The sequence below is a fragment of the Xanthomonas sp. NCPPB 1062 genome (genome assembly GCF_041481705.2).
Classification (GTDB): Bacteria; Pseudomonadota; Gammaproteobacteria; order Xanthomonadales; family Xanthomonadaceae; genus Xanthomonas; species Xanthomonas euvesicatoria.
In genome coordinates, this window is sequence record NZ_CM192987.1 from 4387672 (window position 1) to 4443282 (window position 55611).

The following is a 55611-nucleotide window of genomic DNA, read 5'->3' on the forward strand; positions in this document are numbered from 1 at the left end:
ACGAATTGCCCGAGTGGCAACGGCAAACCCTGGAAGTGTTGCGCGAGCCCTTGGAGTCGGGCGTGGTCACGATCGCGCGCGCGGCACGCAGCGTGGATTTTCCGGCGCGCTTTCAATTGGTCGCCGCCATGAATCCCTGCCCGTGCGGCTGGGCAGGCGATGGCAGCGGGCGCTGCCGCTGCAGCAGCGACAGCATCCGTCGCTACCGCAGCCGCATCTCCGGCCCGTTGCTGGACCGTATCGATCTGCATGTCGAAGTGCCGCGCCTCCCTCCGCAGGCGCTGCGCAGCGGCAACCTCGGTGAAGACAGCGCCAGCGTGCGTGCCCGCGTGGTCGCCGCGCGACAGCGACAGCTTGCACGCGGTGCGCTGCCCAATGCGCAACTGGACCAGGCCGACACCGACCGCCATTGCCGCCTGCAACACGACGATCAGGTGCTGCTGGAGCGCGCCATCGAACACCTGCAGCTGTCCGCACGCTCGATGCATCGCATCCTGCGCGTTGCGCGCACCATCGCCGATCTCGACGACAGCCCAGACATCGCCACACCCCATCTCACCGAAGCGATCGGCTACCGCAAACTGGATCGTGCGCTTGGCACCGCCAGCGCGGCGTAGCGTGCTCGGCAGGTCGACAGGCGCGCGCGATTCGCACGCCATCCGCTGGCGTGACACCTTGGTACCGCAAAGCGCCCGCATTGTCAGGGCATCGTTTCGGTTTCGGTGTCGATGTCGGTGCGCAACCTCATTCGCCGCCACGGAGTTCATCGGATGCAGCCAATTGATCGCTCGCGCGGCATCGGCCCACGAGCGACATCGTGCCAACCGGCCGTGCGCACCGAGCCGGTGCCCTCGCGGACGCCCGCCCTCGCTGCACGACCGCTGGCGCCACATCCCAACATGCATTTCATGGCGCTACACGTACAACAGGCGCCACTCCATTGTGCAGAGGCCTGTATGAGCCACCATCCCGAACTCGCCACGGTCCCTTCGCTGGATCTGAATCGCTACCTGGGCACGTGGTACGAAATCGCCCGCCTGCCGACCCGCTTCGAGGATGCCGACTGCACCGATGTGTCGGCGCACTACACCCTGGAAGAGGACGGCAGCGTGCGCGTCCAAAATCGCTGCTTCACCGCGGAAGGCGAGCTGGAAGAAGCGATCGGCCAGGCGCGCGCCATCGACGACACGCACAGCCGCCTGGAAGTGACCTTCTTGCCCGAAGGTCTGCGCTGGATCCCTTTCACCAAGGGTGACTATTGGGTGATGCGCATCGATGCCGATTACACCGCTGCACTGGTCGGCAGCCCGGATCGCAAGTACCTCTGGCTACTGGCACGCTTGCCGCAGCTGGACGAAAACATCGCCCAGGCCTATCTGGCGCATGCGCGCGAACAGGGCTTCGACCTGGCGCCACTGATCCACACCCCGCATACCGGGCGGCTGACCGAGCAACCGCTTCCGTAGGCGACCCCGGCTGGTTGGGGAACTGGTCAAACCGGCAACGGCAGCACCGTCGCGCCTGCAACCCCGGTCGCATCGAGGCACCGACCAAGGGACGACAGGCACGCGATGCTCTCAACGACCAGCCAGACGACACTCGCCCACCGACGCAATCGCCATGTCCACGGACATGGCGACCCAGCGTACTGGCCTAGCCGTTCCATCGCGCAGGCCAGCGCTCGTCCTCTCAATCGTCGAGCGTGCCGAGATCCCTGGCAGCGGCCTGTGCACCTTCCAGGCTGTCGAAGGCCACGCCGGTATCGCCGACCACGTACTTGGTCAGCTCGCCGTCGCGTGTTGTTTCCTGCATCTTGAAGATCGGCACCGCATCGGTGCCGCCGACGCGTTCTTTCTGCGTTGTCATGCGTGATTCCTCCAGTAAAAGCGCCTTGCGCGGAACCGTTGTCCCGCCGCTCCCGGGCGGGAGCGCAGACGATCCGACCGTAGCGCGGTAGTGCGTGCAGGGGCGTGAATCCGCAGGCGGCCCCGACTGCCAGGATGCGACGCAGGACGATCGGAAAAAAATCACAGCCGCTTCGCTCCGCAAACGCGCGCAATGCACGCGTGTGTCGTACATTCGCGACGTGCAGCCTCATCAATCAATGCCGTGCGTCACCAATCGCTACGTGCGCCGTTCGCGCGTACCCGGTTGGCGTGCACCTTCCATCTGCCCAAGCCTGCGCTGGCGGCACTTCTCCCGGGGCCATGCGTGAACCGGCAGCACAGCCGTCGCAGGTGGTGAGGTGAAGCGCCAACGCATCATCAGTGTCACCGTGCTGCTGGTGTTGCTGAGCGCAACGCTGCCGATCGGCCTGTCCTACTACCTGGCCTGGCGGCTGGCCTTGGCGCGCGAAGAGGGCAGGCTGAGCCAGCTGGCTGCGCTGTCGATCCGGCGCACTGAAACCGCCTTCGACGAGGCGCATGGCGCATTGTTGAGCATGGCTGCCTCGCGGTTGCCACCGTGCTCGCCTGCGCATCTGGCACAGATGCGCGCCCTGGTGCTGACCAGCCACTACATCGTCGAGCTGGGACGGTTTCAACAAGGTCGTCTCAGCTGCACCTCATGGGGCCAACTGCGCAATACCATTCCGCAGCGCACCGCCGATTTCGTGGTCAAGCGCGGCATCGCGGTGACCACGCGGCTGCTGCCGTTGGCCAATCCGCAGCGTCCGCTGATGGCACTGCAACTGGGCGACTATAACGCCCTGATCAACCCCGACACGCTGGCCGACATCAATATTCCGCCTGGCCTGCAACTGGCGATCGGCACGCCGGACGGGCAAATCCTCAGCAGCACCGGTACCGCCGCCGAACGCTTGCTGACCGACCCCACCGCCACGCGTGAGCCGGGCGCCCCCTTGCTGTCGCAGGTGTTGTTCGGGCGCGACCGTCGTGGCGACTGGGCCGCGGTGGTCACCGAACCGGTGGCCTATCTGCGCGGGCCGCTGGCGGCGGCACGGTTGCAGCTGGTACCGGTCGGCATTGCAGTGGCGCTGCTGCTGGTCGGTACAGTGCTGTGGGTCTCGCGGCGGCGGCTGTCGCCACTGGCGCGGCTGGAAATCGCCGTGCAGCGTGGCGAGTTCATCGTGCACTACCAACCGATCATCGCGCTCGACAGCGGTGCCTGCGTCGGTGCCGAAGCGCTGGTGCGCTGGCAGCAGCCCGACGGCGTGCTGGTGCCGCCGGACGCCTTCATCCCGCTGGCCGAACAAAGCGGGCTGATCCTGCCGATCACCGATCTGGTGGTGGCCGAAGTCATCCGCGAACTCGGCCCCACCCTGGCCGCCGATCCAGCGCTGCACGTGGCCATCAATGTCTCCGCCGACGACATCAAGAGCGGCCGCGTGCAGGGCGTGCTGGCGCAAGCGTTGCGGGGCACCGGCGTGGACAGCGGCCAGCTGTGGGTGGAGGCCACCGAACGCAGCCTGATGGACATTGATGCGGCACGCACCACCATCACCCATCTGCGCGGTGCCGGCCACACGGTCTCCATCGACGATTTCGGCACCGGCTATTCGAGCCTGCAGTATCTGCAGGGCCTGCCGCTGGACGCGTTGAAGATCGACAAGTCGTTCGTGGATACCATCGGCACCCACTCGGCCACCAGCGCCGTGACCGCGCACATCATCGAGATGGCCAAGACACTGCGGCTGCGCACCATCGCCGAAGGGGTCGAGCGGCAGGAACAGCTCGATTATCTGCGCGCCCATGGCGTGGATCTGGCGCAGGGCTGGCTGTTCTCGCGCGCGTTGCCGGCCACTGGTTTCATCGCCTACTACGCACAGGCACGCAGCGCGACACAATGAACCCGGCAACAAAAAGGCCGCCATTGGCGGCCTTTCGATGTCGATCATGCGTTGCGCAATCCGATCACGCGCCCTGCAATGCAGCGCTGCTCTGCCGCACCGGCTTGGGCCGGCTCGGGAAGGCATGGCGCACGATTCGCCACATCACCTGGCCGAACTGGCGCGGCAGCGAGCCGGTGTTGTAGTGCTGGCCGTAGCGCGCACAGACCTGCTTCACTTCGACAGCGATCTGCGCATAGCGGTTGGCCGGCAGGTCCGGATAGAAGTGATGCTCGATCTGGTGGCTCAGGTTACCCGACAGCACGTTCATCAGCTTGCCGCCGGTCAGGTTGGACGAACCACGCAGCTGACGCAGATACCAGTGGCCACGCGATTCGTTGCGGATGGATTCCTTCGGAAACACTTCCGCATCGGCAGTGAAGTGGCCGCAGAAGATGATCACGAAGGTCCAGATGCTACGCAGCACGTTGGCCGCCAGGTTGCCCAGCAACACCGTCAGGAAGAACGGGCCGGCCAGCAGCGGAAATACGATGTAGTCCTTGAGCATCTGGCGGCCCATCTTGCGGCCGACCGGCAGGAACGAGGCACGCAATTCGGCCGCCTTCATCTTGCCGGCGAACCAACGGCCCAGGCGCAGGTCCTGGATCGCCACGCCCCATTCGAACAGCAGCGCGAACACCACCGCGATGAAGGGCTGCAGCAGATAGAACGGGCGCCAGCGCTGCTCGGGGAAGATGCGCAGCAGGCCATAGCCGATGTCGTCGTCCATGCCGCGCACGTTGGTGTAGGTGTGGTGCTTGAAGTTGTGCGTCTTGCGCCAGTTGTCGCCGGTGGCAACGATGTCCCACTCGTAGGTGTTGCCGTTGAGCTGCGGGTCGCCCATCCAGTCGTACTGGCCGTGCATGACGTTATGGCCCAGCTCCATGTTCTCCAGGATCTTGGACAACGCCAGCAGCAGCACGCCGGCGATCCATGCCGGAATCAGCACGCTGTGCACGAACGCACCCAGGAACAGCAGCGCACGACCGGCGACGCCGGTCCAGCGCACGGCGGCCACGATGCGGCGGATGTAGCGCGCATCGGCCGCGCCCACCTGGCTCAGCACGCGCGCGCGGATGGCATCGAGTTCGTCGCCGAAAGACTGCAGTTCGGCAGCGGACAGGGCACGGTTATGGACTCGGCTCATGAAGATTCCTTACAGATCCAGGATCAGCTCAGTGCTTGGCGCACTGATGCACAGGCGCACCTGTGCGGTGGGTTCGTTACTGCGTTCACCGGTGAGCAGGTGCCGGGTGGTGCCGGATTGGCGCGGGCAGGCGCAGGTGTTGCAGATGCCCATGCGGCAGCCATGCTTGGGCCGCAGGCCTTGCGCTTCCAGCCCTTCCAGCAGCGACTGGCCGCGCGGCAGGGTCAGGGTACGGCCGCTGCGTGACAGTTGGACCTGCACCTGGCCGGTCTCGGCCTGGTCCAGTGCCGGCACGCTGAAGGCTTCGGCCTGAAATGCAGCCACGCGTCCCTGCAGCCGTTCGCGCGCGGCCTGCACAAAACCACCCGGCCCGCAGGCCATCAAATGGCGCTGCTCCAGCGCGGCAATGTGGTCCAACGAATAGGTGTCCACGCGTTCTGCAGGAGTCTCGCCTTCGCGGGTGGTCAGCAGTTGCACACGCAGGCGCGGATGCGCCGCGGCCAGCGCGGCGAATTCGTCGACGAAGCAGGCTTCGTCGCGCTGGCGCACCCAATACAGCAGGTCCACGTCCATCGGCATGCCGGCTTGCGCGGCGGCCTGCAGCAACGCACGCATCGGCGTGATGCCGGAGCCGGCGGCCAGCAGCAGGAGCGGAGTAGGCGTGGTCGGCAGCAGCATGTCGCCGAAGGCCGGGGCCAGCGAGACCACCGTGCCCAAGGCCGCATCGTGCGCCAGGAAGCGGCTCACCAGCCCACCCTCGATCGCCTTGACGGTGATCGCCAGCCGGCCGTCGGCCTGCACCGTGGGGCTGTAGCTACGCAACAGCCGGCGGCCGTCGATCTCCACGCCCAGGCTCACGTGCTGGCCGGCCTGCAGGCCGCGCCAGTGGCCGTTGGGCTGCAACACCAGGGTCACCGCGTCCCGGCTGGCCGGGGTGCGCTGGACCAGCCGCGCCATCGGCTGTTCCAGCGTCCACAACGGGTTGAGCCGGGTTGCCCAGAAATCGAACAGTTGCGGCGACACCAGTCGGCGCGCCAGGCGTGCCGGCAGCGGGGACTTGGACTTACGAGGAGATGCCAGGTTCATGGGCCGCACTATACGCATGCATGCACACCCGTGTATACACTTGTATATTGCCAGAGGGGCTATGATTCAGGCCCACGCCCGGCTGCAGCCCCATGACCTCTATCGCCCTGCCTTCCCACGACGCGCCGCCGTCCCGCAAGCCGGCGATTTCACGGGAGGATCTCATCGCTGCAGCGCTGTCCTTGATTGGCCCGCACCGTAGCCTGTCCACGCTGAGCCTGCGCGAAGTGGCACGCGAGGCAGGCATCGCGCCGAACAGCTTCTATCGCCAGTTCCGCGACATGGACGAGCTCGCCGTGGCCTTGATCGATCGGGCCGGGCGTTCGCTACGCACCATCATCGGCCAAGCGCGCCAGCGCGCGACCTCCACCGACCGCAGCGTCATCCGTGTCTCGGTCGAAGCCTTCATGGAACAGCTGCGCGCCGACGACAAGCTGCTGCACGTGCTGCTGCGCGAAGGCGCGGTGGGCTCGGACGCCTTCAAGCAAGCGGTGGAGCGCGAACTCACCTATTTCGAAGACGAGCTGCGCGTGGACCTGATTCGCCTGGCCGCGGCCGACAACGCCAAGCTGCACGCGCCTGCCCTGGTGTCCAAGGCGATCACCCGGCTGGTATTTGCGATGGGCGCGGTGGCAATGGATTCGCCACCGGAAAAAGATCCCGAGCTGATCGAGCAGATCTCGCAGATGCTGCGCATGATCCTGACCGGCGCGCGCACGCTGGGCACCCACGCAGGCTGATTGTCTGCACTGACGTTGGCGCGCGCGCTGGCGTGCGGGCGGAAGGAGCACCGCAGGCGGTCAGCGTCGTGCCGAATCACGGATCTTCAAAGACGTGGCGGGCGCGGCATCGCTCTTGCGAGCCACTCTGATCCGACACTTCAGGCCATCCTGCGTGACTGGCGACATGCGGGCGCACACAACGCGCGGTGACGTGTCGTCCCTCTGTCATCGGCACAGAGGCGAAACGGCCCGCAGCATCGATGCGCGACGAGCGATGCCTCGCCCAATGCGACGCATGCGGCATCTGGGCAAAAACTCTAGCTGCCGCCCCATTCTCTCGAAGCGATGGAAGCGCTGCAGGCGAAGGCTTACATGGCCTACAAATCCACAAGGCTGCAGGCCGCGTGAGCGCGTCCAGTGTCCGCGTGGACATGGGGCGCGGGCTGCACCGGCCAACAGCGCGCCGCTTGAATTGCATGTCGATTGCTCGCCGCGCGCAGCGTCGGCTCGCCTGGTCCTGAATTTCGAAATCGTGGCATCGCTTGTGCCGACCATTCCACGCAATGGCTCTCGCCTGCTGCCGCGACGCGATTTTGATTCTGTTTCCGACGACCGACTCCGACCACCAGAGAGATAATCCAGAACATAATTGCATAAAGTGCTTGCATCGCTAAAAAGACACGGGTAATGTTCGCGCCCTCGGCAGCCACGTCTGCACTTTTACCCAATCGGCCTCATGTCCCTGCTCAACTCCGCCACACTCAACCGACTGCCCAGCGCCCACCGCGCGGCATCGTGTGTGCGCACGAAGAAAGCAGACGTGCGCATCACCCTCTTCGACTGATGTCCTGACAAGGAGATCGGTCACCCGATCTCCGAGGCAAGCGAACGCCCTCGGATGCAGCATCCGGGGGCGTTTTCGTATGCGTTCGCACCGACTCTTGTGGATGACCCTCCAGGTACCCGGGCATGGATTTCCCGACAACACGGACGTTGCACGCGAACAGGCGTCAAAGCGCTATGTGCCGGGCACGGGTGGCGCGTGGTCATGCTCATACAAGAATTGCCGTTTGAATAAAACGGTAATCAGAAACATTGCGAAAGATATTCAGCGGCCTGGAATTTATTCCAGCTGGTGCGCGCGGCAATGCCGTGGCGTATACCGAACTCTTTTTCATGTTTCTCGTTACGGGTATCGGCTCCTGGTGGAGCGGCGGCGCAAGCCGTAGGCCTGGTTCAATTCCGGAATACCCACCACTGGATAGCTCAATTGGTAGAGCAGCAGATTTGTAATCTGTTAGTCGCGGGTTCGAATCCCGCTCCATGCATGACCTTTTCGGTCATTCCTCGGGACGCAAGTCCCTTTACGGAAACGCCCATGCCGCAGGCAAACAGGCAAGCCATCGCCTGACTGCCTGCAGCAGCGGCGCCCCTGCCGGGCCTTTGTCCTGAACGCGCGTGCTGCGCCGTTCGCTGCCGTTATGCAAGACATCGCACCGCATCAGCCACGCACTTGCAGGCGCCAACAGCGCATTGCGCCCCGCACGGCCGCCGTCACGGGCGTTTCCACCCTTCAACGCCGCGTTGCATCGGCACACGTTCCGCCAGCAGTCCGATCCGGGCGGCGGAACGCTTGCATTCCCGGATCGGACCACCAGAGCCAAACCTAAGGAGAAGTGCCATGTTCTGGACCAAGAGGGTCGTGATCGGTGACGGCGAGCGCGGCCTGGTGTATCGCAATCGTCGGTTCGAGCGGGTGCTCGTCCCCGGCGTCTATCGCCTGTTCGACCCGTTGGGTCGCAGCGAGGTCATCGTCCACGCCATCACGCAAGGCGCCTATATGGGCCGCGATGCGGAGATGCTGATCGATACGCTCGGCAGCACCCTGCCGCAACACTTCGTGCTGGCCGACATCGGCACCGCGCAGGTCGGCTTGCTGATCCGCAACGGCAAGCTCGAGGACGTGCTGCCACCGGGCACACGCACGCTGTACTGGCGTGGTCCGGCGGCAATCGAGGTGCAGACCCTGCCATTGGGCGATGGGCTGCAGGTGCCCACCGATGTGCAGCGCAGGCTGCGTCAGCTCGGCACGCTGTCGCGTGTGGCGGTCTGCATGGACGTGCCAGCCGAGTCGCAAGGGCTGGTGTTCGTCGACGGCAAGCTGTTTGCGCCGTTCGGGCCGGGAGCGTATGCGTTCTGGAATTTCCAGAAGAACATCACCACCGACGTGATCGATCTGCGCGTGCAGTCGGTCGAAGTGTCCGGGCAGGAGCTGTTGACGCGCGACAAGGTGTCGTTGCGCGTCAATTTGGCCGCCAGCATGCGCGTCACCGATGCGGTGGCAATGCGCACGCGCGTGGCCAAGGCCGGCGATTACCTGTATCGCGAGTTGCAGTACGGCTTGCGGCGCGCGGTCTCGTCCAAGACGCTGGACGAGTTGTTGGGCGACAAGGCCTGCCTGGATGCGGATATCTTCGGGTATGTGCGCGGCAGCGTGAGCGGCTTCGGCATCGAGGTGCTGGGCGTCGGCGTCAAGGACGTGATCCTGCCGGGCGAGATGCGCGAGATCCTCAACGCGGTCGTGCAAGCGGAAAAGCAGGCGCAAGCCAACGTCATCCGTCGGCGCGAAGAGGCCAATGCCACGCGCTCGTTGCTCAACACCGCCAAGTTGATCGAAGACAGCCCGGCGCTGATGCGTTTGAAGGAACTGGAGGCGCTGGAAAAGGTCACCGAAAAGATCGACAAGCTCACCGTGTTCGGCGGCCTGGATGGCGTGCTGAAGCAATTGGTGACGATCAGGCAATGAAGGCTGCGCGTGGCGGAAGGATCTGCCACGCACTGCCGCAAGGCAATGACAACAATGAGTACATCACAACACTTTGAATTTCTGCATGCCGAGGGCAGCACCACCTCGATCAAGGGCTGGGTGCGCGGCGTGCCCCTGGAAGAGCAGGCGCATGCGCAGCTGCGCAATATCGCGGCGGTACCGTTTGTCGGTCCGTGGGTAGCGGTGATGCCCGACGTACACCTGGGTAAAGGCGCAACCGTGGGCTCGGTCATTCCAACCCGTGGCGCCATCATCCCGGCGGCGGTTGGCGTGGATATCGGCTGCGGCATGGCTGCGGTGCGCACCACGCTGCGCGCCAACGACCTGCCCGACAATCTGGCGCAATTGCGCTCCAGCATCGAGCGTAGCGTGCCGGTGGGCAATGGACGTGGCGGCGAGCATCGCAAGCTGCCGGTTAGCATCGAGACCCGCATTGCGCAGTCCGGGCTGGTGCAGCGTCTGGATGCGATCAACCAGCAGCACAAGCGCATCCGTACCGACAAGCTTGACTGCCAGATCGGCACGCTGGGCGGCGGCAACCACTTCATCGAGATCTGCCTGGACGAAACCGATGCGGTATGGGTGATGCTGCACAGCGGTTCGCGCGGCACCGGCAACCTGATCGGCACGTACTTCATCGAGCGCGCGCGCGAACAACTGGCGCATCGCGTCTTGGGTTTCCATCTGCCCGACAAGGACCTGGCCTTCTTCATGCAGGGCGAGCCGTTGTTCGACGAGTACGTCGAAGCGGTGTCGTGGGCGCAGGATTACGCCCGCGAAAATCGCGAGGCGATGATGGCGCGCGTGCTGGCCGAGATGCGTCACCGCTTGCCCAAATTCCAGCTGGAAAAGCTCGCAGTCAATTGCCACCACAACTACGTGCAGAAGGAAACGCACGCTGGTGAGGAATTGTTGATCACCCGCAAGGGCGCAGTGAGCGCTCGTGTCGGCGAGCTGGGCATCATTCCGGGCAGCATGGGCACGCGCAGCTACATCGTGCGTGGGTTGGGCAACGCCGACAGTTTCCACAGCTGCAGCCACGGCGCGGGGCGTGTGATGAGCAGGACCGCTGCACGCGCGCAGATCACCCTGGCACAGCATCGTCAGGCCACCGCACATGTGGAATGCCGCAAGGACGCGGCGGTGCTCGACGAGTCGCCTGCAGCGTACAAGTCCATCGATGCAGTGATGGCGGCGCAGCAGGACCTGGTCGAGGTGCTGCACACCTTGCGCCAGGTGGTGTGCATCAAGGGATAGAAAAGGGCCGCGCCAGCGGCCCTTTTCGCTACAGACACGTTGCAAGTGCGAGTGAGCAACCTCATCCGCAATGCAATGCACAGTTCAGTCATGTCGCGATCGCGCTCACATCAAAGCACGCACGTTTCACTCTTGCGACGCCATCGTTGCGCCTCGTTCGCGGTCTGATCTACAGGGCGCATCCATCAGATAATCCGGAGGCGGTATGAGCAATCTCGACAAGCAGGAACGCAAGGAAGAAGCAAAGGACTTGAACCGCGACCCGATCTCCGGTGCGCCTGGTTCGCATCCAGTTGGCGTCGGTGTGGGCGGCATCGCCGGCGGTGCGGCGGCAGGGGCGCTTGCAGGCACGGTGTTCGGGCCGCTCGGCACCTTGATTGGTGCAGCGGCCGGCGTGGTTGCTGGCGCAGCGGCTGGCAAGGGCGTGGCCGAACGGCTCGACCCCACTGTGGAGACCGAATACTGGCGCCAGGAGCATCGCAACCGCCCCTACTACAAGGAAGGCACCGACTACGATCGCGACTACGCCACCGTCTACGGATTCGGTTTGCAGGCACGCGAAACCCGCCCGACCAGCACCTGGGAAGAAACCGAAGCCACGCTGGCCGGCGAATGGCCGCGTAACCGCGGGCAATCGCGCCTGGAATGGGATGAAGCCCGGCTTGCAGCACGCGATGCATGGGAGCGTGCGGACCGTACCCACACTGTCTATCGCGACAGCGACACGCATTACGCAGGCCGCTTCGACAGCGCCAGCTACCGCGATGTCGACTATTCGTACGACGACTATCGCCCGGCCTATCGCTATGGCATGCAGGCACGGCAGCAGCACGCCGGCCGCCAGTGGGACGACCACCTGGAACGCGATCTGGGCGATGGCTGGGACCGCTTCAAGGCCAATTCGCGCCTGAGCTGGGAAAAGGCCAAGCATGCGGTACGTGAGGCATTCGACTCGGATCATCACGATGCAGCGGCGCGCCGTCACCCGACCGACCCGCGCGTCTAACGCGTGATCGCAGCGGCGCGGTCACAAGTGCCGCGGCCAGCGCACGACGTTGAACCAGAACGGGCCCACTCGGGCCCGTTCTGCGTTATGGAGTAATGCGGGTTCCTGCTCACTCGGCGGCGCTCAGAAAAAAAAACAGTACCGAGATGATCTCAGGCTGACGAATCCACAAGGCAATCCGCGGGCCCACCGGGTCTTCAACACGCAGAAAGAAAAGAGCGACGCGTGCGCGACCCCATGGCTTTGCACGCCACGTTTTCCCGGATCACTACCCTGCGGTCTTCTCCACCGCACGGATGTCGCCGCGAAATACCGCAGTGGTCTGTTCCGACGGGGTCGCAGCAGCGCCCTGCTGATCCTTGAGCAGCTGCTTGCGCGTGGCCACCACCTCCTTGGCCAATGCAATGCGCCGGCCGACGACCATTTCGGTCAGCCAGTCGATCAGGGCACGCGTGTATTGCTGCTGGTGTTCCTTGATGCTGAGCGCATGGTCCGCGCCAGCGATGACACGCGATGTGAGCGAACGCGCCTGCACGAACGCGTGCGCATAATTGTGCAGCACCGGCTGCGGCACGATCGCATCGTGCTCGGCTTCCACCAACAGCACATCGCCCTTGTACTCGGCGCAGGCGGCCAAGGCGATGTTGTCTGCCGGACGCAGGCGCTGCTGCCGGTATGCCATCAGGTCCGGGTCGGCGTTGAGGCTGACCTTGGGTTGGTCCCAGTGGGCATCCTTGTAGAGCGCAGGCGAACGCAACGCCAGCCATTCCACCGAGCGCTCGCGCGTCAGCAATGCGGATAGATACCCACCGTAGCTCAGGCCGACCACCGCGATCGACTGCGCATCCACGTAGGGCAGACCTGCCAGTTGATCGTAGGCAGCCTTGATGTCGTCCAGGTTCTGCGCGCGTGTCACGGTCTGGCGCATCGATGCGTAACCCTCATGCCCACGCAGATCGAAGGTCATGCAGATGCAGCCCAGGCCTGCTGCCTCGCGCGCACGTACCAGGCTGTGGTGCTGGCTGCCGCCCCAGCCGTGCACGAACAACACTGCAGGCATGCCTGAGGGCGTGAGCAAGGTGCCGCTGAGTGCGTCCTGGCCGACCGGAATGTCGATGCTAGAAAGTTTGGCTTCCATTACGTCGCAGAGATCCTCCTGTATTTGTAGCGCGGCCCTGGACCGGATTGGGTTGCGCGATAGTAGACCTGTGCATCGGCCGGCGGCTGGCCCTGATAGATTTCGTGTGTGGACGCCCTTACCCACTGCAATGCGGGATCTTGCTGAAAGGCGGCGATTGCAGCGAGTTCTGCCGGGGTTGCACCACCGATTCGCCAGGATTGTTCCAGCACGCCGCATACCGGGACATCGCCAGCATCCTGACCGCTGACCACATCGTAGTTGCGGCGGGAAATCTGCAGCTCAGGATAAGCGGCGGTGACGCATCGATCGTACCTGCACGCCTGCTCGACCACCCGTCGCTCCAGCGATGGCAAAGCTGTGGCCATCAGTGCCTCCAACGACCCGCGGTACACGCACAGCGACGAGCCGCCATACACATCGCTGCCGTCCGCATCGGGCACGCTGCATTGCGTGCCGTAATACGCAATCTGGACGCCGGCAAGACACAACTCGCCTACGCTGTGCGTCGTTGGCTGCAAGATATTGCGTTCCAGCACGCCGCCATGCGTGCCTAGATAGGTATCGGGCAGGCTATCCAGTACCTGCGCCAGCTGCGATGCGTCGGCAATGCGCCATTGGTCGTTGCCGCCCACGCCGGTGGGCAGCTTCAGGCGCACGTCTCCACCATCAGACAGCGCCTCGAACGCATGCATCGCATCCGGGCGAGAAAACGCGGTGTAGCCCGGCAGCGTGGCGGGAATCAGCGACATGGCCAGCGCCTGGTCCCAGCCCGCAGTGCTTGCCGCGTCGTCAGAAACCAGTGGGTGACCGATGACCTTGGTGGCCAGAAACGCATGCGGCACGATACCGCCGAGCAAGTCACCGACGCCGTGGATGCCCAGCCCGCGCGCTTGCGCGGTAGTGAGCGTGTCATCGGGTACGTGGAATGTTCCAACTTCGATCACGCCATCGCCAGCGACGCCGGCATCGGGCACGCCCAGCAGATGCGCGACCTCGCGACAGACCCATGCGTGCGTTGCACGCTCGTGACCATGCTCGGGCACCACGCGCGTGGCATGCCCAAGCACCTGCCGATAGTGTGTCTGTGCCATGACATCTCCCCTGCGGCGTGATCGCGCGTCGTTGCTGGCCTCGGTCGCAGCTGAGGGACGAGTCGTGGCAGTGGGTATCGCCGGAGCCTTACTTCAGTGCCAGATACAGGCCAAGCACAATCAGGAACACCACGATCAAACTGATGGCAATACGCCCGCCGCGCAACTCCAACAGGGCATGCCACCACACGCGCGCTTCAGGTGTGCCGCTTGCATGATGCGGCTTAGGGCTACGGGTCTCGCTGTCCTGCATCCTGGGTACTCTCGCTCCATTACGTCGCCGCCTACCTTAATGATCAGACGTTACACAGGTGTGGAGCGGTTCAGAATCTTCCGTGAAATGCGGCATTGCGAAAGCGATTTTGCCCGATCGGCGATCACCTGCCTGGTGTGATCAGGCCACGTTGCAGTCGTGACATCGAAACGCATGCGAGACCAACGCGTCGCTTCGACCACACGGGTTCAAACGCGTCACTTGGTACGCATTGACCACATGCACGCACCTGCATGCATTGCGTGTAGATGCACTCGAACAATCTGACCAGTTAAGCGTGCAATGCACCGAAGTGCTGCAATGGTCGGGTTCGATGATCAATCGTTGACATACCCGCAGTTACTCTGCAGGTCAAGTTTGTTTATACCGGAACACCCCAAGTCATGAGCAGAGATCCATCCGTCATCGATGTACAGGCCGAAATCGCGCATTGGCAGGCGCGGCATGCCCAGGGCAACCTCGGCGCAGGCAAGTTCAGCGAGTTGTCCCCGGTGGTGAAAATGGCCTGCGATATCTACCTGCAAGCCCCGCGCTCGAGCGACCAGGAACGTCTGCGCCTATTTCGGGACCGCTTGGAGCACCACTTCATTTCATCCAGCACGCAGTCCAACTACGAACAGTTGGCAACCGATTGCTGGCAGCGCTTGGGCGCGCGCAATAGTTGAGTCCGCAGTATCGAGCAACATCTGTTTTTCATTGGAGATCGTCATGAAAACCCCGTATCAAGTGCAGCAGGAGCTGGAACGACTGGAGCGGTTGGTACCGCACATCGTCAGCGACCAGGGCGACCGCGCGGAGGAAATCCTTGGCTTCCACGTGGCTAGTCTGTTGGGTAGCGCGCCGATCAGCGAACATGCGCTGATTCGCGAACGCACCGCTCGCATGGCACGTACCTGCCGCAGTGCGCAGGACGCCGTGCGCGCACCCAAAGCGCCCGCCAGACCATTGGGCATTGCGCCCGTTGCCCAGCCGCAGTGGGCCTGACCGACCTCCCCGGAGCCGCCTAGCGGCTCCTTTGCATTCCACCCCGGCAATTGCCGATCATTCCAGGATCTTCATGAAAGTCACGCTTCTCACCGCTTCGCTGTTGGCCATGCTCTCTCTGACTGCCTGCGACCGCCCCGGCGGCGATGCTTCGCGCACCGCGCCAGCGGTGTCGCCCGAGCCGACGGCTGCGCCCGTCAGCGGAAGCGGCGCGACCGAGCTGGCCAAGGGCGATGGCGCGGTGCTGGGCGTGCTGGCTGCGATCGACGACAACGAGATCGCACTCGCCAAGCAGGCCATCGAACAGGATCTGGGTGGTGCCACCGGCGAGTTCGCGCAGCAGATGCTGCACGACCACGAGGCCAACCTTGAAAAGACCAAGTCGCTTGGCGCAACCGAGAGCCCGCGCGCGCAGGCCATACGTGCCAAGGGCAAGGCGGCAGTGGAAGCGCTGTCCAAGACGCTGACCCTGCCGGACGGCAAGGATGCCTACCGCAATGCATTCATGCGCAACATGGTCATCGACCATGGCGACACCATCAAGATCATCGATTCGGAACTGCTGCCCGCCGCCGAAAGCGCGCCGGTCAAGCAACATCTGGAAGAGACGCGTCGCGTAGTCTCGGCGCATTTCGAACGCGCCCACGCGGTGTCTTCGTCCAAGTAAGCAGCCGATCAGGCGCTTGCCCTGCAAACGCGCCGGCCAGTCCGGCGCGTTTGCGTTGGGTGGACAGCACATGCGGCTGTCCTCGAGGTCGTTGGGCCACGCCGCAGGCTGACCCTGCAGCGCACGGCCGCATGCGCGCGCTAGCTTCACCTCGCTTGGCGTGATCCTGGCCTATCGTGCCGCATCGATTCGGCCAGGAGCCCTCCATGCATCTGCTCATCACCGGCGGCACCGGCTTCATTGGCCAGGCCCTGTGCCCGGCATTGCTGCAGGCCGGCCATCAGGTCAGCGTGCTGACCCGCGACCCGCACCGCGCCAAGCGCATCCTGCCCGGCACGGCCGCCGTGCATACGCTGGATGGAGTGCAGGCCGATGCGGTCATCAACCTGGCTGGCGAGCCGCTGGCCGCCGGCCGCTGGACCGATGCCCGCAAGCAGCGCTTCCGCCAATCGCGCCTGGGCATCACGCGCCAATTGCATGACTGGATTGCGCAGCAGCCGGCCGCACAACGCCCCTCGGTGCTGATTTCCGGCTCGGCCGTGGGCTACTACGGCGAACATGGCGATACGGCGTTGACCGAGGCCGAGCCCGCCGGCGATGACTTCTCTGCCGTGCTGTGCCGCGACTGGGAAGCCGAAGCCAACACCATCGCCGCACTCGGCCCGCGGGTGAGCTGGGTGCGCACCGGGATCGTGCTGGATCGCGATGGCGGCGCGCTGGCCCGCATGCTGCCGGCATTTCGATTCGGCGGCGGTGGGCCGTTCGGCGATGGCCGGCACTGGATGAGCTGGATCCATCGCGCCGATATGGTTGCGCTCCTGCTGTGGCTGCTGCAGCACGGCCAACCCGGCGCCTACAACGCCACCGCGCCCCATCCGGTGACCAATGCCGACTTCGCGCGCACGCTGGCGAAGGTGCTGCACCGCCCTGCCCTGCTGGCGCTGCCGGCCGGCGTGCTGCGGCTGGGCTTCGGCGAGATGGCCGACCTGCTGCTGATCAGCCAGCGCGTGCTGCCGCAACGCGCGCTCGATGCCGGCTTCCGCTTCCAGTACCTGCACCTGGACGCTGCGCTGCGCGCCATTCTGCAGCGCTGAGCGGCGGCCAGGGCCTGACCAGACGGGATCGAACGGCATGCATGGCCTGGCCTGCATGCGGTTTGGCCATGCCCTAATATTTGCCCAAACTTCATCACCGACAGTGCTGCGGATCTCGGACTGGCCCTGCGCACGGCAGAACACCTATGCATCTGCTCCTCGTCGAAGACGACACCATGCTGGCCAGCGCCATCTGCGAGGGTGTGCGTCAGCAGTCATGGACCATCGATCATGTCGGTCATGCCAATGCCGCCAAGACGGTGCTGGTGGACCACCGCTACAGTGCGGTATTGCTGGATATCGGCCTGCCGGGCGAGTCCGGGCTGAGCGTGATCCGTTTCATGCGCAGCCACTACGATGCCACCCCGGTGATCGCGCTGACCGCGCGTGGCCAGCTCACCGACCGCATCCGCGGCCTGGATGCCGGCGCCGACGATTATCTAGTCAAGCCGTTTCAGTTCGACGAGCTGATGGCACGGCTGCGCGCGGTCACCCGGCGCAGCCAGGGCCGCGTGGTGCCCCTGCTCAGCCACGGCGACGTCTGCATGGATCCGGGCAGCCGCAAGGTCACCAAGGACGGTAAATGGGTGGCGCTGAGCGCACACGAATATCGCCTGCTGCTGGCGTTGATGGAACGTGCCGGACGCGTGGTCACCAAGGATCAGCTGGAAGAAGGCGTCTATGGCGGCCCGTCCGAAGGCGGCAGCAACATGATCGCGGTGTATGTGCACCAGTTGCGGCGCAAGCTGGGCGATGCGCTGATCTCCACCGTCTACGGCCAGGGCTACATGGTCGGAAAGACCCCGGAATGAAGTCGCTGCAGGCACGCATGCTGGCGGCGCTGGCCGCGATCGTTCTGCTGAGCTGGTCCACCTCTCTATGGATCCTGGTCGCACTGGTCACCCAGGGTCAGCACAGCGTGTTCGAACAGGAACTCAACCTGCTCGGCGATCGACTGATGGCCACCTTGCCCGACGCGCTCCAGCACCGCTTCGATACGCAGACAGAGCCGCCCGGCGCGGCAGCCACGTCGACCCCGATCGGCAACCCATCCTCGCGCATGAGCGTCAAGCAGACCCTGATTGCCGTGGTGCTCAACACCGTGCAATTGGGCATCCTGGGACTATTGATGTGGTGGGCCGTGCGGACCTCGCTGGGGCCGCTACGCGCCCTGTCCGGCGCCATCGCGCAACGTACCGGCCTGGATACCGAGCCGGTGCCGCTGGCACAGGCGCCCGACGAAGTCCGCCCGTTGATCGCCTCGTTCAACACCTTGCTGGCGCGGGTGGAACAAGCCGTCCAGGCCGAGCGCGATTTCGTCGCCGATGCCGCGCACGAACTGCGCACCCCGCTCTCGGCACTGCATGCCTACGCCGAGGTCGCATTGCGCGCGTCCACACTGGAGGCCAAGGACGCCGCGCTGGGCCAACTGCTGGAAACCGCGCGTCGCAGCAACCGGCTGGCCGAACAATTGCTGGATCTGGCGCGACTGGATGCCGGCATCAGTTCAGCCGCCTATCATCAAGTCGAAATGGGCGAGCTGATCTCGCATGTGCTGGACGAATTCAGCGTGCAGGCCGACGCACGCCAGCTGCAGTTACAGGTTGAGGCATCGCCCTGCCTGCTGCGTTGCGATGTGGATGCAGTGGGCATTCTGATCCGCAACCTGGTCGACAACGCCATCCGCTATGGCCGCCTGCATGGCAAGGTGGAAGTGAGCTGCGGCTATTGTGTGCGCGCTGACGTACTGCACCCGTTCCTGCAGGTCAGCGATGACGGCCCCGGCGTGCCCGAAAGCGCGCAGGCTTCTATTTTCGAGCGGTTTTATCGCGTGCCCGGCAGCGCGGTACAGGGCAGTGGCATCGGATTGTCGCTGGTCGCCGGCATTGCGCGCCTGCACGGAGCAACGATCGAAGCCGGCGACGGCAACGATGGACGCGGCCTCTGCGTGCGCGTGGTGTTTGCCGGCAACCGCCCTGCCGGCGCGGCCTGAAGCCGCCTGCGCTGCAGCGCGAGAGCACTACGATATGCGGCCAACCAAACGACGGCGCAACCACAGGCTGGCGCGGCGAGTGCGCGGTGCGCGATGGACCAGCAGGGGTACGTGAAATGCGCGACTGCGCACGCACACACCCAGCGCCCAGCGCGCAGCGCGAGACGGCCCATCTGACGCGTACATCGCGGCTCCCGAGCGCCGTCCACACCACCTGCTCGCTACATTTTGGTGGTCGCTCTAATGCCGACACCATTGCGTGCTGCAAAGAAATGTCGCGCTTTCGCCAAGCGGTGCGTTCGTCGCGTTGATCCAATAAGTTCCCAAAATCGCTTGCCTACAGTGCACTCACCGCACGCATCAAGGATGCCTGGTGATGCCTCATTCGATCCGTTTCACGCAACACTTCCCCACCGCGCCGTCGCTGCCGGTCGGGCAGTGCGCTGCCAACGACCCCGTCGCTGCGCATCCGCTGCCACGGCCTCTCGCGCCGGAATTTCGCTGCGGCTCTGCCGGCACGCGCAACCGCGACATCTGGTGCGCGTTGCCGGATATCCGCAGCGCGCGCGCTGCCCGCCGCCTGCAGCACCTGGCCAGGCGCGGCGTGTTGTTCACTGCCGCAACGGCCGTTCTGGCCTTGGCCGCTGCCAGCGTTCTACTGCACTGAACATCAGGTCACGCCAGCGCGCTGGAACTGCGCCCACTCGCCTTCTTCCACCAGGTAGTTCTCCATGTCGACTTCTTGCTTCGTTGGATACTGCGCACTCGCCGTCGTCAGCGTCAGCCTGATCGGCTGCGCCAGCACCCGCCCCACGCCCTATCGCCAACTGCCATCTTCGAGCTACCTGCGCCCGCACGATGGCAGCCGCGGCGGCCGCATGCCGTACGCGTATCACGGCCAGGTCGATTGGTCGCGGTATCGCACCGCATTGGTCGAGCCGGTGAGCATTTACCGCGGCGCGGACGCGCAATTCGAAGGGGTACCCGAGCAGGACAAACGCATGCTCGCCGATCTCATGCAACGCGAGTTCGGCGACGCGATTGGCCAGCGCTGGCAGCCCACCACCGCCATCGGGCCCGACACCTTGCGTGTGCGGCTCACCTTGACCGGCGCCAAACCCAGCAAGCGGGTGCTCGGCACCTTCATGAAGGTCGATATCGGAGGCGGCGCCTACAATGCCGTGCAGGCCGCGCGTGGCAAGGAGGGCGCATTCTCCGGCTCGGTCAGCTATGCGGTGGAAATCTTCGACGCGTCAAGCGATCGCTTGCTGGCGGCCTATGTCGAAAAGCAGTACCCCAATGCAATGAACATCAAGGCCAGCCTTGGTGCTTATGACGCGGCCAAGGCAGGGATCGGCCTGGGTGCGCAACAGTTGGTCGATGGCATGCGCTAGGCCCTGCTCCTTTTATTGCATGCGTGATGCCTGTACGTATCGAAGTGCGCGCACGCGATACGTTCGGGCAATCCTCTCGCGCAGTGCAGGGTTATCAGGGTGTTGGCTGCAGACGGGGAGCGCTGGCCAAAGCCGCTGCAACAAAAACGCCGACGCTGTGGAACAGCGCCGGCGTCTTCACCATTGCCCAGGGTCGGTGACACCTATCGCGTGCGTTGCACGCCTTCCAGGCTACCTGGCGACCCGCACATCGCACCCTGCGCCGCAGCGTGACAACCTCAGCGCGTGACGCGCTTTGCCGCTTTCTTGCCCACTGCCTTGCGCGCGGCGGTGGTCTTTGCCACGGCACGCGTGGCCGGGGTCTTGGTCACCTTGGCGGCTTTCTTCAGCGCGGTCTTGGTCACGGCCTTCTTGAGCGGGGCCTTCTTCACTGCGGCCTGCCTGGTCGCGGTTTGCTTGGCGACCGGCGCCTTCTTTGTTGCAGGCTTGACCAACGTCTTCGTCGCTGCCGCCGGCTTGGCCACTACCTTCTTCGCTGCCTTCTTCGCCGCCGTGCGTGCGTTCACCGTTGCGACGGCGGTCTTGCGTGCGGCGCTCTTGGCAGCCGTCTTGGCACTCAATGCGGCCGCTTCGGCCTTGGCATTGGCCTTGGCGGTTTCCAGCTTGCGCCTGGTAGCGGCTTTGGTGTCGGTAATCTTCTTCCTGGCCGCGGCACTGGTGCTGCTCAACTTCTGCTTGGCGGCCTGCGTGGTCGAGGTCAACGTTTGCTTGGCCGCGTCCTTGGTGGCGGTGAGCTTCTGCTTGGCGGCTTCCGTGGTGGCGACCAGCTTGTCCTTGGCAGCGTCCTTGGTGGCCGCCAGCGAGCGTTTGGTCTTGGCCACGCTGCGTTTCACTGCGGTGGCCGCAGTGCCGGCGTTCTTGGCCACGTTCTTTTCGACCTTGACCACCGCCTTGCGCGCTTTGGCCACCTGCGTCTTGACCTCTTCCACCGCCGTGCCTGCGGCCCCCTGCACGCTGGCGACCGCCTCGCTGGCGGTGCTGGCGATGGTCTCGGTCAATTCGGTGGCGGTGCTTTTTACGCTATCGACGGCGTCGGACAGGGTTGCCGTTACGCCATTGCCGTTGCTCATAGACCCTCCTTAAGGGCGTCAGTGCGGGAAACTTAGGCGATGCGCGACCGCACGCAACATGCTGAACAGGCATCGGATCAAGCGGACGCTACGCCCGGCCCGTCGGGCTGTCAACGCAATCAGGGCAAGGGATGTGCGGCACTTTCACCGGCAGTTAAATTGCGCGCAGGCACTCTCGTTCAGCTTGATTTACGCAGTCAGACGCCCTATTCCTCATCCACCGCGTAACCCGGAATCCGTTCCATGCGACCGCTGCCTACCCTGCTGACTCTTTCGCTGGCCGCTGCCTTCGGCGGATTTGCCGCCACCGGCATCAACGCCTGGCTGGACAATCGCGCCGAAGCCACGCCCCCCAGCAACGCCGCCTTTACCCTGCCGACGGCCGCCGCATTGCCGGCTGCGGTGGCCGGCCAGCCAGTGCCATCGCTGGCGCCGATGCTGCAGCAGGCCATGCCCGCGGTGGTGAGCGTGAACACCAAACAAGTGGTGCGCGTCCGCAACCCGTTCTTCAATGACCCGATCCTGCGCCGGCTGTTTCCGCAGGTGCCGCAGGACCGCATCAACGAATCGCTGGGTTCGGGCGTGATCATCGATGCGCAAAAAGGGTACGTGCTGACCAATCACCACGTCATCGAAAACGCCGACGACGTGCAGGTGACGCTCGGCGACGGACGCACGGTCAAGGCCGAGTTCATCGGCTCCGATGCCGATACCGATATTGCGCTGATCCGCATCAAGGCCGACAACCTCACCGATATCAAACTGGCCGACAGCAACGCGCTACGCGTGGGCGATTTCGTGGTGGCCATCGGCAACCCGTTCGGCTTCACCCAGACCGTCACCTCCGGCATCGTCTCGGCGGTGGGACGCAGCGGAATTCGCGGCTTGGGCTATCAGAATTTCATCCAGACCGACGCCTCGATCAACCCCGGCAACTCCGGCGGCGCGCTGGTCAACCTGCAAGGCCAGTTGGTGGGCATCAATACCGCCAGCTTCAATCCACAGGGCAGCATGGCCGGCAATATCGGCCTTGGGCTGGCGATTCCGTCCAACCTGGCGCGCAATGTGGTGGAGCAATTGGTGACCAAGGGCGTGGTGGTGCGCGGCACGCTCGGCCTGGAAACCCAGAACCTCACCCAGCAGATGTTGCAGGGCCTGGGCGTGGATTCGTTGCGTGGCGCCTTGGTGACACGGGTGTTGCCGGGCTCCGCAGCGGCGGCGGCAGGCGTGCAACCGGGCGATGTCGTGGTAGGGGCCAACGACCAGCGCGTGGACAGCGCCGAGGCGCTCCACAATTACGAAGGCCTGCAGGCGGTTGGCAGTGCGGTGACCCTGGACATCCGTCGCGATGGCAAGCCGCTCAAGCTCAAGGCCACGCTGAAAGAGCAGGACCGCGCCGTCACCGGCGATATGCTGGACCCGCGCCTGACCGGCGCGACCTTCGTCGATCTCCCCGAATCGCTGCGTCAGTCAGGCATCACCGGGGTGATGGTGAGCGAGGTCAAACGCGGCGGTCGCGCTGCCGCCAACGGCCTGGTCGCCGGCGATGTGATCGTGGCCAGCAGCGTGGGCGAGTTCGCCGACCTTGCCAGCTGGCGGGCCAATTTCCAGCGTAAACCGCAGCAGCTTGTCGTACGCATCCTGCGTGGCAACGCGCAGTACGACGCGCTGATGCGTTGACGCGATGTGTACCGGGCGTTGCTTCCACTAACGCCTCCTACACCCCCCCGATGCTATTGCTACTGCTCGACCGCACGTGAGTGGCGGCTGCCATCAATGACCGAAGGAGATATCGCATGAGCCCCACCAATACCGATCAGCTGAAGGAAAACCTGAGCGAAGCCGGCACCCACCTGAAGTCGGCAGCGAGCGCCGCTGGCGAAGCGGTCAGGGGCGCCACCAGCGCCGCTGGCGATGAGCTCAAGCTCGGTCGCGCCAACGTCAAGGCCGAGCTGTCCGACACCGCGCTGGCCGGCATGGCCGCTGCCGAGTTCGGCGGTGCCGCTGCCAAGGAGCAGATGGATGTCCTGGTTGCCAAGGGCAACGATCTGCTGGAAAGCGCCACCGATCTGATTCGCGAGCGTCCGCTGGCTGCCTTCGGCGTTGCCTTCGCCGCTGGCTGGGTCATCGCCAAGCTGGCACGCAGCAACGACAACTAAGTCGTGAGCGATCAGGCCTCTCCCGCTGCCGGAACCGACGCGCCAGACGCAAGCGCGCAGACGCCAGGACTGGACGAAAGCGTACGTGCGGTCGGCGCAGCCGGCCGTGCAGCGCTGGGCTCGGCCAAGGACACCAGCCGCGCCTTGCGCCGGCTGGTGTCGGCCGATCTGCAACTGGCACGCAGCGCATTCGGGCGTGGCCTGGCCTGGGCCTGCGTAGCCGTGGTGTTCGGTGCCTCGTCGTGGTTGCTGCTGGCCGGTGCCATCATCGCCCTGCTGCAACGTGCCGGGCTGTCGTGGTTCCAGGCGATGTTTTTCACTGCGTTGGCGAGTCTGTTGGTGACCGGCATCGCGGCATGGCGCGTGTTTTTCTACTTCGACCACACCGGCATGAATGCAACGCGCCGTCAGCTCATCAAGCTGGGAATTTTCGATGACCCGAGCAAGGACGATGACGCGGCAACCTCTGCCAGTGGAGCACGCCCATGAAGTTTGGAACCTTGCGTCAACGCGTCGAACGCGCCGAGTTTCTGGTCGAAGGACGCGCGCAAGAAACGCGTCTGCACTGGAGCGAACTCCGCCAGACCTGGCGTGCCGGGTGGTCGCCACTGCGGATCGTAACGGTGGGCTTCGGGCTCGGCTTCGTTACCGGCCGCAACGAACCGCAAGCGGCATTGGGCAGCATCGCCAGCAAGCTTGGCGGTATTCCCAAGCTTCTGCAGATGATCAGTACCATCTCTGCGTTGTTCACTGCACACCGTGCGCAGGAGGCTTCCGAGCAGGCCGAACGTGCGGCAGACAATGCCGAGGAAGTTGCAGCCGACCCGCCGGTGACCGTGGTGCAGGTCCCGGCCGACCGCGCCGCCTGAGCGCGGACGGTATTCACGGCGGCTAGGGCTTTGCCAGGCCGCCGTCGAGAGTAGCGGATTGCCTGTGCAAGGCATCGACATACCAGTGCCGCTTTGAAGAGGTGCGACCGCCGCGTGGTCCTGGCGCTGCATTCTGATCCCGGCGCTGCATGCAGTCCGCGCGTGCTGTGCTGGGTGACTGCTGGAAAGACCGCTGCACGACGGGCCCGCAATGCTGGCATCCGCGCTGTCTATTTCCGCTGGATAACTGCTCGCTGCGAAGGCTGACGGATATCAGCGCTGAAATGCGGGAATCGTGCGACGAATGGTCCTTTCCTCGCCCAGAGCGCTGACGCCTGACCACCAATTCCGCACGGCATGCGTGCTGTCGCAGTCAGTAGCATGCGGCAGGATCCTGCGGTCACTGGCAATCCCACTTCGACAACCGACTCTACGCCCCGCGACCTGCACAGGGGCGCTGCTGCCGAGTCCGCCAGACTAGCGTTGGTTCGCTGACATCCTGCCCACAGGCTCTGTGCGCGCCGTTGACGCATTGCGCCGATAATGGCGCACCGCTGGCAGCACGCCAGTCTGCTGCCAGGGCGCGCATGTCTCTTCCCGTCGACTCACCGGATGCCGTCACCGCGGCAGATTCGCTTCCGCCCGCACCGGCGCCCCGCCCGCGCGCGCCGGCCTCGCTGGTGGTGCTGGCCACGCTCGCCGTTGGTTACACCCTCTGGGCAGCGCAGACGATCATCCTGCCGATCATGCTGGCCGCGTTTTTCGCGCTGATCGGCAACCCCATCCTGCGGGGTCTGCGCAAGCTCTACATCCCGCGGTTTCTCGGCGCCTTGCTCATCCTGTGCCTAGGCCTGGCCGGCACCGTCACGTTGGCCACGCAATTGGCCGGCCCTGCCGCCGAATGGGTGCAACAGGCACCACGGCAGATGCGCCAGATTGCGCGCGATGTGCGCGATCTCACCAAGCCGGTGATGCAAGCCAACCAGGCAGCGGAAAACTTTGCACGCGCGGCCGGTGGCGAAGGCCAGCGCGGCGTGCAGATCGTGCGCACGCAGATGGACGACCCTTACAAGGCGCTGGTCCGCACGCCCAAGCTGGCGGCTTCGGTGCTGGCGGTGGTGCTTCTGACGTTCTTCTTCATGGTGTATGGCGAAAGCCTGCAGCGGCATGCGATCGCCTTGCTACCGAACCGGCAGCAGCAACGGTTCACCACCGAGATCATGCTGGACATCGAGCGCGAGGTCTCGCGCTACGTGCTCACCATCAGCGTGATCAACACCCTGGTCGGGCTGGTATTTGCCGGCATTTTGTCTGTGCTGCAGATTCCGCTGCCCGAAGCGATCCTGTGGGGAACGGTGGTCGCATTGCTGAATTTCGCACCGTATGTCGGCCCGTTGATCGGCGTGATGCTGATGCTGCTGATGGGTTTTGTGGAATTTCGCACCACCTTGTCCTCGCTGCTGCCGGCGATCCTGTACCTGGCCCTGCACACGATCGAAGGCCAGGTGGTGACACCGATCGTGCTGGGCCGACGCATGGCGATCTCGCCGCTGATGCTGATCCTGGCGCTGATGCTGTTCGGCTGGCTGTGGGGCATGGTCGGCCTGCTGCTGGCGGTGCCGTTGCTGGTCTGCATCAAGATGGTGCTGAGCCGGGTGGACGGGATGCAGCGCTGGGCGCGGTTGCTTGAGTAGCCGCGAATGGGGAATCGGGAGTTGGGAATCGCAAGCGCAGAGGCGCTGCTCTACCCATTCTCGATTCCCGACTCTCTATTCCCGGCATTACAATCGTGCGATGAGCTTCCACATCCGCGCCATCACCCTCGACCTCGACGATACGTTGTGGCCCTTTGCGCCGATCGGGGCGCGGATCGATCAGGTGCTGTACGACTGGATGCGCGAGCACAGCCCGGTGACTGCCGAGCGCTTTCCGGTGGAGGCGATGCGCCAGTTGCGTGAGCGCAGCTTTGCCGACAACCCGCACCTGCATCACGACCTCAGCGCGCTGCGCCGATTGACGTTGGAAATGGCGTTGCGCGAGAGCGGCGGCGATCTGGCGTTGCTGGAGCCGGCCTACGAGGTGTTCTATGCGGCGCGTAACCAGGTGGAATGCTACCCGGATGCGCTCGACGCGCTGGCGCGCATTGCCGCCCATGTGCCGGTGGCCGCGCTCAGCAACGGCAATGCCGATTTGCAGCGCATCGGGCTGATGCACCACTTTACGTTTCAACTGGGCTCGCGCGAACACGGCAGCGCAAAGCCCGACCCGAGCATCTTCCTGGCCGCCTGTGCCCGGCTCGAGGTGCCGCCTTCGGAAGTGCTGCATGTGGGTGACCACGTGCGCATGGACGTGCTGGGCGCGCTGGATGCCGGCCTGCGCGCCTGCTGGATCAATCGCGAGGGCGCGGTGTGGTCGCATCCCACCCAGCAGCCGGATCTGGAATTCGACAGCATGACCGGGCTGGCCGATTGGCTGGACGCGCAGCAGCCGCATCCAGGCCCGATGAACGCCGGCATCACCCTTCCCGCCTGAGCCACTCTGCGCGGCGCACGGCGCTGCACTCGAGGATTTCCATGTCGCACCTCACCGGTTTCACCGATCCCCATGCCGCAGCCTTGCCGCTGTATGTGCTCGACCGCGAGAACTTTACGCGCTGGTGCGCGGAGCAGCCCACCGGTGTGCTGTCGTGGGCGCAGGCACAGCGTTTCGATGCCGCGCCGGGCAGCGTGCTGTTGTTGCCGGGCGACAACGGGCTGGCCGGCGCGGTCCTGGGGATCGGCGACCGGGCCGATGCCTACGCCTACGCGCATGCGCCGATGGCCCTACCGCCGGCCAGCCGCTGGACGCTGGCCAACCCGCTGAGCGATGCCGAGCAGGCATTGCTGCATCTGGGCTGGGGATTGGGCGCTTATCGCTTTTCACGTTATCGCAAGGTGCCGCGCGCGCCGGCCGAACTGGCTGCAACGCCCTCGGCACAGACGCATGCACTGATCGAGGCGTGCCTGCGCGTGCGCGACTGGGTCAACACGCCCACCGAAGACATGGGCCCGCAGCATCTGGAAGAGGCCACACGCACGCTCGGACAGGCGCATGGCGCACAAGTCGATGCGATCGTCGGCGACGCGTTGCTGGCGCAGAACTTCCCCACCATCCATGCCGTGGGGCGCGCCTCGCATCGCGCGCCGCGACTGATCCAGTTGCAGTGGGGTGACACGGCGCATCCGCATCTGGTGCTGGTCGGCAAAGGTGTGTGCTTTGACACCGGCGGGCTGGATCTGAAGCCGGCCGATGGCATGCGCAACATGAAAAAGGACATGGGCGGCGCGGCGCATGCGTTGGCGCTGGCCGGTCTGGTAATGGCGCAGCAGTTGCCGGTGCGGCTGACGCTGCTGATTGCGGCAGTGGAGAACGCGGTGGGCCCGGATGCATTCCGCCCTGGTGAAGTGATCACCACCCGCGCCGGCGTGACGGTGGAAGTGGACAACACCGATGCCGAAGGCCGCCTGGTGCTGTGTGATGCGCTGAGCTATGCCACCGAGCAGCACCCGGATCTGATCCTGGATTTCGCCACGCTTACCGGCGCGGCACGCATCGCGCTGGGCCCGGACCTGCCTGCGCTCTTTGCCAACGACGATGCGCTGGCGCAGGCCTGGATCAGTGCCGGCGAACAGACCCGCGACCCGGTGTGGCGCATGCCGCTATGGCGCCCATACCTGCGTTATCTCAACAGCCATGTGGCCGACATGGCCAACGCCGGCTCGCGCATGGCCGGCGCCGTCACCGCCGCGCTGTATCTGGAACGCTTCGTGGCACCCGGCCAGCCGTGGGCGCATCTGGACGTCTACGCCTGGAATGACAGCGACCGCCCCGGCCGCCCCGCCGGCGGCGAAGCGCTGGCGCTGCGCTCGGCGTTCGCGATGCTGCAGCAACGCTACGGCGGCTGAGCGCGGGCAGCGCTGCAATCAGGCTGAGGCCGGCACAACACTGGCGCTGCGCTGGTCAGCCCTGGCGACGCAACAATGGCGCGATCGTGCGCATGCGTGTCTGCGTCGCGGGGCCGACCAGCGCAAATGCGGTGTCGCCTTCGGCCCAGTACTGCGCCAACAGCCGGCCATCGCGGCGCTCGCCGGTCGGCATCGGGCCGCTGCGTGGACGCAGATACAGGCCAATGCGTGCGCCGTCGGCATCGCTGTAGACCAGCATCGCGGCCGCGCCTTCCGGTGTGGACAGCAATTGCCCACCGCGCAACGTATACCCCTGCGCACGCAGATCCGGCACCACGCCTGCGTTGCCGAAATGCGTGCGCAACCACGGTTCCAACTCGGCGCGGCGCTGCACGTCCAACCCAACGCCCCGATGCGCGTCGGCATCGGCGAACAGGCGGTAGGCGGCCACTGCATCGGCCATCGGCACGCGTTGGCTGGCGATCCGGCTCGCATGCAGCTGCCAACCCAGCCCGGTACCCAGGCCAAGTGCCAGCACGCAACTGGCGGCCACGGCAAACGCGGCACGACGGCGCTGTTGCAGGCCACGGCGAATCGCCGCAGGCGTGAAGGCGACGGCGCCAGTCTCCGCCATCAGGCCGGCGTGTGCGGCACGCAGCGCTTCGGCATCGCGCTTCCAGCCCGCCACGCGCGCGGCCTGGGCGGGATGTGCCTGCAGCCAGGCTGCGACTGCTGCATGTTGCTCTGGCGTCAGGCGGCCATCGACGTAGGCGTGCAGCGCGTGTTCGTCGGGCGGCATGGTGGTCATTTCAGGATCCTCAATGCAGGTGCGTGATTCACCTGGCCTTCGTTCACGGCACGCAGGCGTTCGCGCGCACGCGACAGGCGCGACATCACCGTGCCGATCGGGATGCCGAGGGTATCGGCCACTTCGCGATAACTGAAACCGTCCACGCTGACCAAGAGCAACAACGCGCGTTGTTCGGCCGGCAATGATGCAAGGCTGGCCAGCATGGCACGGCCGTCGTGCACCTGCTCAGCGGACGCGGATTGGCTGGGCTGCTGCGGCGCGAACAGGCCCACGACCCGCTGCCAGCGCGCGGCACGCCGCTGCCCATCCAGAAACTGCCGGTACAGGATGGCGAACAGCCAGGGCTGCAGGGCTTCGGCGGTATGCCGGGTCTGCCACCGCCGCAGCGCGCGCTCCAGTGTGGCTTGCACCAGATCGTCGGCGCTGGCGGGCTCGCCGCTCAGCGAGCGCGCAAAGCGGCGCAGCGCCGGCAGCACGGCGCGCAGTTGATCATCGTCCAGAGCATCCATTGGCGGGCGTGGTGGTGGCATCACACGGTAGACGCACTGGAGCGTGGATTATTCCCGCGATCGGTGCGTGCCACCGTCGTTGGTGGACGAGGGAATAACGCGGCTCGCATGTCGTCTCACTCGTATCAACCACTCACAGTATCGACCACCGGAGCCAGCCATGACGTTGCCACCTCCCTCGCCCCCGCGCGCGCGCCGTCCCGTGCTGCCATTGTTGGGGATTGCCGCCATTGCCGGCGGCGTTGCGCTTGCGTTTGCCTGGACAGCCGGCTGGATCGGTGGCGACCGGCTCACTGCCGCGCGCATGACCGACACCATCGAATCTAGCGGGCCGCCGCATCCGGGCTTTCGCCGCGCGCATACCAAGGGGGTGTGCGTGAGCGGGCAATTCCAGTCCAGCGGCAAGGCCACCTGGCTGTCGTCGGCGCGCATCTTCAGCCAGCCCAGCACGCCGGTGCTGGGGCGCATGTCCATCGGCGGTGGCGACCCGCACGGGCCCGACGGGCAGGCGCGCGTACGCAGCATGGCGCTGCTGTTGCGCAGCGACGATGGGCAGGAATGGCGCACGGCGATGAACAGCTTCCCGTTCTTCGTGGTCGCCACGCCGGCCGGCTTTCAGGCGCTCAACGTGGCCTCCAAACCAGACCCGGCCACCGGCAAGCCTGACCCCGAAAAACTGGCGGCGTTCGGCAAGCAGTATCCGGAAGCGGCCAAGTTCCAGCAGTGGGCCAAGACTGCGCCGTGGTCGGACAGCTGGGCCAATACGCAATACAACGGCGTCAATGCGTTTCGCGCAATTGCCGCCGACGGACGCGAACGCTACATCCGCTGGTCGATGCGCCCGCATACGCCATTCAAGGAACTGAGCGCCGCGCAACGCAAGCAGGCCGATGGCGATTTTCTCGCCACCGACCTGGACGCGCGGCTGGCGCACGGGCCGCTGCGTTGGGACATGGTGCTGACCATCGCCGAGCCCGGCGATGCGGTGGACGACCCGTCGCAACCGTGGCCGGAACGCCGCAAGCAGATCGTGGCCGGCACGCTCTCGATCGAGCGTGCGCAGCCGCAGGCCACCGGCCCGTGTCGCGATCTCAATTACGACCCGTTGATTTTGCCCAAGGGCCTTGCCGCATCGAATGACCCGATTCTGGCAGCGCGCTCGTCGGTGTATTCGCAATCGTTCAACCGCCGCGAGCGCGAGATCGCCAACGGCACGGGCAGCGCCGCCACCGGCCAGGGAGCACGCCAATGAGCCGCCGTACCCACTTCAATCTGCCAGCGCGCGTGCTGCACTGGCTGATGGCCGCGATGATCCTGACCATGCTGTTCGTCGGCGTGGGCATGGTGGCCTCGGTGACGCAGCGGCCGTGGTTGATCGATCTGCATCGCCCGCTGGGCATCGCGATCCTGATCCTGGCGGTGCTGCGCCTGATCAACCGCCTGCGCCATCGCCCGCCGCCGCTGCCGGCCGATCTGCCGGCATGGCAAAGGGCTGCCGCGATTGCCTCGCATTGGCTGCTGTATGCATTGATGCTGGGCATGCCGTTGATCGGCTGGGCGATGCTGTCGGCCGGCGCCTACCCGATCGTGCTGTGGCCAGGCGCGAACCTGCCGGCGATCGCACCGCACGATCCTGCACTGTATGCCTGGCTGCGCAGCGCGCATGGCTGGCTGGCGTATCTGTTATTTGCCACCGTGCTGGGGCATCTGAGCGCGGCGTTGTTTCACGCCTGGATACGCCGCGACGGGGTGTTTTCCAGCATGGCGCGTGGAGAGCGGTCTGCGCGGTGATGGGGTCGCGGTTGATGGTGGGCTGACGCGGCTCGGCAGATGATCGGCACACAGTGGCAGCATGCAGTTCCTTCTCCCTGGGACATCGTCTGCCCTTCATGGGGAAGGAGGTGCCCCGCAGGGGCGGACGAGAATGCGGGTGCAGCCGATTGAAGTAGGCCCACGCGGCTGGCCTCGCCCGTCGCCTTACCCACCCCTCTCCCGCCGGGAAGAGGGGCTGGTGCCTAACGCTGGCGTTTTGTTTTGGCCGCTGGCGCCGATGATTCGATGCCCTTGCCGGTGGCCGCCCAATAGATCCCACCGTACAAGTGTTCCAGATAGCGTGGGTCGTTGTAGGCTTCGGCCAGATGGCCCAGCGCAGTGGCGAACACGCGGCCACCTTCGAAGTGGTGGTACCACGCCACCGGGTGCTGTTGGCCCATGCCCTTGGCGACCTGCCCTGGCCAGATCAAGGTGGGGTCATAACTGCGTTCGTCGACGGTAAGTAGCGTGACCAAGTCGTCGCTGTAGGGCGGATCGTATTCGTACCATTCGTCGCTCCATACCCAGCGCTTGGGCAGGCCGGCAGTGGCCGGGAAATTGGCGTCGGCCACATCCACCATCGCCGTTTGCATGTACGGATGGGTGCGGAACGAGCGGCCGATCATGTGGTCGTACCACTCCCATTCACCGCGCTTGATCGCAAAGGCCTTGTGCACCGCGACCACGCCGCCGCCGTTACGCACGTATTTTTGGAAGTTGGCCCGCTGCGCCGGGTCGAGATCGGTGGCCGGCGTATTGAGCAACACGATGGCCGCGTATTGCGACAGGTCGCCATCGAACGCCTTGGCATTCCACGCCCACACCATCTGGACATAATGCTTGCGCGCCATCGCTTCGAATTGCGGCTTGGCCACGGGGATATAGTCGTGGTGATACTGGTTGGGAATGGCAGCCACCAATATCTTGAATTGCTCGGCGGACGCATTGAAGGCGCATATCCACAGCAGGCCCGACAGCCACAGAGATTTCATGCATCGCTCGCCGTGTTTTTCGATGCTGTGCAGTGTACCTGGGTGCAAATCGCATGCCTTCGCACGCGTTTGGAATAGCTGCAGATTGTCGGATGAAGCAACCGATGCACCGTCGTCGATGGGGGCTTTGTAGTGCGGTCGCGTCGATTAGGCGCGGCGCACCTGCATGCAATCCCGCACCCCGAAAACGTCAGCTTCCCGCGCACGCAAACCATCGACTGGCTGCACTACAACCAGCCCTTCTGCCGCGCCAGGCGGTAGGCTTCGATGCGATTGGCCACGCCCAGTTTGCCGATGCATTCGGACAGGTAATTGCGCACCGTGCCGTGCGAGAGCTGCAACTGCTGGGCGATCTCGCTGGCGGAGCGGCCTTCGCCGGCCAGCCGCAGCACAGTCCGTTCGCGTTCGCTCAAGGGGTCTGCTTCCACCCACGCATCGATGGCCAGCTGCGGGTCGATCACCCGCCCGCCGCGGTGCACCTGCCGCAACGCATCGACCAGCTGTTCGGCCGGCGCATCCTTGAGCAGATACCCGGCCACGCCGGCATCCAGGGCACGGCGCAAAAATCCCGGACGCGCGAACGTGGTGACGATCATGACCCGTACCGGCAACGCCTGGCGCTGGATCCGCTGCGCCAGTTCCAGCCCGGTCAGGCCAGGCATCTCGATATCGGTGACCAGCACGTCCGGCTGCAGGCGCTGCAGTTCGCGCCACGCGCTTTCGCCATCGCCGGCGCTGCCGACCACCGCAATATCGTCCTCCAGCCCGAGCAAGGCCACCAGCGCGCCACGCAGCAAGGCTTGGTCTTCCGCCAACAACACCCGGATCATCGGTCGCGCTCGCATGCATGCAACGGTTGCGCACGATAACAGCGCCGACGCATGCCGTGCACTTGGCAGCGCAACCGGGGCGCGTTAGAGCGGCTGCGGCATCACCGGCGGCGTTGCGGGGACAACCGCAGGCCGCGGCAACGGCACACTGGCGCGCAATCGCATGCCGCGCGGCAAGGCCTGCACATCCAGCGCGCCACCCAGGCCGTGCAGGCGTGCGCGCATGCCGTCCAGGCCGTTGCCCGGCACGATCACGCCGCCGCGGCCGTCGTCGGTGATCTCCAGCACCGCCTGATCGCCGTGCGCGCGCAGTTGCACACGCACGCGTCTTGCCTGCGCGTGGCGCTGCACATTGGTGGCCGCCTCGCGCACCACCAGCGCAAGCGCGGTTTCGTGCTCGGGCGGCAAGGCCAGCGGCTCCAGCTGTTGCTCCAGCGCAATGCCGTCCAGGTCCAGCAGCACCCGCGCCGATGCCAGTTCGGCAACCAGGCCGGCAGCACGGATGCCGGTGACCGCGCGCCGTACCTGCGCCAACGCCTCGCGCGAGACCTGCGCCACCGCGTCGATCTCGTTGCGTGCGGCCTGCGGGTCGCGCTCGATCAGGCGCGCAGCCAGATCGGATTTGAGCGCCACCAGCGACAAGGTATGGCCAAGCAGATCGTGCAGGTCGCGGCCGATGCGCTCGCGTTCGGCAGTGGCCGCCAGACGACGAACTTCGTCCTGCGACAAGCGCAGCAACGCGTCCTTGCGTTCGTTGATGCTGTACACCGCGCCCACGGCGGCCATGCCCAGTACCGTCACCGGCATCCACACCAGCGCCTGCATGCTCAACCCGAGCCAGTGCGCCCAGCTCAGGTACAACGCGTTCATCAGCAGCAACATCGCAAAGTGCCGCCACAACCCAGGCCGCGTGGAGGGACGCAAGCTCAGGCAGGCAAAGATGAAGTAGCTGATGCCCGACGAATACACCGGCAACAAGGCAGCACTCATCACCGCCATCGCCCAGGCGTAGCGATACAAGGTGCCGCGTGGCGCCAGCAACATGCGTGCGTACAGCAGCAGGAAAACCGGATACGAAAGCAGCGTGCACAACAGCCAGGTCCTGTCGTAGCCCCGCGCAGAAAACACCGGCACCACGAATACCCAGGCCGACCACAGCAAGTGCACGCTGTCCATCCACGGCGATTGGCCCTGCGCCAGCCGCGCGGCAACCTGCGAACTGGCGGCGGGGCGAAGCCATGCGGGAAACCGGAGGCGCATCAGCAAAGGTCCGTGTGGATGAGCGGATTCTGCCACTGCCGGGCCCGCCTGCGTGCGGCTGCGTGCGGCTGCGTGCAGGACGATACGGGTGAGCGGCCTCATGCATGCTCCCGGTGCTTGCTGCGATGCGATCGCCCACCGGGGTTGCGATTGGCCTGCGCAAGCGCAAGCCAGATACGTGCAGTCTGCAAATGCGAAGGAAAGCATGCCGTTAGCGGATTGCCGGAGGAGCCGCCAGCATGGCCTGCCGCAGCGCTGGTGCACCAGTTGCCGGTGTCATGGCGTGCAGATGACAGCTGTCACTGGTGAGCGCGCCGTGCTGACTGCATGCTGCGCACCAGCTGGCGGTGGCATCGGCGCATCGACCGTTTGTCGCCGCACCGCAGTTGGTGACTTCCGGCAGCTTGCGGCATCGCCTGTAGACCGTCACATTTCGCGCAGCCTTCCGTCCTGGTCATCGATGAACACTTCCGCCGATCTGCTCAAGCAACTCCGCATCGACCGCCAGCGCCCTGCCACGCCGCCGCCCGCCCGCCGTACCGGCTGGATCCTCGCCGCAGTGATCCTCGTCATCGTGCTGGCCGCCGCCGCGTGGTGGTTCACGCGCCGCCCGGTGGTGCAGGTGCAGACCGCGCCGGTGGTGGCGATCAGCGCCGGCAGCAGCAGCGCATCGGTGCTGGACGCCTCCGGCTATGTGGTGGCACGACGCATGGCCACGGTGTCGGCGCAAGTCACCGGCAAGGTGCGCGAGGTGATGATCGAAGAAGGCATGCGCGTCGAACAGGGCCAGGTGATGGCCACACTCGACCCGCTCGATGCCGATGCGCAGCGCAGCTTGTCGGCCTCGCAGTTGTCGGCCGCACGCAGCCAGGTCGACAACATGCAGGCGCAACTGGCGGTAGCCAACGCCGATGCCACGCGCCTGCAGTCGTTGGTGGGTGCGCAGCTGGTGTCGCGCTCGCAATACGACCAGGCCATTGCGCAGCGCGATGCCTTGCGCGCCCAGCTGCAGAACGCGCAGCGCAATGTGCAGGTCGCCTCCGACCAACTGGCCATTGCCGGTATCCGCTCTGACTTCAACGTGGTGCGCGCGCCGTTTGCCGGCGTGGTGACCGCCAAGGCGGCGCAGCCGGGCGAAATCGTCTCTCCGTTGTCGGCCGGCGGCGGGTTCACCCGCACCGGTATCGGCACCATCGTGGACATGGAATCGCTGGAAATCGAGGTGGAAGTGGGCGAGTCCTACATCGGCCGCGTGCAACCCAAGATGCCGGTGGAAGCGGTGCTCAACGCCTACCCGGAATGGAAGATTCCAGGCGAGGTCATCGCCATCATCCCCACCGCCGACCGCGGCAAGGCCACGGTGAAAGTGCGCGTGGCGCTCAAGGTCAAGGACCCGCGCATCGTGCCGGAAATGGGTGTCCGGGTCAGCTTTCTGGAGCAGGCCGAACCGCAACAAGCAGCCAAGCCGCAGGGCGTGCGCGTCCCGGCCGCCGCACTGGTGGAGCGCGACACGCGCACGGTCGCGTTCGTGGTCGGCGAGCACGACACCGTCAGCGCGCATGCCGTCACCACTGGCATGGTGATGGGCGAACACAGGCAGGTGCTCTCCGGCCTGGCCGCAGGCGACAGCGTGGTACTCAATCCGCCGCAAACCTTGAACGATGGCGACAAGGTGACCGAAGCAGCGCCGGACGCTGCCGAATAACGCACAACCAACACAGCGCAGGCGGTCACCACTCAGGGGAATACCGAAAGCGCGTTTGATTGAAACGGCAGCGACGCAGGCGCCTGCGTCGCGCTGCGAGGAACGCCGGTGAAATCCAGTAACGCGGTATCGGCTGTGCTTGCGTATCTGCAGTTGCGATGTTCGTCGATATCTCAGCCGTTGTCGTCGCAGGCACGTTTCAGGCATCGGCGGCGTGCGCCGCACAGGTGCCGCCACAGCAGCCGATGCCTTTGCCTGCACTCGCCCCATCGCTTCATCGCATTTCAGCTCATCGTGTTACTGCAGTGCCGCACAACATCCGCAGTCGCTCTGCGCGCTGCTGTCACCTCTTCCATCGCACCGCCAGGAGTTGCCATGTCCGCTCTCGTCAGTTTGCGCAACATCACCAAGACCTACCAACGCGGCCCCGAGCAGGTGCAGGTGCTGCACGGCATCGATCTGGAGATCGCCAGCGGCGACTTCGTGGCATTGATGGGCCCCTCCGGATCGGGCAAGACCACCTTGCTGAACCTGATCGGCGGGCTGGACAGCCCCAGCGGCGGCGAGATCGAGATCGAAGGCGAGCGCATCGATCGCATGAGCGGCGGGCAGCTGGCGACCTGGCGCAGTCACCACGTCGGTTTCGTGTTCCAGTTCTACAACCTGATGCCGATGCTCACCGCGCAGAAGAACGTGGAGCTGCCGTTGCTGCTCACCTCGCTCAATGCCGCCCAACGCAAGCGCAATGCCGAGATCGCATTGACCCTGGTCGGCCTGCAGGAGCGTCGCAACCACAAGCCCAGCGAATTGTCCGGCGGCCAGCAGCAACGCGTGGCGATCGCGCGCGCGATCGTCTCCGATCCCACCTTCCTGATTTGCGACGAACCCACCGGCGATCTGGACCGCCACAATGCCGAAGAAATCCTGCGCCTGCTGCAGGAGCTCAATCGCGAACACGGCAAGACCATCGTGATGGTCACCCACGACCCCAAGGCCGCCGAATATGCCACCCACACCATCCATCTGGACAAGGGCGAGCTGGCCGATGCGCCGCTTGCACTGTAAGGGAGCGCTGCCATGAAGTATCTCTCGCTGGTATGGGCGCAGTTGTTCCGCAGCAAGACCCGCACCTTGCTGACCTTGCTCTCGGTGGTCGCGGCGTTTTTATTGTTCGGCATGCTCGATTCGGTGCGCGTGGCCTTTACCTCCGGCGGCAGCGTCAGCGGCGTGGACCGGCTGGTGGTGGCATCGCGCTTGTCGATCACCCAATCGCTGCCGATCAATCTGGAAAACCAGATCCGCAGCGTGCCGGGCGTGCGCGATGTGACCTCGGCAATGTGGTTCGGCGGCATCTACCGCGACCCGAAGAACTTCTTCCCGAATTTTTCGGTGGCGCCCAATTTCTTCGATGTGTACAGCGAATATCAGTTGCCCAAGGACCAGCTCAAGGCGTTCCAGACCACGCGCACCGGCGCGATCGTTGGCGAAAGCCTGGCCAAGGAAAATGGCTGGAAGATCGGCGACACCATTCCGCTGCAGGCCACCATCTTTCCGCGCGGCGGCAGCAACGACTGGCCGCTGCAACTGGTCGGCATCTTCCGCATGAAAGACCGCACCGTGGCCGCCAACCAGGAACGCCAGTTGATGATGAACTGGAAGTACTTCGACGAGTCCAACGACTACATCAAAAGCAGGGTAAGTTGGTACACGGTGACGCTGCGCAACGCCGACCAGGCATCGCGCGTGGCGCAGGCCGTCGATGCGTTGTCGGCCAACTCCGACCATGAAACCAAGTCGCAGACCGAATCGGCATTTCAGCAAGCCTTCGTCAAGCAGTTTGCCGATATCGGCTTGATCGTCACCTCGATCATGGCCGCGGTGTTTTTCACCTTGCTGCTGCTGACCGGCAACACCATGGCACAGGCCGTGCGCGAGCGGATTCCGGAGCTGGCCACGCTCAAGACGCTGGGCTTTCAGGACCGCACCGTGCTGAGCCTGGTGATGGTGGAGTCGATGTTGCTGATCGGCCTGGGCGGGCTGATCGGCATGGGGCTGGCGGCGCTGGTGATCCCGGCGGTTGCAGCGCGCAGCGGCGGCCTGATGCCGACCCAGACCGTGCCGCTGCAGACCTGGCTTGTCGCGGTCGGGCTGATGGCCGGCATCGGCATCGTGGTGGGTGTGCTGCCGGCATTACGCGCGCAGCGCTTGAAGATCGTCGATGCACTCGCCGGCCGCTGACAGGAGCATGCACATGCAACGCAAATGGAAAGATCGTGGGGTCAACGCGCTGTCGGTCGTGCTGCTGGCAATCGGGCTGGCGGCCTGGATCGCACTGCCGTGGATGGTGCTGCTGCCGATCGGTGGATTGCTGGCGGTGTGGCTGGTGGCCACACGCAGCGGCAGGCTTTCGCTGGCGGCCGCACGCATCGGCATCGCCACGCTGCCGCAGCGCTGGGGGTCCAGCTCGGTGATCGTGGTCGGCATTGCCGGCGTGGTCGGCGTGCTGGTGGCGATGCTGGCAATGGGCCAGGGCTTTCAGGCCACGCTCAACAGCACCGGCGACGACACCACCGCGATCGTCCTGCGCGGCGGTTCGCAGGCGGAAACCAACTCGGTGATTACCCGCGACCTGGTGCCGCTGATCGGCAGCCTTCCCGGCATTGCCGCCGATGCCAATGGCCGCCCGATGCTGTCGCCGGAATTGTCGCAAGTGGTGAACATCGCCTCCCGCTCCGACGGCACCGACGTCAACGCACAACTGCGTGGCGTGGGCGAACAGGCCTGGGCCGTGCATGACAAGGTCAAGATCGTGCAGGGCCGCCGCTTCAACACCGGCCTGCGCGAAATGGTGGTGGGCAAGGGCGCGTTGAACCAGTTCCGCGGACTGGAGCTGGGCAAGACCCTCACGCTTGGCAGCCAGCAGTGGACGGTGGTGGGCGTGTTCGCCTCCGGCGATGCGCACGATTCGGAGTTGTGGACCGACGCGCAGACGCTGGCCACCACCTACAACCGCAGTGCCTATCAGTCGATCAGCGTGCGCACCAACGGCAAGGCAGGCTTCAGCGCGTTCAAGACCGCCATGGCTGCCGATCCGCGGCTCAAGCTGGATGTGGAAACCACCCGCGCCTACTACGGCAAACAGGGCGGCGGCCTGAACAAGCTGATCAACATCCTGGGCACGGTGATCGGGGCGATCATGGCAGTGGGCGCGGTATTCGGCGCGCTCAACACCATGTATGCGGCGGTGGCCACGCGCGCGCGCGAGATCGCCACCATGCGTGCGATCGGCTTTCGCGGCACGCCGGTGATCATGGCGCTGATGCTGGAAACCATGCTGCTGGCATTGCTGGGCGGGCTGCTGGGCGGCGCGATCGCCTGGGCGGTGTTCAACGGCTACACCGTCTCCACGCTGGGCAGCAACTTCAGCCAGGTGGTCTTCCAGTTCAAGGTCTCGCCGGAGCTGCTCTGGAGCGGGCTGAAGTGGGCGCTGGGCATCGGCCTGGTGGGCGGACTGTTTCCCGCGCTGCGTGCGGCGCGTCTGCCGATTACCACGGCGCTGCGTGAGGTGTAGGCGGGCCTTGGCCCGCCGGGAATCGGCAATGGTGACAGCCGCGGCGAAGCACGCGGCGGCGGCTGAACGTATTGCAGGCTGTCATGGTTCTGTCACCGCAGTGCGGTAGATGCGCCAGCCGGGCAGGCCGTAGCCTGCTCGGCCGTTTGCTCCATCGATTGATCGCCATGACGCGCCTGCTTCTGCTGGTCTGCGCCTGCCTGTGGCTGGCCGGCTGCTCCTCTTCTTCGACATCGCTCAGCGAGCGCCTGGTTGCGCCCGGTGGCACCTCGCCGCTGCTGGACGAAGAACGCATTGCCGCCACCATCGCCACGGTGCCCAATCGCAGCGGGCATGTGGTGACGCGCGATGGCGTGCCGATCTTCTGGCGCGCGATCGACCCCGGCCAGTACGCCATGCACTATCGCTACACGGGGCAGCGCAGTGACCCGGCGCATGCGCTGGATGTGGATTTCAGTTTCAAGGCACCGACTGCCAAACCGCCGGCGCCGCGCGGCACGGTGGTGCTGCTGCACGGCTGGATGATGGATGGCGACTCGCTGCTGCCCTGGTCGCTGCAGCTTGCGCAGGCCGGCTACCGCGTGGTCACCATCGATCTGCGCAACCATGGTCATTCCGGCGGCGGGCCGTCCGGCTACGGCACGCGCGAGTCCGACGACGTCATCGATGTGCTCGACGCCCTGCAACCACGCGGCGAAATCCGCGGGCCGCTGTATCTGTTCGGCATTTCCTACGGCGCGGCCACCGCGCTGTTTACGGCCGACAAACTCGGCCCGCGCGTAACCGGCGTGGTGGCGATGGAATCCTTCGCCAATGCCGGGCGCGGCATCCGCGACATGGTGCCGCACCTGCTCGCCAGCCAGCCGCACGGGTGGCGTGGGCGGGCGGTGGCGGCGTATGCACGCTGGCGCTATGCCGACCAGAATATCGACGCGGTGATTGCAGCGGCCGACACCCAGCTCAAGCTGGACCTGGACCGTGTCGATGTCGCGCACGCCCTGGCCGACACGCGCAGCTGCGTGCTGCTGTTGCACGGCGATGCCGATCAGCACATTCCGGTGGCGCATGGCCGCGCACTGGCCCTGGCCAGCGCGCGTGCGCATTACCTCGAACTGCCGGGCGAAAACCATTTGAGCCTGCCGCTACGGCTGGACGTGCTCGGCGGGCCGATCGACCAATGGCTGGCACAGGTGCACCAAGACCCCAGCCATTGCCCTGCACCGCAGGCGCTGCCCGCGTCCACGCTGGCCGTAGCCAACCCCCTGGCGATGCCGCAGAGTTGAGCACGGCAATCGCGCACGCTGACGCGAAGCAATCGCACTGATGAATGCCACACGCACTGCGTGCAGGGTGGCTGACTTAGCGCGTCAGCACCGGCTGCCGCGACCGCACCACGCTGTCGCCGACAAATAACAGCAAACCCACCCAGATCGCGGCAAAGCCCATCGCGCGCCCCTGATCGAACGGCTCGTGGAAGAACCACACGCCCAGCAGCAACTGCAGGCTCGGCGCGATGTATTGCAGGATGCCCACCAACGACAGCGGAATGCGCCGCACACCGTAGGCGAAACCGATCAACGGCAGCGCCGTCACCACGCCACCGAAGATCAGCATCGCGTCGGTCCGCAGGCTCCAGCCGCTCAGGAACGCGCCGCCGTGGCCCTGCTCGCCCCACGCCGCCAGCAGCAACGCCGGCACGAACAGGTACACGCTTTCCACGCCCAGCCCGGCCACCGGATCCACCGCCACCAATTTGCGCAGCAGCCCGTAAATACCGAAGGACACCGCCAGCCCCAACGCAATCCACGGCGGCGCGCCGGCATCGATGGTCAGCCACAGCACGCCCGCCGCCGCGCAGGCCACCGCCACCCACTGGATGCGACGCAGGCGCTCTTTCAACACCAGCACGCCCAGCAAGACGCTCAGCAGCGGGTTGATGAAGTATCCCAGGCTGGCCTCGATCACATGCCCGGCGTTGATCGCCCAGATGTACAGGCCCCAATTGAACGCGATCGCCACGCTGCTGCCGGCCAGCATGCGCAGCGCGCGGGGCTGCGCCGCGATGCTGCGCCACCAGCCCAGGCCCGAGCTCGCCAGCAGCCAGGCTACCACCAGCACCGTGCTCCACACGATGCGGTGGGCGATGATCTGCAGCGACGGCACCGCCTTGAGCAGATGCCAGTACACCGGCACCAGCCCCCACAGCACGAAGGTGGAGGCGGTGATCAACAACCCGCGGCGTGCTTCCTGCGACGACACCGCGCTCATCGCCGCGCCTTGGCGAAGGTGACCACCAGCACGCCGGCCAGAATCACCGCCATCGCACCGATGTCCTGCGCGCTGAAGCGCTCATGGCCCAACCAGGCACCCAGGCTGACCGCAATCACCGGGTTGACGTAGGCGTAGCTACCGGCGAGCGCAGGCCGCACGTGATGCAGCAGCCACACGTAGGCGGTAAACGCCACGATCGAGCCGAACACGCACAGGTACGCCACCGCCAGCAGTCCTTGCGGGCTCGGCCACACCTGCGGGCGCTCGCCGATCAGCAGGCCGGTACTGACCAGCAGCACGCCGCCGCACACCATCTGCCCGGCAGCGGTCATGAACGGCGAAGGCAGATCGCGCCCGCGCGACCACACCGACCCGAATGCCCAGCCGATCGGTGCGATCAGCAGCAACACCAGGCCAACCGGCGTCGCGGTCAGGCTGCTGCCGGCGTTGAGCCACACCACGCCCACAAAGCCAATCACGATGCCCAGCCATTCGCCGCCGCTGGCATGCTGCCCGCGCAATGCGCCGAACAAGGCCATCCACAACGGCACCGACGCCACCGCCGTGGCGGCCAGCCCGGACGACACGCTGCGCTCGGCCAGCACCACCATGCCGTTGCCGAGCAGCAGCAACGCCGCACCCATCAGCGCCACGTTCTTCCACTGCGCGCGCGTTGGCGCCGCCACGCCGCGCCAGCGCAGCACGCTGTAGAGCACGCTACCGGCGACGATGAAACGTGCCCCGGACACCATCGTCAGCGGCTGCGCGCCACCTTCCAGCGCAAAGCGGATCGCCAGATAGGTCGAGCCCCACACCACGTAGACCAGCAACAAGGCGAGAACGACTAACCCGCTGCGCGCAGGCGCGGCAGCATCGTGAGAGGAAGACATCGGAACAGTGCCAGGCAGTGCAGCGGAACCTTCGATTCTAGAGCACATGCCAAAGCCCACGCCGCACCCCGGTCGCGCTATGGTGCACTTCCCACCGCATCCGAGCGTGCAGATGCAGCACCCTCTTCGCTGGCTGGCCCTGGCCGCCTTGTTCGCAACGTCCGCCACGGCATCGGCGCGTGCCCCCGAGCCGTGGGAACTCAGCGGCCGCAAGCTGATCGACGCCGGACTGGACGGATCGCTTGCGCCAGAAATCACCGCGCCGGAGCAACGCGAGTTCAAGGTGCTTGTTTCAGCCAGCCGCGCCGGTGCGTATCTGCTCGGCGTCGCCAGCGCCAGCTATCGCACCGGCTGGTGCATGCCGGCGGGCAGCACCGGCTCGCCCGATCTGCAGGCGGTCATCGCCGATATCGGCGCGCTGCCCGATACACGCCAGGACCAAGCCGCACCTGACTTGATCGTCCAGGCGCTGGCAAAGCGCTATCCGTGCAGCGGCGGCGACAAAAGCACGCGTGCCGGCGGCGGCAACTCACCCAACGCCGCCAAGCCGTAGGCACGCCTATGCGCAGTCGTTCAATGCCATGGCATTGATCACAATGCCAGCCTGTGTACCGAGCAACGACAAACGTCCCGAGCGGCCGTCTGATGAGCGTGGACGGCGCGCGGGATCCGCACACGCACAAGCAAATGCAGGCCACCGGGCAGCGGCTGCGTTCGCTTGGCGTCGCGCTCAGTCATCCGATGCGCATGGACAGCGTGCAGGACCCCGAATGTACGAGCGCACATGCCGCATCGAATCCAGCTGCGCCCGTCTGGCGATCAGCGCAGTCGTCTTGGTCGCTGCGCTTGGCCTCTCTCGAGGGCACGGCGCCCTCTCGCTCCTGCGCGCTTACTTGCGCACCGCATCGCTCTTGGCACGGATCGCCTTGAATTCCGAGCCATCCTGCCAGCTCGGCCACTGCCGGCCATTGGCCAGCGCCACGCCCACGTCGTACACCAGCGTGGTATCGGCGGCATGGCCGCTGGCATCCCATTGCGGGGTCCAGCGATCGCACGGCTGGTGGTAGCAATCGGCGAAATACTTTTCGCGCAGTGCCTTGCCTGCCGCGACGCCGCCGTCGAGCATGTCCAGGCCGGGGCCGGCGGTGATCGCCGGCACACCCATGCGCGCGAACGCGAAATGATCGGCGCGGTAGAAGAAGCCTGCTTCCAGATTCGGATCAGGCAAATAGCTGCGACCACGCGCCTTGGCGGCGGTTTCCAGATCGCCTTCCAGCGACACCCGCCCACGTCCCCACGAGGCGATGTCGCGGGTCGGGCCATCGGGGCTGAACATTTCCACGTTGAGCACGGCCACGGTCTTGTCCAACGGCGCCAGCGGATGCGCGGCGTAGTAATTGGCGCCGAGCAGGCCCTTTTCTTCGGCAGTCAACGCAATGAAGTACAACGTGCGCTGCGGCTTGGGGCCGGCTGCGAACACGCGCGCCAGTTCCAGCACGCTGGCCACGCCGGTGGCGTTGTCCACGGCGCCGCGTCGAATCGTATCGCCACCGGCATCGGCCTTGCCGATCCCGAATGCATCCCAGTGCGCGGAGAAGATCACCGTCTCATCCGGATGCCGGCTGCCGGTGAGTTTGGCCACCACGTTATGCGTGACCACACGCTCGCGCTTGAGCTTGAAATTCACCGACAACGCCGCATCGCCCAGTGCCACGGGCGCGAAGTCGCGCTGCTGCGCGCGTGCCTTGGCCTGTTCGAAATCCAGGCCGGCCTGCTTGAACAACGACACCGCCAATGCACGCTGCATCCAGCCGCGTACCGGCACGTGCTGCGCGCGGGCATCGGCATCGCTGCGCTCGATGTCGAACAACGGCGACATGCCCGAACTCTGCACCGTGGCCCAGCCATACGCCGCCGGCGCCGTCTCGTGCACGATCAATACCCCGGCCGCACCGCGCCGCGCCGCCTCTTCGTACTTGTAGGTCCATCGGCCGTAATAGGTCACGGCCTTGCCGTCGAATGCGTCCGGCTGCGGCGATTCGAAATCGGCATCGTTGATCAGCACCACCGCAATCTTGCCGCGCAGGTCCACGCCCTTGTAGTCGTCCCATTGGCGCTCTGGCGCACTGATGCCGTAGCCGACGAAGACCAGTGGCGCGTTCTTCAACGCGACCGCCTGCTGCGGACGCAGGCTTTGCAGGGTCACATCGTTGCCATTGACCAGCGCCTGGGTCTTGCCCCCGACGCGCAGGCTTGCGCGCACCGGGCCATCCACCTGCGCGCGCACCAGCGGCACGGCCTGGGTCCAGCTGCCCTGCTCGCCGCCTGGCTCCAGGCCGGCCGCCTTGAACTGCTCGACCAGGTAATCGACCGTGCGCTGCTCACCGGCGCTGGCCGGCGCGCGCCCTTCGAATTCGTCCGACGCCAGCAAGCGCACGTGACGCGACAATGCCTCGGCATCGATGCCGCCGCCCGGCAGATCGTTGGCGGCCTGCGCCACACCTCCTACAAACAGGCAGGCAGACAACAGCAGGATGCGCATCGGATTCACGGTGAGGCCTTGCAACGGTAGATGACACATAGTTTACAAGCGTGCGACCAACACCGGAGCGCAATGACACGAGAATGCAGTCGATCGCATGCATGGCCAAGCGCGGATGATCTCCGGTGTGGCTGCAAGGCGCTTGCCCGTGCGCCATCAAGATGGTCGGTGTGCACTGCTTTCAACAAAACCACCAGCCAACGTTCTGGTGCGGTGTCCTCACCGATTGCGGGACCGTTGGCGGCATGGAGGCTGCCATCGAGCCCCCATGGACGGGTTCACGGCGTATCCCGCGAGCGGTGAGGGCACCGCGCACCCGACTGATCCGGCCTTAGCTGCACCAGAACGATGCGACCACGCACTACAGCGTTCGAGAGGGTGTGTCACCCCTCGACCAGCGCTAACGCATGCGCGCTGCACGATCCAGCCAACAGCCCAGCCCTTGCGCGTTGAGTTCGATATCTGTTGCCAGCAGTTGCTCCACGGCGGCATCGTCCAACCGACATCCATGTTGGCGTGCGCGTTCCAGATACAATTCGGTCAATGCCGCCACCATGCAGCGATGCCGGTCCGGACGCTGCGCGCAGCCCAGCGCAATGTCGGTCATCGCATGAATCTGCTCGCCCAGCGCCCGCGCCAACGGTTCTGGCGAGGTGACACGGCCGTAATGGGTCAGATACATTGCCTCTGGTGCGGCGTCCATCAGGCGCGCGATCGACTGCAGCATGGCCTCGGGTTCGAATTGCACCGGCGAGGACGTCGGCACGATGAAAGCGCCACGCGCACTGTCCAACTGGCGATACGACAGGCCGAAGGTGTCGCCGGTGAACCAGCTGCGGCTGCGCGCATCCCACACGCACAGATGATGGCGCGCATGTCCAGGCGTCTCGACGGTGCGCAGCGCGCGCTTGCCCAGCATCACGGTATGACCCTCGCCGGCCGCGACCACACGCTCGGCCGGCACCGGCTCGATAACGCCGTAATGGCGCGCCATGTCCGCCTCGCCATACACCGCGGTGGCGCCGGCAATCAGCCGCGCAGGGTCGATCAGGTGCGGTGCACCGCGCGGATGCACCAGCACCTGCGCATTGGGCAAATGCCGCAACAAGGCTCCTGCACCGCCAGCATGATCCAGATGCACATGGGTCAGGATCAACCACTCCACCTGCGCTGGCGCCAACCCGGCCGCCTGCACCGCGGCCAGCATCTGCGGGACCGACAGCGAGGTACCGCAATCGATCAAGGCAGCCTGCTGCGCTTGGACCACCAGATACGCCGCATCGAATTGCACGCCGCCAAAGCCGGTATCGATGGTGTGGATGTTGAACTCGGCTGTCGCTGTCATTCGCACCCCGCGGCGGTTGTCGGAACTGCAGTGTAGGCCCAAGCCTGGCGTCGCGGTCGCGCATGTCGCCACAGGCACGACCTACGCAACCGCAACAACCCACCTCGACGCCTGTTGCGCCGCGCAGCTCACGCCTCGCGCAAGGCATCCATCGCGGCAACAATCACGTCGGCATTCACTTGCGCATGCACGCCTGGCAGCTGCAGATCGCTGGCTTGGGTAGCCTGCTTCAACCGTGCGATCACCTGTCCGGCATCGCGTGGCGAAGCGAAGCCATCGCTCTGCAGCAGCAATGCACCCGCGCCATCGTTCAACTTGAAATAGAACTGCCCATCGCTTTCACGATATTGCTTGAACACCGGCAGTGCGACCTTTTCGCTGGACTGCACCGCCGCGGTGGCGGCCTGGCTGGACAGATCGCGCAAGCCCACCGCGTCGCGCAACTCGGCCAGCAGGGGAGTGGCATAGCGCGCACGCAAACGTGCACCACCGGCGCGCAGAATCGCTTCGATCTTGGCTGGCTCTGCCATCAACGCCTCGTAGCGCATACGCAGCGGCGCAATCTCTTGATCGATCCGCTCGAACAACTGCTGCTTGGCATCACCCCAGCCGATGCCGTCGGCAAACGCCTGCGCAAAGGCGGCAGATTCCTGCGGTGTGGCAAATGCCTGGTACAGCTGAAACAACGCCGACCCCTGCGTGTCCTTGGCTTCGCCCGGGGCGCGCGAATCGGTCAGGATGGAAAACACCAGCTTGCGCAATTCCTCGCGCGGTGCAAACAGTGGAATGGTGTTGCTATAGCTCTTGCTCATCTTGCGGCCATCCAGGCCTGGCAAGGTGGACACCTGCTCGTCGATCACCGCTTCGGGCAAGGTGAAAAAGTCGCGCCCGTAGACATGATTGAAACGCTGCGCGAAATCGCGCGCCATTTCGATGTGCTGGATCTGGTCGCGCCCCACCGGCACCTTGTGCGCATTGAAGATCAGGATATCGGCCGCCATCAGCACCGGATACATGAACAAGCCTGCGGTGACGCCGGCATCCTCGTCCTCGCCATCGGCGCGGTTCTTGTCCACCGCCGCCTTGTAGGCATGCGCGCGATTGAGGATGCCCTTGCCGGCCACGCAGGTCAGCAACCACATCAACTCGGTGGTCTCGGGCACATCGGACTGCCGGTAGAACCACACCTTGTCCGGATCCAGGCCGCAGGCCAGCCAGGTGGCGGCGATTTCCAGTGTCGAACGCTGCGTGCGCGCCGGGTCCTGCGCCTTGATCAGGCTGTGCAGATCGGCCAGGAAATAGAAGCTCTCCGTATCGGCACCTGCACTGGCCTGGATGGCCGGGCGGATTGCACCGACATAATTGCCCAGGTGCGGGGTGCCGGAGGTGGTGATGCCGGTAAGGACACGGGTGGTCATCTACGTCATGCCAGGGTGGGGTAGCCCCCAAGTTTAGCGGTTCCGCACTTTTGCCACCGCCGCAGGCGCCGGGGAGTTGGCTCCACGCTCGAACGCAGAACGGGCCGCACCAGGCGGCCCGTCGTCTGCAAGCTGCTCGCCTCAACGGCGGCAGACCCGCGCACCCTCAGGTGTCGTCGCGCAACGACTTTTCGAACGCGCGCACTTCGGTCTGGGCGCGATCGCGATCCCAGCCATAGCGCTCCTGGAGCTTGCCCTGCAGATATTCGGCATTGCCTTCGGCAACCTTGAAATCGTCGTCGGTAAGATCGCCCCACTTCGCCTGGGCCTTGCCCTTCAACTGGGTCCACTTGCCGGAAATGATGTCACTGTTCATGCGATGACTCCGCTGATGCGGTCGCGATTGACCGTGGTGCCAGCGTGCCCACGCGGGCGTTGGTCCGGGATCAAAAGGTGTCAAACCGCCGATCACCGCACTGAACCGTTGCCTACTCCCGCCGCTGGTCGCACTGCATGTTGCATGCGTCGACGGAGGCCGCCTTGCACGTAAAGCACGCACAAAAAACGGGCCTTGCGGCCCGTTTTTTTGCATGCGGCGTCGGATTACTTACGCGCTGCGTCTTCCACCTTCTCGCCAGCGCCCTGCACGTCCTTGCCGGCGCCTGCGACGGTGTTGCAACCCGCCAGCATTCCCACCGACAACATCGACAGCACCAGCAGCACAATTGCACGCTTCATAACACACTCCTCAGGGGTAAAGCGGCGCGTTGCCGCAGATCGATCAATTCAACAGGGCCACGCGATGTGACGGATCAGCACTTACCGTCGCTGCATTTTTCGGCCGTTTTCTCGACCTTGTCGCCCGCACCCTGCATGTCCTTGCCGGCGCCGGCCACGGTGTTGCAGCCCGTCATCACGCCGGCCGAAAACAGGCCCAGCACCATCAGTGTCAGCAGTCGCTTCATCGCTTGTCCTCGTTCTATCACGGTGCCAGCGCACCTGGCTTGGCGCCAAATCTGACTGCGCGGCCGTGGATTTGATGTGAACGCGTCCCGGTGCGCTCGGTCCGGATCAATCCCGCATCAGCGTCGACTTGCCGAACAGGCTCTCGACCAGATCCACCGCCAGTTCGGCGGTCGCATTGCGGTTGTCCAGCACCGGGTTGAGTTCGACGATATCCAACGAGCCCATGCGCCCGGTGTCGGCAATCATTTCCATCACCAGTTGCGCCTCGCGGTAGTTGGGGCCACCGGGCACCGTGGTGCCCACGCCCGGCGCGATGCTGGGGTCGAGGAAGTCCACATCGAAACTCACGTGCAGGTGCGTATCGGCGCTCATGCCCTGCAACGCCGCTTCCATGGTGCGCTTCATACCGGCTTCGTCGATGTAGCGCATGTCGTACACATCGATGCGGTGCTGCTTGATCAGCCGCTTTTCCTCCGGGTCCACCGAGCGGATGCCGATCTGCCGCACCTGCTCGGGCAACAACGCCGGCGCACTGCCGCCCAGGTGGGTCAGCGACTCGGGCCCCAGCCCGCACAGGCAGGCCACCGGCATGCCGTGCACGTTGCCCGAAGGAGTCACCTCGCTGGTGTTGAAATCCGAATGCGCATCCAGCCACAGCACCCGCAACGGCCTGCCCTGCTCGCGGCAGTACTTGGCCACCGCCGTGATCGAGCCGATACCCAGGCAATGGTCGCCACCGAGCATGATCGGCATGCGCCCGGCACGCAGTTCGGCGTAGCTGGCGTCCATCAGCGCCTGGTTCCACGCCACCACTTCGTCCAGATGCCGGTAGCCGGCCTGCGGCGCCTGCCAGGGATTGCGCGGACCATCCAGATTGCCCAGATCGCGCACCTCCACGCCGCGGCCGACCAGCGCCTCCTGCAGGCCGGCGATGCGTAGCGCCTCCGGCCCCATGCGCGCGCCGCGGTGGCCCGCGCCGATGTCGGTGGGAACGCCAATCAAGGAAACCGGCACGTACTGCGTTGCCATGCATTGCTCCAGTATCGATAAAGCCGTGCAGTCTAGTTGCCCGCCCGCACAGTGACGCGCGGCAGCGCAGCACGCATGTCGCCTGTACTGAACAGTGCGAGCAAACGCGAGGTTTAGATCTGCCTCGTCGCGCCGCTATCGTGACGTACCAAGGCACTTTGTGGCGCACCGGACTTTGCCGATTCTGCCTGTCTGACCGCCCAGTTAAGCACCACGGGCGAGCGTGACAGCCTGCTCGGATCCGGGTGGTATGGTGCGCCGCCCGGCGCGGCACACCACGCACGTACGCGCCCGGGCCATCACGCAACAGGGGGATTTTCATGCCGCACAACGCCGTCAACCAGGTCGTCAAGGCTGCCGTAGGCGAAGTCCCGCGGGCGTTGCATTTCTACGATCTGCAGCGCATCGGTCACGAGTTTGCGCAGACCATCGAACGTGAGCCGGGCATCCGCCTGTTGATGCTTTCCACGGCAGACGGGCGCGCCATCACCGAGCGTTCCAGCCTGGACGTGGACAGTCGCCGGCTTGCCGCGATGGCTAATTCGTTCCTGACCCTGGGCGAGACCCTGGCGCGCGAATCCAGCCTGAAAGAGGCCGATTACGCCACCGTCAGCACGCGTGCCGGGCAGCTGGTGCTGATCCGCATCCGCGCCGACAAGCCGCTGACGCTCACCGCAGTGGGCAGTGGCGACATCAATGCCGCTGCGCTGTTGTTCAATGCGCGCGATTGCGCCGGCCGCCTCGCCACCGTGTTGACCCCGCCGCAAGGCTGAGCACCTGGCACTGTTCGTGCATGCCGCAAGGCACCCATTCCTCATCGTTTCCAAGGACCACACGTGTCAAAACTCAATCTGGAACACCTGCATTCGCTGGCCGGCTTCGTCGGCGCGGCGCTGGTCGATAGCGACAGCGGCATGGCGCTGGGCATGACCGGCGGTGCCGAGCTCAACCTGGAATTGGCGGCGGCCGGCAACACCGAAGTGGTGCGCGCCAAGCGCCGCATCGCCGAACAGCTCGGCCTGAACGACACCATCGAAGACATCCTGATCACGCTTGCACGCCAGTACCACCTGCTGCGCCCGCTGGAAAGCAACAGCACGCTGTTCCTGTACGTGGTGCTGGACCGTGCCAAGGCCAACCTGGCCATGGCCCGTCACGAGCTCAAGGCGTTCGAAAAGACCCTCGATTTCGGTTGATGCCGACAGCGCGGTGCCAGCGCATCGCCTGATCCAGCCTGCCGGTGCAGACCGGCAGGCATCTCGTAATCCAATGCGCCGCTACGGCGCCAGCTCATGACCACACCCATCAACGCCATGCGGGTCGCCACGGCCGGCCTGGACCTGCTGCACACCACACGCCTGAAACTGGCGTGCTGGCTGCTTCTCGCCGACCGCATCGACGTGCAGTTGGGCCAATGGCCGCAGCACGCGGCCGATGTGGTGGTACTGGGCCTGGACAGCGCCGACGGCTTGGCCGCCTGGCAGGCATTGCAGGGGCAACCGGTGCGGGTGCTGGTGGTGTCGCGCACGCCCGTGGCTGGCGCGTGGATCAAGCACGGCGCCACCGTGCGCGAACTCAACGAACACATGCGCCTGCTGTTGTCCTCGCCGCACGCTACCCCGGTCGCGGAGCCGGCATTGCTGCTGCGGCACTGCCGTGGCGAATTCGGTGCCGGCGCAGCGACGCTGCAGCATGCGCAGTTGCAGGTGCGTGTGGACCCGGGCAATGGCTGCGTGCAGTTGCCCGCTGGCGTGGCGCTGGCGCAGGTCATCGCCGCGCTGGACCGCTCGGGCTGGCACGTCGTGCCGGACCTTGCCGCGACCGCGTTGCCCCAACGCATTTCCTTCGAAGCGCTGTTTTTCGCCCTGCCCGAGCATCTGCGCCAGGCGCTGCCGGCAGTGGAACCCGGCCATGCGCTGCAATTGCGCCAGTGGCCGGAATTGACTGCAGAGACCAGCTCGCCAGCCCAGTTGCTGGCCATCGCCCACCTGCATGCACGGCCCTGGCGCCCGCAGGCGCTGGCCAATGCTTGCAAGCTGCCGCTGCAAACGGTGGAATGCCTGTTCGCCGCTGCACTTGCCAGCGGCCTTGCCCAGACTGCGGAGATTCCCGTGCCTGCAACGCAGCGCCGCCCAGATGGCGGCAACACGCGGTTCTTTTCCTGGGTCGCACGTCGGTTCGGCCTTTCCCTCTTCCAGGCGCAGTCATGAGTCTTCCAGCCAACAAGCTGGTGTTCGTCGGCGGCATGGGCGCCGGCAAGACCACCGCAGTGCGCTCCATCTCCGATGTGGAGCCGGTCAGCACCGAAATGCCGCTCAGCCAGGACGCCTACGGCGACAAGACCTACACCACCGTCGCGCTGGACTACAGCTCGATCGAGCTGGAAGACGGCGAGCTGCTGCATGTCTACGGTGTGCCAGGCCAGAAATACCTGGATTTCATGTGGCCGCTGGTGTGCGACGGTGCGCTGGGTGTGATCGTGCTGACCAACGCACGCGACCCGCAGATGCTCACAGCCACGCTGGAGTTGTTGCGCGAGTTTTCGCAGATCGCACCCGAGGCCAGCCTGGCGGTGGGCATCACCATGACCGATGAAGTCGAGGATTTCCTGGTGCCGCCCTTTCGCGAGGCCTTGGTGGCCGAAGGCTTCCGCGTACCGGTCATGCGCGTGGATGCGCGCTCGGCCACCCAGATCACCTTCCTGGTGAAGTCGCTGCTGTCCTATCGCTACACCTCGGCGACCAGCTGATCGAAAGCGCGCCTGGCGCCGGCGCCGGGTACGGCCAGCAAGACAAGGAATCTGGTCACGACGGTGCCTGAGCGGGCGTCACGCGGGGGATGCCGCCTCTAGGGTGGCGGCGACGCGTCCGTCTTCCTTGAAGCCAAAAACACGACTCAGTCGCGAGATGCGCGTGCAGTGTGTCTGACTTGTTCAGTATGGCCCGCAGCCAGAAGCCAGGATATCGGGACATTTCCGACATCGCGCAGGACATACCGGCGATAAGTCTTTGGCAATATCCGCCACAACGCACGTCAACTCATTCTGTTTCCTCCCGTCGCGCGCCGCCGGGCACGTCGGCGCAGCGCTGTCGCTGCATCGTCGCGTATGCCATGTGCTCCTGCGGCTGACTTTTGCCAGGCGCGTGTCGCGCAGACTGCACGCTCTTCATCGCCCTGCTGCCGGTTAGGTTCATCGCCACGATCAGCTAAAGTAGCGCGATGACAATCGAACTGAAGCCCGGCGGCTTGCTGATCGCCATCGAAGGCATCGACGGCGCTGGCAAGACCACGCTCGCCCGCCGCCTGGCCGCCACCCTGGACGCGGCCGGCGCGCGTGTCGTGCTGAGCAAGGAGCCCACCAACGGCCCATGGGGCACCCAGTTGCGCCAGTCCGCCGCCACCGGCCGCCTGAGTGCAGAGGAAGAAGCCGAGCTGCTCATCCGCGACCGCCACGAACACGTGGACACCTTGATCGCGCCCGCGCTGGCACGCGGCGACATCGTCATCCTGGACCGCTACTTTCCCTCGATGGTGGCCTACCAGGGCGCGGCCGGTCTGCCGCTGGACGAACTCCTGGAGCGCAACGCCTTCGCGCCGCGCCCGGACGTGCTGCTGCTGCTCGACCTGCCCCCACCCACCGGCCTGGCCCGGATCCGCGCCCGTGGCGATGCGCCCAACCACTTCGAAACCCAGGACAACCTGGAACGCTGCCGCACGATTTTTGCCGCGCTGGACTTGCCCGGCAAACACGTGGTGGACGCCAGCGCCGATGCCGACAGCGTGCTGCGCCAGGCCCACGCCATCATCGTGGCTGCATTGGCCGACCGACTGAGCGGCGATGCACACACAGACACCGGCAAGGCCGCGCTGGAACTGCTCTCGGGCGGCCGCCCGGCCTGAGTGCTGCACCTCGCATGGCGCGATCAACATCGCGCGATGCACGTGCCATGGTGCCAACCAATCGAAGTGGCGACCAAACGGAGCCGGCAGCAGCCAGCTGTGTGGATCGCGCGCTCGGAACCGGAGCGCGCGCATACGCCCGCTCACACAACGCTGAGCACGCTACCGTTCGTTGGGACAGATGGCGGCAGAGAAACGCGCCATCGTGCTTGGCAACCGGTTGATGCAAAGCTCCACACCGCATCGCGTGCTCCAACAGCAGCAACGTCGAGCGTGATTGCCACGCATGCGTGGATCGAAGATGGTGCCGACACCCGGATTCGAACTGGGGACCTACCGCTTACAAGGCGGTTGCTCTACCAACTGAGCTATGCCGGCGAAGGCAGGCGCGTTGCGCGCCGGTGCGCATTCTAGCGCAGCGCGGCGCAATCTAGCGAACGCTGACGGGCGGCACCGGCAGCCCCTTGCAGGGCGTTGGTAGCCGCACTGGTGCGGACATCGATCCACCACCGCGATTGCCCGTTGCCGCTGGGCACCAGTTGCGCCGGGAATCCTGCGCCGACCAGGCTGGCCTGGCGCCGCTCGGCGCGCTCGCGGCTCTGGTACTGGCCCAGCGCCACGGTGTTGTCCTCGCCCTGCGCGATCACGTAGTAGTCGCCCATCCCGGCCGCGGCAATGCGCTTGACCAGGGCCTGCGCGGCCGCGCGATCGCCCACGTTGGGCAACATCACCCGAAACGTGCTGATGCCGGCGTCCTTGTCCTCGCGCACGTTGGCGCGACTGGCCTGCCCACGCACGCGTGCCAGCGCCGCATCGGCATCGGCGCGTGCCGCAAAAGGTCCCAGGCTGGCGCAGCGCTCCGCGGCAGGCGGGGATGGGGCGGGCGATGGTTGTGCCGCCGCCGCGGCGACGCCTTTGGCCGGTTTCGCAGCAGCGTTCGCCGCTGCCGACGTCTCAGCTGCACCGCGCGGCGCTTGCGCTGCGGCAGTGGTGGCCGATGTCGGCGCTGCAGACGTTGGCGCGGCGGGACCGGCAACTGCCGGCGTGGTCGGCGTGGTCGGCGTGGGTACCGATGCAGGCCCGGATGCTGTCGATGGCGATGGCGCCGGTGCTGTCGACGCACTCTCT

The 55611-nt window shown here is 65.5% G+C and carries 55 protein-coding genes, 1 tRNA gene and 1 pseudogene (2 of these 57 cut by a window edge); 35 read left to right on the forward strand and 22 right to left on the reverse strand.

The genetic code is table 11. The annotated features are described in order from the left end of the window. Together ACCQ16_RS18845 and ACCQ16_RS18850 are read left to right on the forward strand one after the other, a co-directional pair. Positions 1 to 617, forward strand: a pseudogene (locus ACCQ16_RS18845) (ATP-binding protein); its annotated part reaches 70 nt to the left of the window's first position; the annotation flags it as partial. A gap of 339 nt (positions 618 to 956) precedes the next feature. Beyond that, positions 957 to 1466 carry a lipocalin family protein gene (locus ACCQ16_RS18850; RefSeq protein WP_008574836.1) on the forward strand — a complete coding sequence of 170 codons (510 nt, stop codon included), beginning with the start codon at positions 957 to 959 and terminating at the stop codon, positions 1464 to 1466. Between the two features lie 223 nt (positions 1467 to 1689). Here the strand turns inward: ACCQ16_RS18850 and ACCQ16_RS18855 are convergent, their stop codons facing one another. Beyond that, positions 1690 to 1866: a hypothetical protein gene (locus ACCQ16_RS18855; protein ID WP_008574834.1), complete on the reverse strand. Its 177-nt coding sequence runs from the start codon at positions 1864 to 1866 to the stop codon at positions 1690 to 1692. Between the two features lie 379 nt (positions 1867 to 2245). Here ACCQ16_RS18855 and ACCQ16_RS18860 point away from each other — a divergent pair, with 379 nt between their 5' ends. Then, a complete protein-coding gene (locus ACCQ16_RS18860; protein WP_065627616.1) occupies positions 2246 to 3808 on the forward strand; it encodes an EAL domain-containing protein in 1563 nt (520 codons plus the stop codon). Positions 3809 to 3872: 64 nt separating this feature from the next. Here ACCQ16_RS18860 and ACCQ16_RS18865 read toward each other — a convergent pair whose 3' ends face one another. Next, entirely contained in the window at positions 3873 to 4994 is a 1122-nt protein-coding gene (locus ACCQ16_RS18865) for a fatty acid desaturase family protein (RefSeq protein ID WP_122273153.1), read from the reverse strand. A gap of 9 nt (positions 4995 to 5003) precedes the next feature. Continuing rightward, positions 5004 to 6080: a ferredoxin reductase gene (locus ACCQ16_RS18870; protein ID WP_277573285.1), complete on the reverse strand. Its 1077-nt coding sequence runs from the start codon at positions 6078 to 6080 to the stop codon at positions 5004 to 5006. A 92-nt stretch (positions 6081 to 6172) separates the two neighbouring features. Between ACCQ16_RS18870 and fabR the strand changes: the two genes are divergently transcribed. From fabR to ACCQ16_RS18890, 4 genes are all read left to right on the forward strand, one after another. After that, on the forward strand, positions 6173 to 6820 hold the full coding sequence (gene fabR, locus ACCQ16_RS18875) for an HTH-type transcriptional repressor FabR (protein WP_008574825.1): 648 nt from the start codon (positions 6173 to 6175) through the stop codon (positions 6818 to 6820). A 1663-nt stretch (positions 6821 to 8483) separates the two neighbouring features. Beyond that, positions 8484 to 9608 carry a slipin family protein gene (locus tag ACCQ16_RS18880; protein WP_218539395.1) on the forward strand — a complete coding sequence of 375 codons (1125 nt, stop codon included), beginning with the start codon at positions 8484 to 8486 and terminating at the stop codon, positions 9606 to 9608. Between the two features lie 54 nt (positions 9609 to 9662). Next, a complete protein-coding gene (locus tag ACCQ16_RS18885; protein ID WP_372380089.1) occupies positions 9663 to 10886 on the forward strand; it encodes an RtcB family protein in 1224 nt (407 codons plus the stop codon). A gap of 205 nt (positions 10887 to 11091) precedes the next feature. Beyond that, positions 11092 to 11892: a hypothetical protein gene (locus ACCQ16_RS18890; protein WP_008574817.1), complete on the forward strand. Its 801-nt coding sequence runs from the start codon at positions 11092 to 11094 to the stop codon at positions 11890 to 11892. Positions 11893 to 12160: 268 nt separating this feature from the next. Here ACCQ16_RS18890 and ACCQ16_RS18895 read toward each other — a convergent pair whose 3' ends face one another. Next, complete coding sequence (locus tag ACCQ16_RS18895; RefSeq protein ID WP_057681258.1) at positions 12161 to 13030, reverse strand: alpha/beta hydrolase family protein; 870 nt, start codon at positions 13028 to 13030, stop codon at positions 12161 to 12163. Next, positions 13030 to 14124: a DUF3182 family protein gene (locus ACCQ16_RS18900; RefSeq protein WP_011348882.1), complete on the reverse strand. Its 1095-nt coding sequence runs from the start codon at positions 14122 to 14124 to the stop codon at positions 13030 to 13032. Before ACCQ16_RS18900 ends, ACCQ16_RS18895 begins: the two co-directional genes overlap by 1 nt. Before the next feature lie 657 nt (positions 14125 to 14781). Here ACCQ16_RS18900 and ACCQ16_RS18905 point away from each other — a divergent pair. The 8 genes from ACCQ16_RS18905 (at position 14782) to ACCQ16_RS18940 (ending at position 20530) form a co-directional block, all read left to right on the forward strand. Then, entirely contained in the window at positions 14782 to 15063 is a 282-nt protein-coding gene (locus ACCQ16_RS18905) for a hypothetical protein (protein WP_003486531.1), read from the forward strand. A 43-nt stretch (positions 15064 to 15106) separates the two neighbouring features. Next, positions 15107 to 15382 carry a hypothetical protein gene (locus tag ACCQ16_RS18910; protein WP_011348884.1) on the forward strand — a complete coding sequence of 92 codons (276 nt, stop codon included), beginning with the start codon at positions 15107 to 15109 and terminating at the stop codon, positions 15380 to 15382. Positions 15383 to 15455: 73 nt separating this feature from the next. Next, positions 15456 to 16049, forward strand: coding sequence for a DUF4142 domain-containing protein (locus tag ACCQ16_RS18915; RefSeq protein ID WP_011348885.1), 594 nt, complete (start codon positions 15456 to 15458; stop codon positions 16047 to 16049). A gap of 206 nt (positions 16050 to 16255) precedes the next feature. Further along, a complete protein-coding gene (locus tag ACCQ16_RS18920; protein ID WP_372380090.1) occupies positions 16256 to 17143 on the forward strand; it encodes a TIGR01777 family oxidoreductase in 888 nt (295 codons plus the stop codon). A gap of 146 nt (positions 17144 to 17289) precedes the next feature. Beyond that, entirely contained in the window at positions 17290 to 17955 is a 666-nt protein-coding gene (locus ACCQ16_RS18925; protein ID WP_008574802.1) for a response regulator transcription factor, read from the forward strand. Further along, positions 17952 to 19136 (forward strand): ATP-binding protein, encoded by a 1185-nt coding sequence (locus tag ACCQ16_RS18930; RefSeq protein ID WP_338334835.1) that lies wholly within the window; start codon positions 17952 to 17954, stop codon positions 19134 to 19136. Before ACCQ16_RS18925 ends, ACCQ16_RS18930 begins: the two co-directional genes overlap by 4 nt. A gap of 376 nt (positions 19137 to 19512) precedes the next feature. Further along, the gene (locus ACCQ16_RS18935; protein WP_008574798.1) at positions 19513 to 19803 is read left to right on the forward strand and encodes a hypothetical protein; all 291 of its coding nucleotides are present in this window, start codon (positions 19513 to 19515) and stop codon (positions 19801 to 19803) included. 64 nt (positions 19804 to 19867) lie between these two features. Further along, positions 19868 to 20530, forward strand: coding sequence for a DUF3313 domain-containing protein (locus ACCQ16_RS18940; protein WP_014091311.1), 663 nt, complete (start codon positions 19868 to 19870; stop codon positions 20528 to 20530). A 278-nt stretch (positions 20531 to 20808) separates the two neighbouring features. Here ACCQ16_RS18940 and ACCQ16_RS18945 read toward each other — a convergent pair whose 3' ends face one another. Then, positions 20809 to 21660, reverse strand: a complete 852-nt coding sequence (locus ACCQ16_RS18945) for a histidine biosynthesis protein HisIE (RefSeq protein ID WP_277573280.1) — start codon at positions 21658 to 21660, stop codon at positions 20809 to 20811. 243 nt (positions 21661 to 21903) lie between these two features. On the opposite strand from ACCQ16_RS18945, the gene ACCQ16_RS18950 reads away from it, so the two are divergent. From ACCQ16_RS18950 to ACCQ16_RS18980, 7 genes are all read left to right on the forward strand, one after another. Continuing rightward, positions 21904 to 23340, forward strand: a complete 1437-nt coding sequence (locus ACCQ16_RS18950; protein WP_218505227.1) for a Do family serine endopeptidase — start codon at positions 21904 to 21906, stop codon at positions 23338 to 23340. 116 nt (positions 23341 to 23456) lie between these two features. After that, on the forward strand, positions 23457 to 23819 hold the full coding sequence (locus ACCQ16_RS18955; RefSeq protein ID WP_008574792.1) for a hypothetical protein: 363 nt from the start codon (positions 23457 to 23459) through the stop codon (positions 23817 to 23819). Between the two features lie 3 nt (positions 23820 to 23822). After that, on the forward strand, positions 23823 to 24308 hold the full coding sequence (locus ACCQ16_RS18960; RefSeq protein WP_008574791.1) for a phage holin family protein: 486 nt from the start codon (positions 23823 to 23825) through the stop codon (positions 24306 to 24308). Next, the gene (locus ACCQ16_RS18965) at positions 24305 to 24688 is read left to right on the forward strand and encodes a hypothetical protein (protein WP_011348892.1); all 384 of its coding nucleotides are present in this window, start codon (positions 24305 to 24307) and stop codon (positions 24686 to 24688) included. The genes ACCQ16_RS18960 and ACCQ16_RS18965 overlap by 4 nt, the downstream gene beginning before the upstream one ends. 587 nt (positions 24689 to 25275) lie before the next feature. Then, on the forward strand, positions 25276 to 26382 hold the full coding sequence (locus ACCQ16_RS18970) for an AI-2E family transporter (RefSeq protein ID WP_029820624.1): 1107 nt from the start codon (positions 25276 to 25278) through the stop codon (positions 26380 to 26382). A 100-nt stretch (positions 26383 to 26482) separates the two neighbouring features. After that, positions 26483 to 27220: an HAD family hydrolase gene (locus tag ACCQ16_RS18975; protein ID WP_277573278.1), complete on the forward strand. Its 738-nt coding sequence runs from the start codon at positions 26483 to 26485 to the stop codon at positions 27218 to 27220. 41 nt (positions 27221 to 27261) lie between these two features. Further along, positions 27262 to 28632: a leucyl aminopeptidase family protein gene (locus ACCQ16_RS18980; RefSeq protein ID WP_057681254.1), complete on the forward strand. Its 1371-nt coding sequence runs from the start codon at positions 27262 to 27264 to the stop codon at positions 28630 to 28632. A gap of 55 nt (positions 28633 to 28687) precedes the next feature. Here the strand turns inward: ACCQ16_RS18980 and ACCQ16_RS18985 are convergent, their stop codons facing one another. Both ACCQ16_RS18985 and ACCQ16_RS18990 read right to left on the reverse strand, forming a co-directional pair. Beyond that, positions 28688 to 29440 (reverse strand): anti-sigma factor family protein, encoded by a 753-nt coding sequence (locus tag ACCQ16_RS18985; protein WP_127167763.1) that lies wholly within the window; start codon positions 29438 to 29440, stop codon positions 28688 to 28690. Continuing rightward, entirely contained in the window at positions 29437 to 29952 is a 516-nt protein-coding gene (locus tag ACCQ16_RS18990; protein ID WP_218499320.1) for an RNA polymerase sigma factor, read from the reverse strand. Before ACCQ16_RS18990 ends, ACCQ16_RS18985 begins: the two co-directional genes overlap by 4 nt. Before the next feature lie 160 nt (positions 29953 to 30112). Between ACCQ16_RS18990 and ACCQ16_RS18995 the strand changes: the two genes are divergently transcribed. Together ACCQ16_RS18995 and ACCQ16_RS19000 are read left to right on the forward strand one after the other, a co-directional pair. Continuing rightward, the gene (locus ACCQ16_RS18995; RefSeq protein WP_011348897.1) at positions 30113 to 31204 is read left to right on the forward strand and encodes a catalase family peroxidase; all 1092 of its coding nucleotides are present in this window, start codon (positions 30113 to 30115) and stop codon (positions 31202 to 31204) included. Then, positions 31201 to 31743, forward strand: a complete 543-nt coding sequence (locus tag ACCQ16_RS19000) for a cytochrome b (protein WP_008574781.1) — start codon at positions 31201 to 31203, stop codon at positions 31741 to 31743. Before ACCQ16_RS18995 ends, ACCQ16_RS19000 begins: the two co-directional genes overlap by 4 nt. Before the next feature lie 224 nt (positions 31744 to 31967). On the opposite strand, the gene ACCQ16_RS19005 is transcribed toward ACCQ16_RS19000, so the two are convergent. From ACCQ16_RS19005 to ACCQ16_RS19015, 3 genes are all read right to left on the reverse strand, one after another. Then, positions 31968 to 32756 carry a ThuA domain-containing protein gene (locus ACCQ16_RS19005; protein WP_008574780.1) on the reverse strand — a complete coding sequence of 263 codons (789 nt, stop codon included), beginning with the start codon at positions 32754 to 32756 and terminating at the stop codon, positions 31968 to 31970. A 227-nt stretch (positions 32757 to 32983) separates the two neighbouring features. Then, on the reverse strand, positions 32984 to 33586 hold the full coding sequence (locus ACCQ16_RS19010; protein ID WP_003486570.1) for a response regulator transcription factor: 603 nt from the start codon (positions 33584 to 33586) through the stop codon (positions 32984 to 32986). An 84-nt stretch (positions 33587 to 33670) separates the two neighbouring features. Next, positions 33671 to 34846 carry a sensor histidine kinase gene (locus ACCQ16_RS19015; RefSeq protein ID WP_014091321.1) on the reverse strand — a complete coding sequence of 392 codons (1176 nt, stop codon included), beginning with the start codon at positions 34844 to 34846 and terminating at the stop codon, positions 33671 to 33673. A gap of 460 nt (positions 34847 to 35306) precedes the next feature. On the opposite strand from ACCQ16_RS19015, the gene ACCQ16_RS19020 reads away from it, so the two are divergent. From ACCQ16_RS19020 to ACCQ16_RS19040, 5 genes are all read left to right on the forward strand, one after another. Next, on the forward strand, positions 35307 to 36551 hold the full coding sequence (locus ACCQ16_RS19020; RefSeq protein WP_014091322.1) for an efflux RND transporter periplasmic adaptor subunit: 1245 nt from the start codon (positions 35307 to 35309) through the stop codon (positions 36549 to 36551). A gap of 375 nt (positions 36552 to 36926) precedes the next feature. Further along, positions 36927 to 37616 carry an ABC transporter ATP-binding protein gene (locus ACCQ16_RS19025; RefSeq protein WP_010374850.1) on the forward strand — a complete coding sequence of 230 codons (690 nt, stop codon included), beginning with the start codon at positions 36927 to 36929 and terminating at the stop codon, positions 37614 to 37616. 12 nt (positions 37617 to 37628) lie between these two features. After that, positions 37629 to 38789 (forward strand): ABC transporter permease, encoded by a 1161-nt coding sequence (locus ACCQ16_RS19030; protein WP_008574771.1) that lies wholly within the window; start codon positions 37629 to 37631, stop codon positions 38787 to 38789. Between the two features lie 7 nt (positions 38790 to 38796). Beyond that, positions 38797 to 40122, forward strand: a complete 1326-nt coding sequence (locus ACCQ16_RS19035) for an ABC transporter permease (protein ID WP_029820629.1) — start codon at positions 38797 to 38799, stop codon at positions 40120 to 40122. 167 nt (positions 40123 to 40289) lie between these two features. Then, positions 40290 to 41405, forward strand: coding sequence for an alpha/beta hydrolase family protein (locus ACCQ16_RS19040; RefSeq protein ID WP_014091326.1), 1116 nt, complete (start codon positions 40290 to 40292; stop codon positions 41403 to 41405). 76 nt (positions 41406 to 41481) lie between these two features. Here ACCQ16_RS19040 and rarD read toward each other — a convergent pair whose 3' ends face one another. Beyond that, the gene (rarD, locus tag ACCQ16_RS19045; protein WP_057681248.1) at positions 41482 to 42390 is read right to left on the reverse strand and encodes an EamA family transporter RarD; all 909 of its coding nucleotides are present in this window, start codon (positions 42388 to 42390) and stop codon (positions 41482 to 41484) included. Then, positions 42387 to 43331, reverse strand: a complete 945-nt coding sequence (yedA, locus tag ACCQ16_RS19050) for a drug/metabolite exporter YedA (protein WP_031424669.1) — start codon at positions 43329 to 43331, stop codon at positions 42387 to 42389. Before yedA ends, rarD begins: the two co-directional genes overlap by 4 nt. Positions 43332 to 43362: 31 nt before the next feature. Here yedA and ACCQ16_RS19055 point away from each other — a divergent pair, with 31 nt between their 5' ends. Further along, positions 43363 to 43836 carry a Rap1a/Tai family immunity protein gene (locus ACCQ16_RS19055; protein WP_057681246.1) on the forward strand — a complete coding sequence of 158 codons (474 nt, stop codon included), beginning with the start codon at positions 43363 to 43365 and terminating at the stop codon, positions 43834 to 43836. 336 nt (positions 43837 to 44172) lie between these two features. Here the strand turns inward: ACCQ16_RS19055 and ACCQ16_RS19060 are convergent, their stop codons facing one another. The 7 genes from ACCQ16_RS19060 to rocF all read right to left on the reverse strand — a co-directional run bounded on the left by ACCQ16_RS19060 (position 44173) and on the right by rocF (position 50583). Further along, positions 44173 to 45825, reverse strand: a complete 1653-nt coding sequence (locus ACCQ16_RS19060; RefSeq protein ID WP_506175363.1) for a M28 family metallopeptidase — start codon at positions 45823 to 45825, stop codon at positions 44173 to 44175. A gap of 400 nt (positions 45826 to 46225) precedes the next feature. Further along, entirely contained in the window at positions 46226 to 47170 is a 945-nt protein-coding gene (locus tag ACCQ16_RS19065; RefSeq protein WP_008576427.1) for an MBL fold metallo-hydrolase, read from the reverse strand. Positions 47171 to 47298: 128 nt separating this feature from the next. Next, positions 47299 to 48588, reverse strand: coding sequence for a tryptophan--tRNA ligase (locus ACCQ16_RS19070; RefSeq protein ID WP_218499324.1), 1290 nt, complete (start codon positions 48586 to 48588; stop codon positions 47299 to 47301). Between the two features lie 166 nt (positions 48589 to 48754). Then, positions 48755 to 48964, reverse strand: coding sequence for a CsbD family protein (locus tag ACCQ16_RS19075; RefSeq protein ID WP_003486601.1), 210 nt, complete (start codon positions 48962 to 48964; stop codon positions 48755 to 48757). A gap of 227 nt (positions 48965 to 49191) precedes the next feature. Further along, positions 49192 to 49326: an entericidin A/B family lipoprotein gene (locus ACCQ16_RS19080; RefSeq protein ID WP_005914328.1), complete on the reverse strand. Its 135-nt coding sequence runs from the start codon at positions 49324 to 49326 to the stop codon at positions 49192 to 49194. A gap of 74 nt (positions 49327 to 49400) precedes the next feature. Then, positions 49401 to 49553 carry an entericidin A/B family lipoprotein gene (locus ACCQ16_RS19085; protein ID WP_011348912.1) on the reverse strand — a complete coding sequence of 51 codons (153 nt, stop codon included), beginning with the start codon at positions 49551 to 49553 and terminating at the stop codon, positions 49401 to 49403. Between the two features lie 106 nt (positions 49554 to 49659). After that, the gene (gene rocF / locus ACCQ16_RS19090; RefSeq protein ID WP_008576436.1) at positions 49660 to 50583 is read right to left on the reverse strand and encodes an arginase; all 924 of its coding nucleotides are present in this window, start codon (positions 50581 to 50583) and stop codon (positions 49660 to 49662) included. 320 nt (positions 50584 to 50903) lie between these two features. On the opposite strand from rocF, the gene ACCQ16_RS19095 reads away from it, so the two are divergent. From ACCQ16_RS19095 to tmk, 5 genes are all read left to right on the forward strand, one after another. Next, complete coding sequence (locus ACCQ16_RS19095; protein ID WP_008576438.1) at positions 50904 to 51356, forward strand: roadblock/LC7 domain-containing protein; 453 nt, start codon at positions 50904 to 50906, stop codon at positions 51354 to 51356. A 63-nt stretch (positions 51357 to 51419) separates the two neighbouring features. Continuing rightward, positions 51420 to 51779, forward strand: a complete 360-nt coding sequence (locus tag ACCQ16_RS19100; RefSeq protein ID WP_003486613.1) for a roadblock/LC7 domain-containing protein — start codon at positions 51420 to 51422, stop codon at positions 51777 to 51779. A 96-nt stretch (positions 51780 to 51875) separates the two neighbouring features. Then, positions 51876 to 52793: a hypothetical protein gene (locus ACCQ16_RS19105; protein WP_372380092.1), complete on the forward strand. Its 918-nt coding sequence runs from the start codon at positions 51876 to 51878 to the stop codon at positions 52791 to 52793. Further along, complete coding sequence (locus ACCQ16_RS19110) at positions 52790 to 53332, forward strand: GTP-binding protein (RefSeq protein WP_003486615.1); 543 nt, start codon at positions 52790 to 52792, stop codon at positions 53330 to 53332. Before ACCQ16_RS19105 ends, ACCQ16_RS19110 begins: the two co-directional genes overlap by 4 nt. A 470-nt stretch (positions 53333 to 53802) precedes the next feature. Then, positions 53803 to 54483, forward strand: a complete 681-nt coding sequence (gene tmk / locus ACCQ16_RS19115; protein ID WP_209261447.1) for a dTMP kinase — start codon at positions 53803 to 53805, stop codon at positions 54481 to 54483. Between the two features lie 302 nt (positions 54484 to 54785). Here tmk and ACCQ16_RS19120 read toward each other — a convergent pair. Both ACCQ16_RS19120 and ACCQ16_RS19125 read right to left on the reverse strand, forming a co-directional pair. Continuing rightward, positions 54786 to 54861, reverse strand: a tRNA-Thr gene (locus ACCQ16_RS19120). 32 nt (positions 54862 to 54893) lie between these two features. Continuing rightward, positions 54894 to 55611, reverse strand: the 3' portion of a protein-coding gene (locus ACCQ16_RS19125) for an SPOR domain-containing protein (RefSeq protein ID WP_277573277.1). 203 nt of this gene lie beyond the right edge of the window; 718 of the gene's 921 nt are visible here — the last part of the coding sequence; the start codon falls outside the window, past its right edge; its stop codon occupies positions 54894 to 54896.

Excerpts from the sequence above, each read along its gene's own strand:
- ACCQ16_RS18850 (WP_008574836.1), top strand. The coding sequence starts at position 957 with ATGAGCCACCATCCCGAACTCGCCACGGTCCCTTCGCTGGATCTGAAT.
- ACCQ16_RS18855 (WP_008574834.1), bottom strand. The coding sequence starts at position 1,866 with ATGACAACGCAGAAAGAACGCGTCGGCGGCACCGATGCGGTGCCGATC.
- ACCQ16_RS18865 (WP_122273153.1), bottom strand. The coding sequence starts at position 4,994 with ATGAGCCGAGTCCATAACCGTGCCCTGTCCGCTGCCGAACTGCAGTCT.
- ACCQ16_RS18870 (WP_277573285.1), bottom strand. The coding sequence starts at position 6,080 with ATGAACCTGGCATCTCCTCGTAAGTCCAAGTCCCCGCTGCCGGCACGC.
- fabR (WP_008574825.1), top strand. The coding sequence starts at position 6,173 with ATGACCTCTATCGCCCTGCCTTCCCACGACGCGCCGCCGTCCCGCAAG.
- ACCQ16_RS18880 (WP_218539395.1), top strand. The coding sequence starts at position 8,484 with ATGTTCTGGACCAAGAGGGTCGTGATCGGTGACGGCGAGCGCGGCCTG.
- ACCQ16_RS18885 (WP_372380089.1), top strand. The coding sequence starts at position 9,663 with ATGAGTACATCACAACACTTTGAATTTCTGCATGCCGAGGGCAGCACC.
- ACCQ16_RS18890 (WP_008574817.1), top strand. The coding sequence starts at position 11,092 with ATGAGCAATCTCGACAAGCAGGAACGCAAGGAAGAAGCAAAGGACTTG.
- ACCQ16_RS18895 (WP_057681258.1), bottom strand. The coding sequence starts at position 13,030 with ATGGAAGCCAAACTTTCTAGCATCGACATTCCGGTCGGCCAGGACGCA.
- ACCQ16_RS18900 (WP_011348882.1), bottom strand. The coding sequence starts at position 14,124 with ATGGCACAGACACACTATCGGCAGGTGCTTGGGCATGCCACGCGCGTG.
- ACCQ16_RS18905 (WP_003486531.1), top strand. The coding sequence starts at position 14,782 with ATGAGCAGAGATCCATCCGTCATCGATGTACAGGCCGAAATCGCGCAT.
- ACCQ16_RS18910 (WP_011348884.1), top strand. The coding sequence starts at position 15,107 with ATGAAAACCCCGTATCAAGTGCAGCAGGAGCTGGAACGACTGGAGCGG.
- ACCQ16_RS18915 (WP_011348885.1), top strand. The coding sequence starts at position 15,456 with ATGAAAGTCACGCTTCTCACCGCTTCGCTGTTGGCCATGCTCTCTCTG.
- ACCQ16_RS18920 (WP_372380090.1), top strand. The coding sequence starts at position 16,256 with ATGCATCTGCTCATCACCGGCGGCACCGGCTTCATTGGCCAGGCCCTG.
- ACCQ16_RS18925 (WP_008574802.1), top strand. The coding sequence starts at position 17,290 with ATGCATCTGCTCCTCGTCGAAGACGACACCATGCTGGCCAGCGCCATC.
- ACCQ16_RS18930 (WP_338334835.1), top strand. The coding sequence starts at position 17,952 with ATGAAGTCGCTGCAGGCACGCATGCTGGCGGCGCTGGCCGCGATCGTT.
- ACCQ16_RS18935 (WP_008574798.1), top strand. The coding sequence starts at position 19,513 with ATGCCTCATTCGATCCGTTTCACGCAACACTTCCCCACCGCGCCGTCG.
- ACCQ16_RS18940 (WP_014091311.1), top strand. The coding sequence starts at position 19,868 with ATGTCGACTTCTTGCTTCGTTGGATACTGCGCACTCGCCGTCGTCAGC.
- ACCQ16_RS18945 (WP_277573280.1), bottom strand. The coding sequence starts at position 21,660 with ATGAGCAACGGCAATGGCGTAACGGCAACCCTGTCCGACGCCGTCGAT.
- ACCQ16_RS18950 (WP_218505227.1), top strand. The coding sequence starts at position 21,904 with ATGCGACCGCTGCCTACCCTGCTGACTCTTTCGCTGGCCGCTGCCTTC.
- ACCQ16_RS18955 (WP_008574792.1), top strand. The coding sequence starts at position 23,457 with ATGAGCCCCACCAATACCGATCAGCTGAAGGAAAACCTGAGCGAAGCC.
- ACCQ16_RS18965 (WP_011348892.1), top strand. The coding sequence starts at position 24,305 with ATGAAGTTTGGAACCTTGCGTCAACGCGTCGAACGCGCCGAGTTTCTG.
- ACCQ16_RS18970 (WP_029820624.1), top strand. The coding sequence starts at position 25,276 with ATGTCTCTTCCCGTCGACTCACCGGATGCCGTCACCGCGGCAGATTCG.
- ACCQ16_RS18975 (WP_277573278.1), top strand. The coding sequence starts at position 26,483 with ATGAGCTTCCACATCCGCGCCATCACCCTCGACCTCGACGATACGTTG.
- ACCQ16_RS18980 (WP_057681254.1), top strand. The coding sequence starts at position 27,262 with ATGTCGCACCTCACCGGTTTCACCGATCCCCATGCCGCAGCCTTGCCG.
- ACCQ16_RS18985 (WP_127167763.1), bottom strand. The coding sequence starts at position 29,440 with ATGACCACCATGCCGCCCGACGAACACGCGCTGCACGCCTACGTCGAT.
- ACCQ16_RS18990 (WP_218499320.1), bottom strand. The coding sequence starts at position 29,952 with ATGGATGCTCTGGACGATGATCAACTGCGCGCCGTGCTGCCGGCGCTG.
- ACCQ16_RS18995 (WP_011348897.1), top strand. The coding sequence starts at position 30,113 with ATGACGTTGCCACCTCCCTCGCCCCCGCGCGCGCGCCGTCCCGTGCTG.
- ACCQ16_RS19000 (WP_008574781.1), top strand. The coding sequence starts at position 31,201 with ATGAGCCGCCGTACCCACTTCAATCTGCCAGCGCGCGTGCTGCACTGG.
- ACCQ16_RS19005 (WP_008574780.1), bottom strand. The coding sequence starts at position 32,756 with ATGAAATCTCTGTGGCTGTCGGGCCTGCTGTGGATATGCGCCTTCAAT.
- ACCQ16_RS19010 (WP_003486570.1), bottom strand. The coding sequence starts at position 33,586 with ATGATCCGGGTGTTGTTGGCGGAAGACCAAGCCTTGCTGCGTGGCGCG.
- ACCQ16_RS19015 (WP_014091321.1), bottom strand. The coding sequence starts at position 34,846 with ATGCGCCTCCGGTTTCCCGCATGGCTTCGCCCCGCCGCCAGTTCGCAG.
- ACCQ16_RS19020 (WP_014091322.1), top strand. The coding sequence starts at position 35,307 with ATGAACACTTCCGCCGATCTGCTCAAGCAACTCCGCATCGACCGCCAG.
- ACCQ16_RS19025 (WP_010374850.1), top strand. The coding sequence starts at position 36,927 with ATGTCCGCTCTCGTCAGTTTGCGCAACATCACCAAGACCTACCAACGC.
- ACCQ16_RS19030 (WP_008574771.1), top strand. The coding sequence starts at position 37,629 with ATGAAGTATCTCTCGCTGGTATGGGCGCAGTTGTTCCGCAGCAAGACC.
- ACCQ16_RS19035 (WP_029820629.1), top strand. The coding sequence starts at position 38,797 with ATGCACATGCAACGCAAATGGAAAGATCGTGGGGTCAACGCGCTGTCG.
- ACCQ16_RS19040 (WP_014091326.1), top strand. The coding sequence starts at position 40,290 with ATGACGCGCCTGCTTCTGCTGGTCTGCGCCTGCCTGTGGCTGGCCGGC.
- rarD (WP_057681248.1), bottom strand. The coding sequence starts at position 42,390 with ATGAGCGCGGTGTCGTCGCAGGAAGCACGCCGCGGGTTGTTGATCACC.
- yedA (WP_031424669.1), bottom strand. The coding sequence starts at position 43,331 with ATGTGCTCTAGAATCGAAGGTTCCGCTGCACTGCCTGGCACTGTTCCG.
- ACCQ16_RS19055 (WP_057681246.1), top strand. The coding sequence starts at position 43,363 with ATGGTGCACTTCCCACCGCATCCGAGCGTGCAGATGCAGCACCCTCTT.
- ACCQ16_RS19060 (WP_506175363.1), bottom strand. The coding sequence starts at position 45,825 with ATGCGCATCCTGCTGTTGTCTGCCTGCCTGTTTGTAGGAGGTGTGGCG.
- ACCQ16_RS19065 (WP_008576427.1), bottom strand. The coding sequence starts at position 47,170 with ATGACAGCGACAGCCGAGTTCAACATCCACACCATCGATACCGGCTTT.
- ACCQ16_RS19070 (WP_218499324.1), bottom strand. The coding sequence starts at position 48,588 with ATGACCACCCGTGTCCTTACCGGCATCACCACCTCCGGCACCCCGCAC.
- ACCQ16_RS19075 (WP_003486601.1), bottom strand. The coding sequence starts at position 48,964 with ATGAACAGTGACATCATTTCCGGCAAGTGGACCCAGTTGAAGGGCAAG.
- ACCQ16_RS19080 (WP_005914328.1), bottom strand. The coding sequence starts at position 49,326 with ATGAAGCGTGCAATTGTGCTGCTGGTGCTGTCGATGTTGTCGGTGGGA.
- ACCQ16_RS19085 (WP_011348912.1), bottom strand. The coding sequence starts at position 49,553 with ATGAAGCGACTGCTGACACTGATGGTGCTGGGCCTGTTTTCGGCCGGC.
- rocF (WP_008576436.1), bottom strand. The coding sequence starts at position 50,583 with ATGGCAACGCAGTACGTGCCGGTTTCCTTGATTGGCGTTCCCACCGAC.
- ACCQ16_RS19095 (WP_008576438.1), top strand. The coding sequence starts at position 50,904 with ATGCCGCACAACGCCGTCAACCAGGTCGTCAAGGCTGCCGTAGGCGAA.
- ACCQ16_RS19105 (WP_372380092.1), top strand. The coding sequence starts at position 51,876 with ATGACCACACCCATCAACGCCATGCGGGTCGCCACGGCCGGCCTGGAC.
- ACCQ16_RS19110 (WP_003486615.1), top strand. The coding sequence starts at position 52,790 with ATGAGTCTTCCAGCCAACAAGCTGGTGTTCGTCGGCGGCATGGGCGCC.
- tmk (WP_209261447.1), top strand. The coding sequence starts at position 53,803 with ATGACAATCGAACTGAAGCCCGGCGGCTTGCTGATCGCCATCGAAGGC.